Annotated in this window: 42 protein-coding genes and 31 pseudogenes (2 of these 73 cut by a window edge); 25 read left to right on the forward strand and 48 right to left on the reverse strand. The window is 54.4% G+C overall.

The window, feature by feature from the left end; all coding sequences use genetic code 11:
* A pseudogene (tssI, locus tag GST84_14395) lies at positions 1-487 on the reverse strand (type VI secretion system tip protein VgrG) (it extends 239 nt beyond the left edge of the window).
* Between the two features lie 317 nt (positions 488-804).
* On the opposite strand from tssI (GST84_14395), the pseudogene GST84_14400 reads away from it, so the two are divergent.
* Positions 805-1,002: pseudogene (locus tag GST84_14400) on the forward strand (transposase).
* Here the strand turns inward: GST84_14400 and GST84_14405 are convergent.
* From GST84_14405 to GST84_14430, 6 genes and pseudogenes are all read right to left on the reverse strand, one after another.
* Positions 1,000-1,363, reverse strand: a pseudogene (locus GST84_14405) (type VI secretion system tip protein VgrG). The pseudogenes GST84_14400 and GST84_14405 sit on opposite strands and share 3 nt — an antisense overlap.
* 129 nt (positions 1,364-1,492) lie before the next feature.
* The gene (locus GST84_14410) at positions 1,493-2,227 is read right to left on the reverse strand and encodes a hypothetical protein (GenBank protein XGB13475.1); all 735 of its coding nucleotides are present in this window, start codon (positions 2,225-2,227) and stop codon (positions 1,493-1,495) included.
* 189 nt (positions 2,228-2,416) lie between these two features.
* Positions 2,417-2,659 carry a hypothetical protein gene (locus tag GST84_14415; GenBank protein ID XGB13476.1) on the reverse strand — a complete coding sequence of 81 codons (243 nt, stop codon included), beginning with the start codon at positions 2,657-2,659 and terminating at the stop codon, positions 2,417-2,419.
* Between the two features lie 112 nt (positions 2,660-2,771).
* Positions 2,772-3,092, reverse strand: coding sequence for a hypothetical protein (locus GST84_14420; GenBank protein XGB13477.1), 321 nt, complete (start codon positions 3,090-3,092; stop codon positions 2,772-2,774).
* Between the two features lie 12 nt (positions 3,093-3,104).
* Positions 3,105-3,368, reverse strand: a complete 264-nt coding sequence (locus GST84_14425) for a hypothetical protein (protein ID XGB13478.1) — start codon at positions 3,366-3,368, stop codon at positions 3,105-3,107.
* Positions 3,365-4,159 (reverse strand): annotated as a pseudogene (locus tag GST84_14430) (type IV secretion protein Rhs). Before GST84_14430 ends, GST84_14425 begins: the two are co-directional and overlap by 4 nt.
* Before the next feature lie 216 nt (positions 4,160-4,375).
* Between GST84_14430 and GST84_14435 the strand changes: the two are divergent.
* The 3 genes and pseudogenes from GST84_14435 (at position 4,376) to GST84_14445 (ending at position 6,106) form a co-directional block, all read left to right on the forward strand.
* A pseudogene (locus GST84_14435) lies at positions 4,376-5,324 on the forward strand (hypothetical protein).
* Positions 5,321-5,617, forward strand: coding sequence for a hypothetical protein (locus GST84_14440; GenBank protein XGB13479.1), 297 nt, complete (start codon positions 5,321-5,323; stop codon positions 5,615-5,617). The pseudogene GST84_14435 and the gene GST84_14440 overlap by 4 nt, the downstream one beginning before the upstream one ends.
* Positions 5,618-5,706: 89 nt before the next feature.
* A pseudogene (locus GST84_14445) lies at positions 5,707-6,106 on the forward strand (hypothetical protein).
* Between the two features lie 175 nt (positions 6,107-6,281).
* On the opposite strand, the pseudogene GST84_14450 reads toward GST84_14445, so the two are convergent.
* The 5 genes and pseudogenes from GST84_14450 to GST84_14470 form a co-directional block, all read right to left on the reverse strand.
* Positions 6,282-6,467: pseudogene (locus tag GST84_14450) on the reverse strand (transposase).
* A 73-nt stretch (positions 6,468-6,540) separates the two neighbouring features.
* Positions 6,541-6,966 (reverse strand): hypothetical protein, encoded by a 426-nt coding sequence (locus GST84_14455; protein XGB13480.1) that lies wholly within the window; start codon positions 6,964-6,966, stop codon positions 6,541-6,543.
* Positions 6,967-6,973: 7 nt separating this feature from the next.
* Positions 6,974-7,108 carry a hypothetical protein gene (locus tag GST84_14460; GenBank protein XGB13481.1) on the reverse strand — a complete coding sequence of 45 codons (135 nt, stop codon included), beginning with the start codon at positions 7,106-7,108 and terminating at the stop codon, positions 6,974-6,976.
* 181 nt (positions 7,109-7,289) lie between these two features.
* A pseudogene (locus GST84_14465) lies at positions 7,290-7,714 on the reverse strand (sugar-binding protein).
* A 57-nt stretch (positions 7,715-7,771) separates the two neighbouring features.
* Positions 7,772-8,491: a hypothetical protein gene (locus tag GST84_14470; GenBank protein XGB15777.1), complete on the reverse strand. Its 720-nt coding sequence runs from the start codon at positions 8,489-8,491 to the stop codon at positions 7,772-7,774.
* A gap of 227 nt (positions 8,492-8,718) precedes the next feature.
* On the opposite strand from GST84_14470, the pseudogene GST84_14475 reads away from it, so the two are divergent.
* Positions 8,719-9,113 (forward strand): annotated as a pseudogene (locus GST84_14475) (IS66 family transposase).
* 137 nt (positions 9,114-9,250) lie between these two features.
* Here the strand turns inward: GST84_14475 and GST84_14480 are convergent.
* From GST84_14480 to GST84_14510, 7 genes and pseudogenes are all read right to left on the reverse strand, one after another.
* Complete coding sequence (locus GST84_14480) at positions 9,251-9,799, reverse strand: hypothetical protein (GenBank protein XGB13482.1); 549 nt, start codon at positions 9,797-9,799, stop codon at positions 9,251-9,253.
* Positions 9,800-10,091: 292 nt separating this feature from the next.
* Positions 10,092-10,916 (reverse strand): annotated as a pseudogene (locus tag GST84_14485) (hypothetical protein).
* Between the two features lie 349 nt (positions 10,917-11,265).
* Positions 11,266-11,931: a cytoplasmic protein gene (locus GST84_14490; GenBank protein ID XGB13483.1), complete on the reverse strand. Its 666-nt coding sequence runs from the start codon at positions 11,929-11,931 to the stop codon at positions 11,266-11,268.
* 164 nt (positions 11,932-12,095) lie between these two features.
* Positions 12,096-13,241, reverse strand: a pseudogene (locus GST84_14495) (hypothetical protein).
* Positions 13,242-13,659: 418 nt separating this feature from the next.
* A complete protein-coding gene (locus GST84_14500; GenBank protein XGB13484.1) occupies positions 13,660-14,355 on the reverse strand; it encodes a hypothetical protein in 696 nt (231 codons plus the stop codon).
* 10 nt (positions 14,356-14,365) lie between these two features.
* A pseudogene (locus GST84_14505) lies at positions 14,366-14,712 on the reverse strand (hypothetical protein).
* 90 nt (positions 14,713-14,802) lie between these two features.
* A pseudogene (locus GST84_14510) lies at positions 14,803-14,937 on the reverse strand (Rhs family protein).
* Between GST84_14510 and GST84_14515 the strand changes: the two are divergent.
* A pseudogene (locus GST84_14515) lies at positions 14,938-15,489 on the forward strand (transposase).
* Positions 15,490-15,533: 44 nt separating this feature from the next.
* Positions 15,534-16,025 (forward strand): annotated as a pseudogene (locus GST84_14520) (IS5 family transposase).
* A gap of 118 nt (positions 16,026-16,143) precedes the next feature.
* Here GST84_14520 and GST84_14525 read toward each other — a convergent pair.
* From GST84_14525 to GST84_14535, 3 genes and pseudogenes are all read right to left on the reverse strand, one after another.
* Positions 16,144-16,410, reverse strand: a pseudogene (locus GST84_14525) (type VI secretion system tip protein VgrG).
* A gap of 25 nt (positions 16,411-16,435) precedes the next feature.
* The gene (locus GST84_14530; protein ID XGB13485.1) at positions 16,436-17,131 is read right to left on the reverse strand and encodes a hypothetical protein; all 696 of its coding nucleotides are present in this window, start codon (positions 17,129-17,131) and stop codon (positions 16,436-16,438) included.
* A pseudogene (locus tag GST84_14535) lies at positions 17,132-17,446 on the reverse strand (hypothetical protein). It lies immediately after the preceding gene.
* Between the two features lie 39 nt (positions 17,447-17,485).
* Between GST84_14535 and GST84_14540 the strand changes: the two are divergent.
* A pseudogene (locus GST84_14540) lies at positions 17,486-17,692 on the forward strand (transposase).
* Positions 17,693-17,936: 244 nt separating this feature from the next.
* On the opposite strand, the gene GST84_14545 reads toward GST84_14540, so the two are convergent.
* The 12 genes and pseudogenes from GST84_14545 to GST84_14600 form a co-directional block, all read right to left on the reverse strand.
* Positions 17,937-18,407, reverse strand: coding sequence for an SMI1/KNR4 family protein (locus tag GST84_14545; GenBank protein ID XGB13486.1), 471 nt, complete (start codon positions 18,405-18,407; stop codon positions 17,937-17,939).
* Positions 18,408-18,634: 227 nt separating this feature from the next.
* Positions 18,635-19,134 (reverse strand): annotated as a pseudogene (locus GST84_14550) (sugar-binding protein).
* Between the two features lie 18 nt (positions 19,135-19,152).
* Positions 19,153-19,239: pseudogene (locus GST84_14555) on the reverse strand (hypothetical protein).
* Between the two features lie 227 nt (positions 19,240-19,466).
* Positions 19,467-19,997, reverse strand: a complete 531-nt coding sequence (locus GST84_14560; GenBank protein XGB13487.1) for an SMI1/KNR4 family protein — start codon at positions 19,995-19,997, stop codon at positions 19,467-19,469.
* A pseudogene (locus tag GST84_14565) lies at positions 19,987-20,444 on the reverse strand (Rhs-family protein). Before GST84_14565 ends, GST84_14560 begins: the two are co-directional and overlap by 11 nt.
* Before the next feature lie 35 nt (positions 20,445-20,479).
* Positions 20,480-20,679: pseudogene (locus GST84_14570) on the reverse strand (RHS repeat protein).
* 524 nt (positions 20,680-21,203) lie between these two features.
* Positions 21,204-21,488 (reverse strand): annotated as a pseudogene (locus GST84_14575) (sugar-binding protein).
* Positions 21,404-22,508, reverse strand: a pseudogene (locus tag GST84_14580) (hypothetical protein). Before GST84_14580 ends, GST84_14575 begins: the two co-directional pseudogenes overlap by 85 nt.
* A complete protein-coding gene (locus GST84_14585) occupies positions 22,444-22,653 on the reverse strand; it encodes a hypothetical protein (GenBank protein ID XGB13488.1) in 210 nt (69 codons plus the stop codon). The pseudogene GST84_14580 and the gene GST84_14585 overlap by 65 nt, the downstream one beginning before the upstream one ends.
* 90 nt (positions 22,654-22,743) lie before the next feature.
* A complete protein-coding gene (locus GST84_14590; protein XGB15778.1) occupies positions 22,744-23,322 on the reverse strand; it encodes a hypothetical protein in 579 nt (192 codons plus the stop codon).
* Positions 23,323-23,470: 148 nt separating this feature from the next.
* Positions 23,471-24,493, reverse strand: a complete 1,023-nt coding sequence (locus GST84_14595) for a hypothetical protein (GenBank protein XGB13489.1) — start codon at positions 24,491-24,493, stop codon at positions 23,471-23,473.
* A gap of 424 nt (positions 24,494-24,917) precedes the next feature.
* Positions 24,918-25,331: pseudogene (locus GST84_14600) on the reverse strand (type IV secretion protein Rhs).
* A 116-nt stretch (positions 25,332-25,447) separates the two neighbouring features.
* Here GST84_14600 and tnpB (GST84_14605) point away from each other — a divergent pair.
* Positions 25,448-25,804, forward strand: a complete 357-nt coding sequence (gene tnpB, locus GST84_14605) for an IS66 family insertion sequence element accessory protein TnpB (GenBank protein XGB15779.1) — start codon at positions 25,448-25,450, stop codon at positions 25,802-25,804.
* 16 nt (positions 25,805-25,820) lie between these two features.
* Complete coding sequence (locus GST84_14610) at positions 25,821-27,353, forward strand: IS66 family transposase (GenBank protein XGB13490.1); 1,533 nt, start codon at positions 25,821-25,823, stop codon at positions 27,351-27,353.
* Between the two features lie 440 nt (positions 27,354-27,793).
* Here the strand turns inward: GST84_14610 and GST84_14615 are convergent, their stop codons facing one another.
* From GST84_14615 to GST84_14635, 5 genes and pseudogenes are all read right to left on the reverse strand, one after another.
* Positions 27,794-28,219: a hypothetical protein gene (locus tag GST84_14615; GenBank protein ID XGB13491.1), complete on the reverse strand. Its 426-nt coding sequence runs from the start codon at positions 28,217-28,219 to the stop codon at positions 27,794-27,796.
* 3 nt (positions 28,220-28,222) lie between these two features.
* Entirely contained in the window at positions 28,223-28,651 is a 429-nt protein-coding gene (locus GST84_14620; protein ID XGB13492.1) for a hypothetical protein, read from the reverse strand.
* A gap of 7 nt (positions 28,652-28,658) precedes the next feature.
* Positions 28,659-31,490 (reverse strand): annotated as a pseudogene (locus tag GST84_14625) (type IV secretion protein Rhs).
* Between the two features lie 259 nt (positions 31,491-31,749).
* Positions 31,750-32,244: an SMI1/KNR4 family protein gene (locus GST84_14630; GenBank protein XGB13493.1), complete on the reverse strand. Its 495-nt coding sequence runs from the start codon at positions 32,242-32,244 to the stop codon at positions 31,750-31,752.
* 7 nt (positions 32,245-32,251) lie between these two features.
* On the reverse strand, positions 32,252-35,011 hold the full coding sequence (locus tag GST84_14635; GenBank protein ID XGB13494.1) for a sugar-binding protein: 2,760 nt from the start codon (positions 35,009-35,011) through the stop codon (positions 32,252-32,254).
* A 64-nt stretch (positions 35,012-35,075) separates the two neighbouring features.
* Here GST84_14635 and tnpB (GST84_14640) point away from each other — a divergent pair, with 64 nt between their 5' ends.
* The 4 genes and pseudogenes from tnpB (GST84_14640) (at position 35,076) to GST84_14655 (ending at position 38,074) form a co-directional block, all read left to right on the forward strand.
* Positions 35,076-35,432: an IS66 family insertion sequence element accessory protein TnpB gene (tnpB, locus tag GST84_14640; protein ID XGB15780.1), complete on the forward strand. Its 357-nt coding sequence runs from the start codon at positions 35,076-35,078 to the stop codon at positions 35,430-35,432.
* A gap of 18 nt (positions 35,433-35,450) precedes the next feature.
* Positions 35,451-36,782 (forward strand): annotated as a pseudogene (locus GST84_14645) (IS66 family transposase).
* Positions 36,783-36,827: 45 nt separating this feature from the next.
* Positions 36,828-37,847 (forward strand): IS30 family transposase, encoded by a 1,020-nt coding sequence (locus GST84_14650; protein ID XGB13495.1) that lies wholly within the window; start codon positions 36,828-36,830, stop codon positions 37,845-37,847.
* Between the two features lie 20 nt (positions 37,848-37,867).
* A pseudogene (locus GST84_14655) lies at positions 37,868-38,074 on the forward strand (IS66 family transposase).
* Between the two features lie 30 nt (positions 38,075-38,104).
* Here GST84_14655 and GST84_14660 read toward each other — a convergent pair.
* The 6 genes and pseudogenes from GST84_14660 to tssI (GST84_14685) form a co-directional block, all read right to left on the reverse strand.
* Positions 38,105-38,431 (reverse strand): annotated as a pseudogene (locus GST84_14660) (hypothetical protein).
* Between the two features lie 68 nt (positions 38,432-38,499).
* Entirely contained in the window at positions 38,500-38,934 is a 435-nt protein-coding gene (locus GST84_14665; GenBank protein ID XGB15781.1) for a hypothetical protein, read from the reverse strand.
* A 7-nt stretch (positions 38,935-38,941) separates the two neighbouring features.
* Positions 38,942-43,171 carry a type IV secretion protein Rhs gene (locus GST84_14670; protein ID XGB13496.1) on the reverse strand — a complete coding sequence of 1,410 codons (4,230 nt, stop codon included), beginning with the start codon at positions 43,169-43,171 and terminating at the stop codon, positions 38,942-38,944.
* A gap of 6 nt (positions 43,172-43,177) precedes the next feature.
* A complete protein-coding gene (locus GST84_14675) occupies positions 43,178-43,645 on the reverse strand; it encodes a DcrB-related protein (GenBank protein ID XGB13497.1) in 468 nt (155 codons plus the stop codon).
* Positions 43,646-43,679: 34 nt separating this feature from the next.
* A complete protein-coding gene (locus GST84_14680; protein XGB13498.1) occupies positions 43,680-44,270 on the reverse strand; it encodes a hypothetical protein in 591 nt (196 codons plus the stop codon).
* A 10-nt stretch (positions 44,271-44,280) separates the two neighbouring features.
* Complete coding sequence (gene tssI, locus GST84_14685) at positions 44,281-46,137, reverse strand: type VI secretion system tip protein VgrG (protein ID XGB13499.1); 1,857 nt, start codon at positions 46,135-46,137, stop codon at positions 44,281-44,283.
* Positions 46,138-46,845: 708 nt separating this feature from the next.
* Between tssI (GST84_14685) and GST84_14690 the strand changes: the two are divergent.
* The 3 genes and pseudogenes from GST84_14690 to GST84_14700 all read left to right on the forward strand — a co-directional run bounded on the left by GST84_14690 (position 46,846) and on the right by GST84_14700 (position 48,849).
* Positions 46,846-48,305 (forward strand): annotated as a pseudogene (locus GST84_14690) (hypothetical protein).
* Between the two features lie 8 nt (positions 48,306-48,313).
* Positions 48,314-48,625, forward strand: coding sequence for a hypothetical protein (locus GST84_14695; protein ID XGB13500.1), 312 nt, complete (start codon positions 48,314-48,316; stop codon positions 48,623-48,625).
* A gap of 26 nt (positions 48,626-48,651) precedes the next feature.
* A complete protein-coding gene (locus GST84_14700) occupies positions 48,652-48,849 on the forward strand; it encodes a hypothetical protein (protein ID XGB13501.1) in 198 nt (65 codons plus the stop codon).
* Here GST84_14700 and GST84_14705 read toward each other — a convergent pair.
* Positions 48,780-48,983, reverse strand: a complete 204-nt coding sequence (locus GST84_14705; protein ID XGB13502.1) for a hypothetical protein — start codon at positions 48,981-48,983, stop codon at positions 48,780-48,782. The genes GST84_14700 and GST84_14705 overlap by 70 nt on opposite strands.
* Before the next feature lie 33 nt (positions 48,984-49,016).
* Positions 49,017-49,715 (reverse strand): hypothetical protein, encoded by a 699-nt coding sequence (locus tag GST84_14710; GenBank protein XGB13503.1) that lies wholly within the window; start codon positions 49,713-49,715, stop codon positions 49,017-49,019.
* A 291-nt stretch (positions 49,716-50,006) separates the two neighbouring features.
* On the opposite strand from GST84_14710, the gene GST84_14715 reads away from it, so the two are divergent.
* The 3 genes from GST84_14715 (at position 50,007) to GST84_14725 (ending at position 52,034) form a co-directional block, all read left to right on the forward strand.
* Positions 50,007-51,032, forward strand: a complete 1,026-nt coding sequence (locus tag GST84_14715; GenBank protein XGB13504.1) for a hypothetical protein — start codon at positions 50,007-50,009, stop codon at positions 51,030-51,032.
* A gap of 50 nt (positions 51,033-51,082) precedes the next feature.
* Positions 51,083-51,592 (forward strand): hypothetical protein, encoded by a 510-nt coding sequence (locus GST84_14720; GenBank protein ID XGB13505.1) that lies wholly within the window; start codon positions 51,083-51,085, stop codon positions 51,590-51,592.
* A gap of 130 nt (positions 51,593-51,722) precedes the next feature.
* Positions 51,723-52,034: a hypothetical protein gene (locus GST84_14725; GenBank protein XGB13506.1), complete on the forward strand. Its 312-nt coding sequence runs from the start codon at positions 51,723-51,725 to the stop codon at positions 52,032-52,034.
* Between the two features lie 115 nt (positions 52,035-52,149).
* Here the strand turns inward: GST84_14725 and GST84_14730 are convergent.
* Positions 52,150-53,272, reverse strand: a pseudogene (locus GST84_14730) (ADP-ribosylglycohydrolase family protein).
* A 106-nt stretch (positions 53,273-53,378) separates the two neighbouring features.
* Here GST84_14730 and GST84_14735 point away from each other — a divergent pair.
* From GST84_14735 to tssE, 5 genes are all read left to right on the forward strand, one after another.
* Positions 53,379-53,948 carry a hypothetical protein gene (locus tag GST84_14735; GenBank protein ID XGB13507.1) on the forward strand — a complete coding sequence of 190 codons (570 nt, stop codon included), beginning with the start codon at positions 53,379-53,381 and terminating at the stop codon, positions 53,946-53,948.
* Positions 53,949-54,371: 423 nt separating this feature from the next.
* Positions 54,372-55,127, forward strand: a complete 756-nt coding sequence (locus GST84_14740) for a hypothetical protein (GenBank protein ID XGB13508.1) — start codon at positions 54,372-54,374, stop codon at positions 55,125-55,127.
* A gap of 64 nt (positions 55,128-55,191) precedes the next feature.
* Positions 55,192-55,731, forward strand: a complete 540-nt coding sequence (tssB, locus tag GST84_14745) for a type VI secretion system contractile sheath small subunit (protein XGB13509.1) — start codon at positions 55,192-55,194, stop codon at positions 55,729-55,731.
* Positions 55,732-55,745: 14 nt separating this feature from the next.
* Positions 55,746-57,248, forward strand: coding sequence for a type VI secretion system contractile sheath large subunit (tssC, locus tag GST84_14750; GenBank protein XGB13510.1), 1,503 nt, complete (start codon positions 55,746-55,748; stop codon positions 57,246-57,248).
* Between the two features lie 26 nt (positions 57,249-57,274).
* Positions 57,275-57,671 carry the 5' portion of a type VI secretion system baseplate subunit TssE gene (gene tssE / locus GST84_14755; protein ID XGB13511.1) on the forward strand. It continues 86 nt past the right edge of the window, so only the first 397 of its 483 coding nucleotides appear in the window; it begins with the start codon at positions 57,275-57,277; its stop codon lies beyond the right edge, outside the window.

The raw sequence follows: 57,671 nt of genomic DNA on the forward strand, positions 1-57,671 counted from the left end.
AGTTGAAGTCGGTCTCGCGGTACTGGGTGATGTAGGTATAGCGCTTCTGCGGGCGGGTCAGGCGGAACTCATGACAGAAGAACGCCGGGCACAGGGCGAATACTTCGGTGACCACCTCCTCGACCGTGTTGCCCTGGAAGATCCGCGTGTCGAAGCGGTTCTCGAGCATCGAGAACCACGGGTCGAGGGTAGCGGTGTAGCGCGCCATGCCGCCGTCGCTGGCGATGCGTGTGAGGTAACCGGTGATGTAGCGCGGGTCGCCTTCGGACAACTCGATTTCGATGCTGACGTGCTGCCCCATCATGGATTTGAGTGGTACGCCGGAGTCTTCGCAGACCAGCAGCAGTTCGTAGTTGAACGCCCGCGACAGGCCCTCGACGCCCTTGAAGGTTTCTAGCAGCAGTTGCTGCTCGGGATTGGCCAGGTTGTGGACCTTGAACAGGCGGTTCTGCGGCGACAGCAGCGCGGAGGCGAGGTCCATGATCATGCGAATCTCCTTGAAAACACGGCCAGCACGCTAACGCGGTGCTCAGCTACAACTCTGATGGTGCGGGCGTATCCTGCAGACGCGCGTGTCGCGCAAGCTGTACGGGATCATGCGACTGCCTGCTCCAGGAAAAGTGCCACCATGCATCGAACTTGATGCGACCTGGTTCACATTCCCGAATGCCGGGCAGGCAGAACTGCCCAAAGGAAACACCGGCAAAAACTACCCTGTCAACACGCTGCTGGGGATCAACCTGAATCGCCCCTGGTTTCATAGACACCTCCAAGCCTCATAATGAGGCCCAAATAGGAGGTGCCATGAGTCGTCAGCGTTACCCCGAAGAATTAAAGATCGAAGCGGTCAAGCAAGTGACCGAGAAAGGTAAACCTGTCGCCGATGTCGCCCAGCGCTTGGGCATGTCCGTGCACAGCCTCTACGCCTGGATCAAGGTCTACAGCAAGCCCCAAGAGCAGCGTCAGCAAGACGACGATCAGCAGGCCGAACTTCGCAAGCTCCTCCAGCTGGCGCTGGACGAAGTTGAAGTCGGTTTCACGGTACTGGGGTGACGTAGGTGTAGCGCTTCTGAGGGCGGGTCAGGCGGAACTCGTGACGAGAGAACGCCGGGCACAGGGCGAACACCTCGGTAACCACTTCCTCGACCGTGTTGCCCTAGAAGATCCGCGTGTCGACGCGGTTCTTCAGCATCGAGAACCACGGGTTGAGGTTAGCGGAATAGCGTGCCATGCCGCCGTCGCTGCCGATGCTGGCAAAGCGTGTGAGGTAGCCGGTTATGTACTGAGCGCCACCTTCGGCCAGCTCGATTCGGATACTGACGTGCTGGCCCGGTATCGACTTCAGCGGTACGCCGGAGTCTTCGGCAATCTCGCCAGGGCCAGTGTTAAAATAGAAAGTAAAACATCCGACCGCCTCAAAGCCAGCGGTCGTCACCCAAAATTTGCATTTTAAAGACCGCCAATCCCAGTAACTTCTGCCTAGTAAACCCCATCATCCAGCAAAAACAAAACCGTTCAAAGCCTCGACCAATTGAGAATACGTGAGTACTTCTTCATCTTTCCGGTTACGAACTAGAGTAAACACCTCTTTTTTTGGAGACAGGACTTCCACCACTTCGCCCTTATAGTTTGTAATCTCAATAAATCCACTAATCACACCACCGAGATTCTCTATCTCCGATAATAGTGTAGGGTACTTCATCAACACGCCAGCCTCATCGGTGCCGGTTTCAGTCCCTGGATTATCAAAATACACTTTAATTTTAGGACAAACCTTCCTACTCCAACGAAAGACAGGAATCATACGCTGAATCATTTCTTTAAATTCACCCTCAGATTCGCCTCCCGAAAACTCACACCGATGTATAGGAATACAAAGATGCAAGTTCTCTCGTTTAGCCTCCAGCCGTCCTTTCAAGCTGCCGTGATAAGTATTGGGCACAACCAACACATGAGTAAACTCATACTTATTCGGAGCAATATCAAATATTATAGTCTTATCCTGGCTCAAGGAGTCAGGCGCCTGCTCAACAACCTCCAAAGAAAACTCCCTGTCACTTACGCCCTCAGATATAACCAGCAGGTCTCTCCTATCTGCACTTTTCAAACAATATTCATAAACTACTTTGGGAAGCTTGTGCTGAAAAAAATAGCAACCGGCGTATTCATCCACGCAAGCAAAGGACTGCAATAAGTCACCTTTAGAGAACATACCAACCTCACTCATCGTCTCGCCCTCATGCCCTCTGGCGATCAGGTCGCAAAAACGAAATCGACTGAAAACTGCTAGCCGAGAAATAGTCTTCGAATCATCACCTAGCCTGAAAGTTTCGCGCAAAGCCACTTCCCCTGGGCTCGCTGGCTTACGGCATGCACTGCCTATATTCAATCTTATCGCAAACATTCATACCTAACATCACTCGTTAGAGTCAGAGTTCTCCAAAAAAATTGACATCCATGAGTCCATAACATTCCATAAATCGATTCCTTCTGTGGGACTTTCTGGCTTTTCATGCCACCAGATAAAAGCCTCGTCTTTGAATGGGTCATCACCTAAAGCCAGATAATCACCAGCGCCGCTAGAAAAAACTCCTAGCATATCAGGAAGCGTCGGATAATCTTCATCGCACAAATCCTTGATTGGAACAAAATCTTCCAACCTTGATGGCCCCATAGTAAAACCAATATAGAACCCAAAGCCATTATGCAACCTTGAATAGAACTGCCTGAAGCTCGCAGGAAGGCAGGGATAACTATCGAGATCTGACCCTTCAACGCCTAGCGGAGCCCCCCCCCATATAGAAATACAAATCACCACCCTCGCCATATACATACATGAGATACGGCCTATCACTCACTGCCAAAACAGTTCCTAACACACATTTGTCGAGCCACGCGCTTACCCAAGGCAAAAACTCAGAAAAATCAGCCCACTCCACAGGAATATGTTTTTTTTCACTATCGAGAAAACCAAACCCAAGCCACTGCTTGGGAAAGTCTACTTCAAGAGGAACATCGTCAGCTGAAAAATACACATCATAACCCTTTAGCTCGCCCGTAATACGCAGCCTTAAAGAATCAGACCAATTCATCTTCATATCACCTCAATACCCCAAAAGCAAACCATTGATATACTGCTGTAATTCCGGCTCCAATTTAGCGGCCTTATCTATCATGGCAGAACGAAACGCCGGACCAACAGAAATACCCCCCTTCTTGTACAGCTCCCACTCAGTGAAAGACTTTGCTCCTTTTGACGTATTTGCCACTTCACTCAACCCTTGGAGGTTCGGCTCGTACTTTAGCACCTTTACTTGACCCTCGAAAGTCAACCGGGAAAAGATCTCCATTTCTGTAATTTTCTTCATGGGAACAAGGAGAACCGGTTTTTTACAAGCTTGACGTTATCAAGGTTAGAGCCAAATCTCTGAGACTTAAACTCATATCGCGCATCGAAAGCTTTCCCACCTTTGGCCCCAATACCGCCCCCAAGTAGAGCACCACCAAATGCCATCAGTTTCTGGCCATCAGAGCCTTCACCAAATAGCTCACCGCCAGCCCAATGCCCCGCAATACCACCTGCCAACCCCGCCATCACCAACACTGGACTTGCCAGTGCAAAAGCGCTAGCCAGCCCCAACGCCATCACCGAACGCTCAAGCCAAACAGGAACTTCCGGGGCAATTGCATCAGTCGTCGCTGTTCCCCCTTCTATACACACATTGGGGGAGCCAGTACTTATTTTTGCATCACAAACTGTCCGGTCACCGACTCGATCCGCAGGCTGACCATTGATATAAACCGAGTCACTACCCTGGGCCAATATCTTAGCCCCCCTGGATGATCCGAACACTCGGCATTATCCAGATGAGCCCTCGCAGCAGGCTTCCATTTATATAAACGTTACTTGAGCCTGATCGTATTTACCCTGTTTCACTACAAGCGAAAGATAGGCTACCAATCAGTTGACCGATCCAGCGCCGGTAGCTGCTCCCGCGCCAACCATCGCGGCTAGCGCTACAGCCGCAAGCCCGCCGGTCCCGATAACGGCAATACCTATGAGTGCCGCGCCTGCACCAATTGCTAAGCCAGCAAGCAATCTACCTAAAGCGCTGGAGTGCTCGATTGGATCATCTAATCTCGCAGCAGCCGCAGTCATGCTGATTCGGCCTGTTCAGCATCCCCTCGTTCGCGGGCAGATAGCGCAGTTGAAGACTTTCAACCAACGTATCGAAAGCACTACGCTCCTCCGCCGTCATGCCTTTGGGACTGTGGCCGGGGCGTTCGCCTTTGGCGCCGGCATTGGCCTGCAGGTCGGCAACCTGATCCTCATGGGCCTGGGCTGTCCGCCATCGCCGAGTATTTTTATCAGGTCCTGCCGGCCTGTCGACCCTTCAGCAAGGCCTGGTTCGCCGAGGATGGCCTCAAGCCCGCTGGCCTGGACCCGAGCGGCGGTTCCGCGGCGCAGGCCCAGGAGCGTGTCGAGCGCGCTGCACGCCAGCTTGCTCGCGGGCAGGAGCAGTTGGTGCTGCTGTTACTGACAGCCATCGTCACCTACCTTACTCGGGGGCAGCTGAAGGCGGCGTCATGAGCAGCATGGAAAGCGTTGCCGCCCGGAGCGCTCGGCTGCAGGCCGAGATCTCCAACAAGCAGCTGGCGGCCTGGTTGGCGAAGAATGAGCAGAAGCTGTTGGCGCAGCCGGAGTTGCAGCCCAAAGAGGCCACACCGATCTCTCGTGCAAAAGCGCAACCGGAGCCATTGCGACCACTACCCGATCGACCACCCATTGCTCAGGCACCGGATAAGCCAGGCTTAATGGAAGTTTCCCGTAGGGAGTACCTGAACAAGAAGTTCGCTCGAACGGGTAACTTGGCACAGGACATCAACATACGAGGCAACCAGGAAACTGCTGTAAACTTCTTCAAGTCACAGGGCTCTAAGCCTGCCGACTACGAAGCTACATGAACGGCTTGGACTTCACTCAACCAGTCTTCACGGAAACAGTCAACCGGAGCAAGACACTTTGGCAATTCCAGGTGCCCGGCGGCCGGCAAGGCATGTGGTACTCTCCTACCCCTGACGTGGTGCCAGGGCAACTGGGGATCAACCCGCTTGGCCAGATCTACAAAACGGAAAACATCGTGCTCAAGATCGGGAACGTCTACCAGAGCACTGAGAAGGTCACGCTGCTGAGGAGCACCTCGGCACCGGTGCTGGATACCTGGTCCGTTCCTTCCCCACCCTATAACGCCATTGGCGGTGCTCGGCAGATCACCTCTGGCCAACGCGAGCTCTTCAAACTGATAACACCAGGTGCATTATGAAACCCACAACCCCCCTCGGCTATGTACAGAAGGCTATCGACATGACCGCGCAGCGGAACAAGGCCTGTCCCGCTTACCCCATTTATGGGATGCTACTAAACCAACTTGACTATGTGAAAGCCGTGTTCGAAGGGCGTGAGCAAGATAAATCGAAACTCCACCAACTCAGTATCGGTGCCATTGCCTCGAAAGAATTCGAAGAAAATGACCCCGAGTTGGCCAGAGCACTGAAAGACGCCTATTACGTAGCCATCCAGTCGGCTCGTGGCCTCAAAATTCAACTGCCCGATTGATTGCCGACGTTCGATCAGGCCCGCCACTGAACATCGAGCGCAGTCACTGACGAAAGCTATAAACCCTACACCCAGCAGGCTGAGCCACGATGGACATTTACGCACTCCGGCAAAAATCGATAGCGCTGCGTGTCATCATTGACCGGCTGAAGTCACACGACCCGGCCGCCATGAAGTTGAGTGTAGAACTGACGCTCTTGTTGAACGCGGCAAAGCAGCAGCGGATCCGCACCCCGATGGAATGGCGTGACATCCCCGGAAGCTATCTGTTCACCGAAGAAGGGCTGCAGCAGTATGCCGATCTCGAGCACGCCTTCGCCGAGTTTCGTATCGAGCTGTCCGGGGGCGAGTCCCCTACCCTGCACAAGCTCAAGGCGCGCATGGGGGAGAAACCCTCCCAGGGATGATGGGCGGGCAGCCTTGCCATCTTTTCATGAGTTCAATCCATTTGATCAATCAGACACAGAGCGCCAATTGTGCCTAATCTAAGCGTCTTGACCAGAAAGCACATAATCAACATGCAGAAACAAAGCGCATCTAAGGAAGCGCCGATCAACTTGCCGTGCGGGGCGGTAAGTTGATATTTCCCCATCACGCAGAGCTATCTATCGAAAAAGCGCTCAATGCGTCATGTTTTCAGAGGCTTTTCGCCCAGATTTCCCTTTTAAGCGCGCAGTTCACCCATACCCATCAGCTGTTTTCCAGCCATCCTCAGGTTCGACACGGCGAACAGTGTGGTCAACTGAGCCGTGTTTTTCATCAGCCCACAAAAACGCACTTTCACGAAACCGAAATGGCGCTTGATCCCCCGAAACGGATGCTCGACCTTGGCACGTGTCCGAGCTTTGCAGTTAGTTTGCTGCACTTGAATCGTCAGCGTTTTCTCATCCCCATCCAAAACTTCTAACTCAGCAGTTGCAGGATCATATGGCCTTCAACCAGAAGGCGAGATACTTTTTATCAAATCCCTTGAATGCTCTCTCGCCGCCCATTTCGAAAGCTTTTTTCATTTCGTCAAATGCATGTCTCTCCTCACCCAACCCGAGAAAACATGCACCAAGAATAATAAAACTGGACGTTTCTCGAGGTGGTTTCGACTCAATCGCCTTGAGCGCCCATATCTTCGCACTTTCATAATCTTGCTGCTTTAAATAGACCTCGGAATTGCATTTTTCGATCCAATGGGAAAGATCCAACTGCTCTTTTGGGTCAGGAAGCATACTCCACGATTCTTTGTACTTTTCTAAAGCAGCCTGATAATCTCCTTTCTCTTGTAATTCATTTCCAGACTCCACAACCACTACTATTCTTTGAGACAGCTGCAAGTTCACTTCCGACAGATCTTTCATAAGCACCTTAATACTGAAAACTTTCGTGCGGACCAACAATATTATCTGGCGACCGGTAAAACTGATTCAATTTTGCACCTGCCGACCTGTTGTACGAATAATGCTCTAGATCATAGTTCTTCGGATCCAGCATCCACTTCATAACCTCCTTAGACTTAGCTCCAAAGAATCCACCTCTATCATTCCAATTAGCTTTCGGCCGGTCCTGTTAAATTTGCCCGGCGTTCTGCCCAGATACTCTGGCCGACAGCTTAGCCCCCAAGGATCAATCCATCCAGTGGTACTAGGTGCGAAAATGTATAAATTATCACCACCCAGCAAGCTTATGGGGTCATGAGAAATAAATCGTCCAATTCCACCCGCACTTCTTCGCTCAGCCGATCCGAAGCGTCGTAGGCAAAGTTGCACGTGGCCTTGTTTTCGTTGACCAGCGCGGTCAGGCGAATGGCCTTGTCGTACTCGTAGCGAACCCGCTGGCCCTTGGCATCCTGGCGGCTGCTCGGCAGGCCACGGGCCGTGCGTATCAGGCGGGTGGTCTGGCCCTTGCCGTCGGTGTGGCTGAGCACCTGACCGTAGACGTTGTAGGTGAAGGTTTCCGTGGCGCCATCCGGGTGATGCGCAGCACTTCACCGTCGGGCTTGCGCTCCAGCGTGGTGGTCTGGTTCAGCGCGTCCGTTACCGAGACCAAGTGCTGGCGCTCGCCATAGCGGTAGTACGTGCTCTTGCCCGAGCAGTCCTGATAGCGCTCGCGAAATTTGTTCGTGGCCCCCTGTAGACTTAAGATCAACAGATACAGAAAATACAATCAGGCAAACACGAAAGCTCTAATCTTAAAAATTAGATCATCCAGCGAAAGTACCTGCTCGTCCCGCCGATCCTTTATCAAAACATACACATCTGCACTAGAAGAAATAACCTCTACGACTTGTCCGGACCAGTTTGTAATCTCAATAAATCCGTCTGAAACGCCATTGATATTATCAATCTCTCTAAGCAGGGTTGACCACTGAAAATAGGCGCCAGCCTCGTCAGTCCCACCGCCCGTCCTGGGGTTATCAAAATAGACGCGCATTTTAGGATGCTTTTCCCTGTGCCAGTTCAGGACCGGAATATAGTGCAAACGCAACTCCCTAAAATCATCTACTGACTCGCAACCAGAAAACTCACATCTATAAATTGGCAGACATAAAAAAAGATTTTTTCTATCGACACCTTCCACGCCTTTCAAATAGCCATGGTAGATGGGCGGAACCACCATTACGTGCGTGAAGTTCGCTGTAACGCCCTTGAGCTCAAATACCGTTGGGGCGAATAAATTTAAATTTGACGAGACGGAGCTTATAACATCAATCGCTAGCTGATCGACTAGCTCATCCTGACAAACCACAATCAAATCTTGGAGCCCGGAAGACCTCAACCAATAATTATAGGTATAATCCCGCATTTTGTCTTGAAAAAAATATATACCTCCAGCAAGTACTTTTACACTGTCGTACTCTTCAAGCAAGTCACTTTTCGATATCATATAATTCATCACCCTATACGTAATTCGGCCCAAAATCTAGCCGACACCCAAACCCAGAAGCGCCCATCTTAGCACCCTCTGAATTGTTCAGCCGAGTGTAATTTTAGACTCATATTATTACAATAACCATTTCTTACAGCCCCATTTGAATTCCCCCTGCCCACCCCAATATCAAACCATCGACTTATTATGCTCGATAGTTATACCGAGATCATCCTAGCCGACTTGATGCCGAAGAAGAAGTCGTAACGCCATCCAAGCAGCGTGGCAAACGCATACCACTGTCGGCTGTCCTGCCACACATTGAAGTCATTCATGACTTGCCCGAGCACGAGCTGACTTGCGCCTGTGGTTGCCGCAACCACGTGATTGACGAGAAAACCAGCGAACAACTCGATATCGTGCCGATGCAGATTCGTGTGCTCAAACACGTGCGCAAAGTCTATGGCTGCCGTGGTTGCGAAACCGCTCCAGTCATCGCTGACATGCCGGCAAATAGATCGAAAAGAGCATGGTCAACCCCAGAGTGCTGGCCATGTTGCAGACCACCAAGCACGTCGATGGTCTGCCAGTGCACCGCTTCGAGACGGTGCTGAGCCGACATGGTAACGAGGCGCCTCAATCAAATCAGCCACCAATCGATTCAACATAGGTGATAAGTCAGCTAAGCAATACGCACCATCTTCTGAAAACTGCAATCGGCTCAAAAAAATATCAGGGATTTCCATATTCGAATCCAATCTGCCGATATAGGGCTTACTAAGTCACGGGGAAATTTTCAGGCCGCTCCAAGCTTGGGTATATGAATTTTTTTTGCTCATCCCAATTAACGCCTGCATCATGAAAAAATTTAAGTCTATTTTTGAGCTTATCCGGCTCACCAAAGACACCACAAAAATCATGCGAATTGATAACATCCAAATCAGCGTCAACAGAAAGATTTGATTTAATCACCCGTGCCCCAACGCTCGAGTATCGGTCAGTTAACTCGATAAGGTCAGCAGTATAAGTATCCTCGGCAACCCATTCAAAAGAAAGCATTTGCCTAGGAATGGGGCGGTGATTTACTACCACCTCGCCTTCTTCGAGAACCCTCACAAACAAAGACTTTAGCCGCTTCTCTGCAACAAAAATACAAAACAGCAAGTCAGCAATATTCAGATCACAACCTCGCCAATCATCATTATCGCTAAAAACATCAAAAAACTCCATCAACCCATTAACTCTCATTTGGGCCAAGGTAAAGAGAGCATCATCTAACTTCACGACCAAAACCGAATTCTCAACCCACCTCACTCTTTTCAACATCCATAAGCTCCTGTTTTAATAACTTTAGCCGCGCTGGCTTTCACTTTATATTCATCTGCAGCTGCGAGATAGGTGGCCGCATTGGGATTTTTGGCTCCGACTGGGCTTAGTAAGCTCGAGGTTTCCGCAAGCCCACCGCGATCTTAAAAAACTCGCTGCTCGAGCCCCCTGTCAATATTTTTGCCAGCTTGGCCGTCGCCAAAAAATATCGGTTTAGGGGCCTGATCGGACCCAGATGTATTATGATACCTATACCGTAATACATCTTCCGCTGAGTGCCGCGCCCCTGATGGAGGGCGGTTTCCGAGTCTAAGTACTGTCCCTGAAATCGTAAATTCTGCTCAACTTGATTGATCTTCAGTAGCTCTATCTCACCCCAAGAACGGTACGTCGCCTGCCAAACGATCTTCCCGTCACTGTCCGTCAGCTCCAACAGCGTGCCAATCTGATCCGTACGGAAGTAATAGACCTTCTGCCCTTCCCCTTCAACCTGATCAACCCGCGCCAACGGCGCATAGCGACCCGGCTCGCACTGGTACAGGATGCTCTGCCCAGGCGTCTCCTCGCGCAGCATTCTCAATGCCTTGCTAGAGAAAGCGCTTCTGCTCGACCTCACCATTGATTTCAGCCCCTTGGCCACCCGCCGTCCCAGGCTGTCATACCGGTACTGCCCGGTGCTCTCCAGTCTGTCACCGACATACGTTTCAGCTTTAACCAGCCGGTTCTCACAGTCATAGGCGAAGTGCTGCAGCTTGCTGTGCTTCGAGCGCTTCTCGATCAGGTTGCCCCACGGGTCGTAGCGGAACTCCTCGCTGCCGATCAGCGAGCCGGTCTCACGACTGCGCAACTAACCGTTGGCTTCGTATTCGTATTTGATCTCGCTGCGTAGCTCATCCAGTCGTGTGAGATGGCCACCGACGCTGTAGCTGAAACGCCGGGTCAGGTTATCCACCCGCACTTCTTCGCTCTGCCGGTCCGACACGTCGTAGGCAAAGCTGTACGTGGCGTTGTTTTCGTTGACCAGCGCGGTCAGGCGAATGGCCTTGTCGTACTCGTGGCGAACCCGCTGGCCCTTGGCATCCTGGCGGCTGCTCGGCAGGCCACGGGCCGTGCGCATCAGGCGGTTGGTCTGGTCCTTGCCATCGGTGTGGCTGAGTACCTGACCGTAGACGTTGTGGAAACACTAGCGGCTGTCGATTTCGCCCGAGAAGCGAAGCATCCCTTTAAAAAGCGAATGAACAAAGTCGGCACCCGCTTCTGCTTCAATGATGTTAAAGATCGCTCGCTGGGAACCAAAAGCCCCTGCCAAAAAATCACTATTCCCGCATCTAAAAATAAGCGCCAGATGCATCAACACAACAGAAACTAAAACTTAAAATTCATGCACCCTATATTCACCCGCATATGCCAAGCAAGCAAAAAAACACTATAATCACTACGCACGCATCAATACTACTTTTCAAATATCAATCGTCTTCAAAGAGCTCCTTGACGTCTTCATCTCCCATCTGCTCGTATGGAGGCAACCCTGTAGAATCGTCTTCCGATATTTTTTGCTCATTCTCATTAACATCTATGCTTTTCAAGTCATATGGAGCAGTTCCGAACACAAATCTCAGCCGTTCCACTTTCTCATCATTTTCCCCTTTCGCATTACCAACTACACACCACTCCCCCTCCCCCATTTCCAATAACGAAAAAGTATCCAATATGGCCGGGAATTTTTTTATTTTATTTATGACAGATAGACCTTCGCTGGGCGAAGCAGCTGTTTCAGAGTAAATTTCAGATACATAACCTAATTCAATCTTCTTTATCAGCCTCGCAAACCCATATAACTTCTCATCAATCTTGAATGCAACAACATCACCTGCAGAGTACTTGACAGCTTTATTTTTGCGCACTAGAAAATCCTCATGATTAGCTGAACTGATTTGCAGTTCGTGAAACAAGCCGGGACCATTAATTTTGAGAGACAATTCAATCATATACTGTACCTCATCAATCGTCGGCCGCCGCCCCAAAGATTCGAGATATATTTCCTGCAGCTCCTCCAAAAGATTCCCAATCCGATCCAAGGGAATATCGCCAATAATCAATTCAGTTTGGTTCGGTGCATTCCACCACCCCATCGTTAAAACTCCTCAGCAGGCTATGGAGCTCGACATTGATTTTTTCTGCCGAGAGTTGATGTTTTTCATTGAAGCTATTTTCAAAGTACTGCTGGCGAGTTGCGGATCTCATTTCCCTCTCATGGTCGTACGAATTAATCTTATTACCTCCATTGGTGTCAGATATTGTAGTGCAAAGTCGATTCTTCATCCAAGTACTGGCCCTGGTACCGAAGGTTCTGCTCGACCTCACCGATAACCAGTTGCTCTAACGCTCCCCACGAACGATATGTCGCCTGCCAAACGATTTTGCCGTCACTGTCCGTCAGCTCCAGCGGCGTACCAATCTGGTCCGTATGGAAGTAATAGACCTTCTGACCTTCCCCTTCAACCTGATCAGCCCGCGCCAACGGCGCATAGCTACCCGGCTCGTACAGGTACAAGATGCTCTTCGCAGGCGTCTCCTCACGCAGCATCCTCAGCCCGTGCCAGAGGAAGCGCTTCTGTTCGAGTTCGCCGTTGATTTCCGCCTGCTTGGCCACCCGCCGCCCAAGGCTGTCGTACCGGCACTCGCCTCGGCTTTCCAACTTGCCATCGACCACCGTCTCCGCCCGCACCAGCCGGTTCTCGCAGTCATAGCTAAAGCTCTGCAGCTTGCTGTGCCCCGAGCGCTTCTCGATCAGGTTTCCCCACGGGTCGTAGCGGAATTCCTCGCTCCCGATCAGCGAACCGGTATCGCGGCTGCGCAACTGGCCGTTGGCTTCTGCCAGCCCTTGCGCCCCATGGCGTCATAACTGAAGCAACTGGTGAGCTTGCCCTGGGTCCGGTACACCTCACGGTGCAGGTCATCGCGCTCCATGTCGCTGATCACCTGACCATCCAGGTTCAGCTGGTGCAGGTGGCCGCTGCCGTAGTACAGGCGATTGACCTTGCGCCCATCCGGCAGGGTCAGCGTGGTCAGGTTGCTGAGTGGGTCGTACTCGTAGCCGAGCGTGCTGTCAGGGGTGATTTCTTGGGTCAGACGGCCGAGCAGGTCGTAGGTGTATTCAATCTTTTCTTCCGTGATCCCAAGCTGCTTGCCGATCCCGGTCGGTAGCCGCTCGATGCTCAGCAAACGGTCACCGTCGTCATAGGTGAATCGCTGTTGTGCGTCGCTATTCAGTTTGGTGATCAGGCGACCAATGGCATCACGCTCGAACAGCGTATGGCGCTCGGGCCGTGCGCATCAGGCGAGTGGTCTGGCCCTTGCCGTCGGTGTGGCTGAGCACCTGACCGTAGACGTTGTAGGTAAAGGTTTCCGTGGTGCCGTCCGGGTGGCTGATGCGCTGCACTTCGCCGTCGGGCTTGCGCGCCAGCGTGGTGGTCTTGTTCAGCGCATTAGTTAAGTTAGTCAGATGACGTAAGAACTAAGAACTTGCAAGAAAATGATAGCTCTCCCCAAGCGATTACACACTACTAATTTTTAAAAAACAAAACCACACAGAAAACGAACCAATTAAACCTTATTTCAAAACAACAGCACGAAGCCATCGTCGTAGGTGAATTGCTAATGGGTTTCCAGATTGAGCTTGATAATCAAGCGACCCATGGTGGCGCGCGCGAACAGACTGCGGCCTTACGGTACTCTCTGTTCGAGCCGTAGCCAATGTCAACTCTGGCTTCGGCAAGCAAGAAAAATCACAGCACATTGAAAACGGGGCGAAGCCAGTAGTCCAATCAACACCTCAGCATCGCCATAATTAACAATAATCAATGAAATTTAACCATCAACTCATTACGAGACTTAGTATCTTCTAGGAATATCGCCATCCATGCATCCATAATTTCAAAAATATCAATCCCCATTTCTGGAGTCACAGGATCTTCATGCCACCATATCAAACCTTCCGTATCATCTTGCTTGTCGGCCTCTACCGCGACATAGTCTCCGGCGCCATTCGAGAATACCGTAATCCACTTATCAGCAAAAGAGTCGTCCTCCTCATCAACTAAGTCGGAAACACGTGACTGGTCACTAAGGCATTGCGGCCCCATTGAGCGCGCTGGAAAGAAAGTGTACCCATCATGCACTTCACGATAAAAATCTTGAAGCCTACTGGGAAGGTGCTTGAATTCCCCAGCCTCAGCCCTTTCCACAGGCCTCCCCCCTACATAATAGTAGAAACTGGTGCCATCATGAAAGACATACACCATTTCAATCTCAGCATCTATCAATAATACGGTGCCCAGCAGGCAGTCCTTGAACAGCGCGAGCGTTGTTGGAAACTCATTTAAAAATGAATCCCAACCTTCAGGATATACAGGCGCAAGATCAAGACCAAGCCCGAAACCCTCCCAACTAGCGGGCAAGACGACATCTTGAGGGATGTCTTTGAGATCAAAGCACAACTTACGACCAGAAAACTCAACACTGAGATCTTGCAAAATATTATCAAGAGTAATCATTTAATTTCTCCTACAAAACACCAGATATCATTTCTCGCAACTCAACTTCCAATTTCATCGCTCGCCCCATCATACTACTTCTGAAACCAGGAACAACATCTACTCCACCTTTTTATACTGAGCCCATTCTGAGTAAGTTTTAGCGCCGCGCGAGGTATTAGCAGTCTCACTCAACCCATGAAAACTAGGCTTGTAATTCAATATCTCGCCTTGCTGTTCAAATGTCAACTTATCAAATCTTTTCATTTCTGTAATCGTCTTCATCGGGACGATATGATCAGCATGCAGCGGCTTTGTAACTTCCAGCCCCGGCAGCGCTGGATCCTTCATGGGTAATACAACATCCTTATTCACCATCGCCTGGATTTCTTTGCTGGGCGTCTTCGCTCGCAACTTCTGGCAAAGCTGTGGAGATATTCCTTTCTTAGGTGTAGGTGGAGGTGCAGCCCGTCTAACAACTTTAATATTCCCGAGGTTAGAACCGAAACCATGAGACCGGATCTCATATCGGGCGTCAAATGCTTTTCCGCCTTTCGCGCCTAGGCCACCTCCTAACAGAGCCCCACCAAACGCCATCAGCTGCGCCGCAAGTTCGTCGAAGCGCAGAAAGTACAACCCAAGGGCAAAACAGGACGCGCTGACATCGCATTGAACCTGATCAATAAGCTCTATGGCGTCGAGCGCGACTTGAAGGACAGTGACGACGAAGATCGTAAGGTTGCCCGCATGAAGCGCAGCCTGCCATTGCTGACTCAGCTGAAAAACTGGGTAGAGAAAACGCAACCTCAGGTCACGACGCAGAATGCCTTGGGCAAGGCCATCGGTTACTTGGCCAGCAACTGGAGCAAATTGGAACGCTACGTCGAGCACGGCTACTTGCCGATGGACAACAACGCGGCTGAGCGTGCGATCCGCCCGTTTGTCATCGGGAGAAAGAACTGGTTGTTCAGTGACACGCCCAAAGGTGCCACTGCCAGCGCACAACTTTACAGCTTGGTAGAAACGGCCAAAGCCAACAGCCAAGAACCCTATGCGTGGCTGCACCACGCACTGGAACGCCTGCCGCAGGCGTGCTCAGTCGAAGACTACGAAGCGCTACTGCCATGGAATTGCACACCTCACATACACAGCTAGGTGCGCTGCCCATCTTTGGTTAGGTGGGGTTTATGGAGCGCTTACAAACGAAGAAGGGCAAACAGTACTATTTCGGCATGAAGGCCCACATCGGCGCGGATGCTGAATCGGGTCTGGTGCATCACGTTCATGGTACCGCCGCGAACGTAGCTGACGTGACGGAGGTCGCTCAGCTATTGCATGGCGAAGAGAATGTCGTGTGTGCGGATGCGGGTTACACAGGCGTGGAAAAGCGGCCAGAACACGAGGGACGGCAGGTGATATGGCAGGTCGCTGCCCGCCGCAGCACCTACAAGCAGTTGAGCAAACGCAGCGTGCTCTACCAAGCCAAGCGCGAGATCGAAAAGGCCAAGGCGCAAGTGCGTGCGAAGGTGGAGCACCCGTTCCGGGTGATCAAACGCCAGTTCGGCTATGTAAAGACTCGTTTTCGCGGCTTGGCCAAGAACACGGCGCAACTGACCACGCTGTTTGCCCTGTCGAGTCTGTGGATGGTGCCCCGGCAATTATTGCCTGTTGCGGGAGAGGTGCGGCCGTGAGTCCAGATAACCAAGGCTTTGCCTTGGTTATCCAATAATCAGCGACTGAAAATCGGGCTTTTCGGCATCCCTAAGCCGCCCATTTTCGACTGATGAGCAACTTGTTCGGAGTTTCCCTAAACCGCTGAACATAACCGTTAATGTGGCGGAAAGAGCCGTTGGATAACTCGATTTCTACCGTGGCCTGGCTGCCAATCAGTGACTTGAGCTTTACATCGCTCTGTTGGCTGAGCAAGGCCAGATCGAATTCATAGAGCTTGGAAAGCTCTTCAGTGCCGGAAAAGTGCTCAAGCAAAAACTCATCGTTGGCTGTTTGTGTCAGGATATTCAGCTTGAACAATCGCCTGTTTTGCGGCGCGAGCATGGAAAGAACGTCAGTTAGCATAATTTACTCCCTGTAACGGTGAACATCAGCGCGCCCGTACGGCGAAAAGCCTGCCCAACCACGAGGCAGCACGCATGCTCTGAATAGTTTCAATATCCATGAACGTGTATTGACGGTTTTCCTTCGCTTCGCGCACTTTCAGATCTCTGAGTGCACTGATCTTGTCACGATTGTAAAACACCATGAACACGGACATTAGCGCAAAGAAGTAGATCAACCCGGTGGCCGGCACGTCATGGCTTTTCATCAGCGGATAGATCACGCTGCTCAAGCCCGCCGCCAAACCCGCCTGCCACCACTGAACTTTCCGGGGCGGCTCGATGGATTCCACGCGCTGCCCTTTAAAATGGAGAATATCACTTTTACTGCGCCAGTAATAAGCCATTGCATAGGTCAACAACACCAGCACGACGGGCGCGAGCCCTAACATCAAAGAAGTTGCCGCTCCCAACTTCATTTTTTTGTAGGTAACACCCAGTGTCAGCAGCGATGCGAACATTGGTGCAACTGACATATTGAAGAACATACGCAAATTCGCGAAACTTAGAAAGTGCTCACTGCGGTAAGCACAATTGATGCACCACAACGTCATAACGATAATGATCAGGATCGCCGGCACCGCCATGAATGGCGGCGCCACTCCGGTCATCATCAGGGCCAATATCACAACCAGCAGCCACACCGACCAGATTTTTTTAAAAAAACGTTCTGTGTTAAACATTTAATCCTTCCCCTTCAAGAAATTACCCAGGGTAGTGCCCATCCCCGAAAAATCGTCACTCATGACAAACTGAACTGCCAAACCCGCACCCAAAGACAAGGCAATCACGACTATAGCCGGCCCTGTCAGCCCGCCGACCAATACACCGACACCAAAGGCCAATGCATTGGTCGGCTGGGTGTAAGCTGACTTCTGGAAGAACTCCGAGATGCTTTTTGCCTCCGTCGCATCTAGGTAAGCCTGGGTGCCGGACGCCAATGCGCCGCCGGCCCCCGTCAGTACTTTAACTACGCCACGGCTGCTGTACCCGGCCGCCAAATCTGCGTCCGGTTCAGCTGGTGAACGCCCAGCAACGAACGAAAGATCGAAAAGGCCAAGGCGCAAGTGCGTGCGAAGGTGGAGCACCCGTTCCGGGTGATCAAACGCCAGTTCGGCTATGTAAAGACTCGTTTTCGCGGCTTGGCCAAGAACACGACGCAACTGACCACGCTGTTTGCCCTGTCGAGTCTGTGGATGGTGCGCCGGCAATTATTGCCTGTTGCGGGAGAGGTGCGGCCGTGAGTCCAGATAACCAAGGCTTTGCCTTGGTTATCCAATAATCAGCGACTGAAAATCGGGCTTTTCGGCATCCCTAAGCCGCCCATTTTCGACTGATGAGCAACTTGTTCGGAGTTTCCCTAAGCCCTAAGATAGCAAACCTTGCCCCAACTCATAAAAATTGCACAACGATACAATTACATACCACTTATTCAACAACTTTCAACCAACATACACCAACAAAAATCCACAATGAATTCACTACAACTCAAAGCTCCCTAATCGCTTGCCTTATCGAGCCAATAAAAAACTCCTCAAAACTTTGATAAATTACATTTTTTTCCTTGGTTCGCTTGAACGAAAGCTGAGTTTCAACTATGACCGGCTCTCCAGCACCTCCGAGAGTCGAGACATCTATGGAATAAATCGGACCATAGCCAGAAGCTTTCACTACAATCATCGACTCATTTGCATCGCCATCAGCTCTAGCACTTTTTGTGGCAAAAACCACATTAGGAACAGACGTTGCACCAATACCGCTCTTGGTTATACCATAGTAAGTATCACCCGCAAACGACAGCGCACCATATTTCTTCAAAAACAATTTATATGATAATGGGAAATTAACACCAAGAGCTTTCTCAAAGCCTGCTATCGCTTCATCCGATGCCCCCCCTGCGCATGCAGGCTCTTCCCCGCTGGCGTTGATTTCAGATTCTATAATATCTATATAGCTCATTTTATATCCTCAAAAATCCAAGGCTCTGGCTTTCCAATAAGATTTCTTCCAAGTATTGAATGGACCGCGCTTCATGCTTGGCGGCGCGCTGTTAAAAAGACGTCTTAATCCATCACTTCCTACCCAACTTTCTCCCACTGGTTAGAATATATGTGCACCACCCTTTCATGCTTAGAATGGAAACTGCTTAGAACCTCAGCCATCGGACCACGTTCATCTTAGCTGCTTTTGCCGATCCCGGTCGGTTGCCGCTCGATGCTCAGCAACCGGTCACCGTCGTCGTATGCGAATGTCTGGCTCGCATCACGGTTGATCTTGGCAACCAAACGCCCAATGGCATCACGCTCGAACAGCGTATGGCGCTCGGGCCGCTCGGCATTTTCGCCATAGCAATCTCATCCAGTCGTGTGAGATGGCCACCGACGTTGTAGCTGAAACGTCGGGTCAGGTTATCCACCCGCACCTCTTCGCTCAGCCGGTCCGAAGCGTCGTAGGCAAAGCTGTATGTGGCGTTGTTTTCGTTGACCAGCGCGGTCAGGCGAATGGCCTTGTCGTACTCGTAGCGAACCCGTTGGCCCTTGGCGTCCTGGCGGCTGCTCGGCAGGCCGCGGGCCGTGCGCATTAGGCGAGTGGTCTGGCCCTTGCCGTCGGTGTGGCTGAGCACCTGACCGTAGACGTTGTAGGTAAAGGTTTCCGTGGTGCTGTCCGGGTGGCTGATGCGCAGCACTTCGCCTTCCGGCTTGCGCTCCAGGCTGGTAGTCTGGTTCAGCGCATCGGTCACCGCCACCAGGTGCTGACGCTCGTCGTAGCGGTAGTACGTGCTCTTGCCCGAGCAGTCCTGATAACGCTCGACCTAGGCCTAGGGTTAGCATACTGAAACGACTGAGACAATGTTGGCAGTCGCCTCAGGCATCAAATATTAAAGAACAAGCCTGCAAACACTACCACTTTGACCAAGCCAGATATTGCTGTAGCTTCTTGACGAAACTTTGAAATACAAAAGCTATCCAATCAATTTTAGATCCAGCTAAACTTATAGAGCCATAATTCTTGAATCCACTAAAACACATCAAACTTAACCATTCCAGACGGGAATGAGTCAGGGAAAAAATTTGGTTTTACACCCCCAGAAAGAATACCCGCCAAAGTTGTAGTCAAGTCTGACTGAAAATACTCAACATCAGGAGACCGAGACGCAATGATGGCAGTTCCCCAAGAGTCACTATCCTCTATAGAATCAACCGTCCAAAATATGTAGTCACCATTATCAGTCACGCCCACAGGAATCAAACCACCCGAAGCCGGGTAAATTAAATAATTATAATAATCAGGATCGGACTCTATTAGCTCCTTCAAATCACCCAACACAAACTTAAACTGATCGAAAAAATTTATATTTTCGTTATTGCTGAATGGATTGAAAATAAGTATAAAATCCGCTACTCGCCCTGCCCCATAAAAATTGATAAAATCAATATAATCGGATGGAAATGGTAGACCCTGCTCTATTTCAGGCCATTTTCTTCCCATTCCCGAGTCTACAGGGCTTTGTGGGGAAGGCATTAGTGCAGTCAAATTATTAATAGCCATATCTACATTCCTGGGGGCTTAGCACAGTGAGGTTTTCAAATAATCCGCCCGAGCCTTCTGCCTTAATTGTAATGCCAGCTGGAATCCTGCAAGGCCCATGGTAAATTGGCACAATATTTACGTCAACGACTTGACCTTGCTCTAGAGCTTTTCTTATCCGGCCCTCCACAGCACTCATCACAGGCGTGTTAGCCGGGCGCTGTTGAATTGTGATGAGGTTTCGCGCGTCATCACCGGCCCCACCCAATGCCTTCCTAGCAAGTGACCTCTTGCCCTATTAGAGCCCGCCCCGGTAATGAACCCTGGGGGTTGAATATTAGGATTAGCATGGGTACCACTATTAATATGACTAGAATTTAATCGTGCCTGAACCCCTGTTGGGCGACCCAAGCTATCCAGCTCACCATACTTAATACCACAAGGGCTCAATCCGAGGGGATCAATCCAGCCAAGTGAATTTGAAGCATACCTGTAAAGAGAATGGCCTTGTCGTACTCGTACCGAACCCGTAGGCCTTGGCATCCTGGCGGCTGCTCGGCAGGCCGCGGGCCGTGCGCATCAGACGGGTGGTCTGGCCCTTGCCGTCGGTGTGGCTGAGTACCTGACCGTAGACGTTGTAGGTGAAGGTTTCCGTGGTGCCGTCCGGGTGGCTGATGCGCTGCACTTCGCCGTCGGGCTTGCGCTCAACATAAGCTCTTTGCCACTTCTTGCCCTAGGCTCTGTACGAAAAGCCTTGATACTTGTTCATGCTGCGTTGAAAACAGCCTCGGAATGCTCATGTACTCCAGTACACTCCGCTTCCTCGGCTGTTTTCGCCTTGCCTGACCTGCGTCTCAAGACTTTTCGTACAGAGCCTAGAAACAATCCTTAGTAAACTTTGCAATCTAGAATTCTAAAAAAGCGTCATTTTCAATATAGTATTTAAAAGCCTCAAAGTAATCCTCAACAGTGGCCGAGGGAAGCTGCTGGTCCGTATAATTAATTACATCCTGTATCATTGGAGTGTCTAGTGTTTCGATCCATCCTTCATTAGCCACCTGCGGCGGGAGATAATCAGTCGAATCTGGGGGAAAGTCACGACTATCTAATGAGAACGCACCCTTTGTATCCAGGGTCCAATTGCTATTTGGTAAATAGAACCAAGAGTCCGGCATTTTATCCAGATTCTCTAGAACTTCCCGTATGCTATAAACTCTCATAACCACCTCAGCACGATGTGTTTTGTAATGCCTTAAATCCACCCTTTTGATTAGGGTGTGAACTGGCTTGCACCGGTCCCTTCGCTTGGTGTTGCGCTCTCGGAATAAGCTCTATATCTTTAGGAGACTGAGCATTATGGTGCCAAGAGTGGTTTGGTGGGCTTCTGTCACTGAAGCCTCCTCTGGGTCCGGGTTGAATATGCTCCACTACTTCAGCGGGTAAAGCAGCCTTAAGCTCAGGGTATTGTAGCGTACGATTGTATAGCTCTCCATTAGCATATTTGAAATGCGCCCCCTGTTCAAACTATGAATTTCTTGCAGCATCTCTACACTGGTCCATACGCTATATTTTGAACCAGATAGCGGACGGCCACTACCGTCTACACCAGACCACCCCCACGGATCAATCCAATTGATAGGATTGAGCGTATAAAAATATAAATTTAGCCCACCCGCTAATCCAATCGGGTCTTGAGTAGCAAAGCACCCAGCTTCCGGATCATAATATCTAAAGGTATTGTAGTGCAGGCTTGATTCATAATCAAAGTACTGGCCTTGGAAGCGTAGGTTCTGCTCAACCTTACTAACAGGTAGATGCTCTATCGCCCCCCCAAGAGCGATAGGTCGCCTGCCAAACGATCTTGCCGTCGCTGTCCGTCAACTCCAACGGTGTACCAATCTGGTCAGTATGGAAGTAATAGACCTTCTGCCCTTCCCCTTCCCCTTCAACCTGATCAACCCGCGCCAACGGCGCATAGCGACCCGGCTCGTACAAGTACAAGATGCTCTGCGTAGGCGTCTCCTCGCGCAGCATTCTCAGCCCTTGCCACAGGAAGCGCTTCTGCTCGACCTCGCCCTTGATTTCAGCCTGTTTGGCCACCCGCCGTCCCAGACTGTCATACCGGTACTGCCCGGTGCTCTCCAGTCTGTCACCGACATACGTTTCAGCTTTAACCCGCCGGTTCTCACAGTCATAGCTGAAGTGCTGCAGCTTGCTGTGCCCCGAGCGCTTCTCGATCAGGTTACCCCACGGGTCGTAGCGGTACTCCTGATCGCGCCACTGTTTGATCCGGTTGTCCTTGACCTTGTCGAACTGCCGCGCATTGAAGTCCAGGCGGTTGGCTGCCGGGTCTTAGCGGAATTCCTCGCTGCCGATCAACGAGCCGGTATCGCGACTGCGCAACTGGCCGTTGGCTTCGTATTCGTCCTTGATCTCGCCGCGTAGCTTGTCGAGGGTACGCACCAGTTCACCGGCCGGGTCGTACTGGTAACGGCGGTGGATCGGGTTGTGGCAGGCTGAAGTCGATTTCATCGGGGATCAGCTTGCGGCCCATCGCGATGTCGACGGGGTTGCCGACCAGGCCGCCGATAGCTCTGCGGGCCACGGGTTCGACCACGTAACGGCTGGCCACCTCACCGGCGACGAAGCCGGACGTGAACTTCAGGGCGCAAGGCATGACGGCTTTCATGCCGGCTTGGGTACCGGCCTTGGTCAACTGGGTTAATATTTAGTAGATAGTTTATAAATCACCTTGTATCAATAGCAATTAGAGCTCATCAAACTCCGCCCATGGATCATACTTATAGGAACTATCCACCTTACTAAACGAAACCCCCTTTAAATCACTTGCCGCCAACAAGAACCGCTCACTGCAAAATAACTCCAGCGTCTCTTGGCAACGAAAAATATCACTTTTTACAGATTTAGAAACCACAAACAAGTCTATTTTATCAATACTCACCGAGCAAGGGTAAAGCGGACTGTTAATTATGACGCCGCTGTCAATATCTTTTGACACTTCGTATATGGAACGCTCTTTATCCATCGCCACCAAGCTTTCGCCCGGAAGAAAAATAAAAAATTCACCTTGTCTTATTTTGTTTCCAGACTTCAAGTCAAAGGGAACAGCCCTGTACTTGGCACCCACACTATCGCAAACGTCTAAGAATTTTTTTGAAACATATATAGCACCGACCTGATAAAAATCGAAATCTAAATTTCCAAAATCCAAATCCAAATCCAAACTCGTCAACTCAAGACTATAGTGATGCTTTATATCCAACCTTTCAGGATTCGATTCGTAGGGATCCCATTCGAATTTCTGGCAATTGAAAAAACCTGCCATGCTCACAGGACATCCTGCCTCCGTCGAGTTATAGTTCATAACATAGTAATTCTCTTCATTCTCACTCATAGCAAGCGCCCCGTAATCGCATCCACTACAAACCTGTTATAAAATTATGCGTTCAATTCCACACCTTACAAACAGCATCTCACGACACATCAAAACATAGCCCAGGCTCTACAGCCTCAATATCGACCATTAGCAATGGATTAATAATAGGCTCATTTTCTTCCCTGCTGGCAGTGATTACCGACAGCGGAGGTCCAACGCCGACATTTGGAATGTAAAAACCCATGACACTGATTTCGACCTTCAACAACTCCCCTTCCCCACCTATGTGTATCTTTGGAAAGCTCTTGCCAAGGTATTCAGGCCAATTCAGCAAAAACTCACCTGGAACAACGCTTGGATTTTGAATATCATGACGCAATCTATAGGTACCTTGAAACTGGGGATTCATGAGTTTTGGGATATAAGCAGCATCTTCAGGCCCGCTCAAGCCATACAGATAATAGTGCCACGGCGTCATCCCCCAAATTAAAACTAATAAGCCTTCCGAAAACAGCTCATTGGCAATTTCAGTCTGGCAGAATGCGTCCTTAAGATTAATAACGCCACTACCCAACCTGGAAATAACATACTCATTCATTTTATCCAAGTCAGCAAGGTAAAAACCCAACTCTCCGTACCCATCATACACCGGACGCTTGGAACTTGATTCTATGTGCGTGCCTACATCGCCGCTAGAGAGGGAAACCGTGACATGCAATATTTCGGAGTATTGCAGTAGCGGCTTAATATGATCCGGCACCTCACCAAACGCTTCCAGCGGAACTTCTAATGAAATTTCAACAAACAACTTGTAGAAGTTTCGAGCCTGCCTCTGTTCGTCCAGCAATAGTTTTTCGCAGCCGAGATCTAGTACAACTGGCCCGTCGGACTCGACAATTATGGATATTTCCTTGGAGGAAATCTCTCGCGCACGCACAGCACTAGCATATCTAGCTCGCTCTTCACCAAACCAGCCTACAACAACTTTTCTCTGGATAGACCCAAACTCGCCAAAATCGAATTCATTCAACCCCACTACCGCACTACCAATCTCTAGCTTACCGCCAGCCACTAGCCTCGAATCATTAACTGTTACGTAACTAACTTTAGCGTTATTCATCAACTACACCCTGGCAAACTTGCACCTTTGGATCGCGCCCATGCCTTGGTTGCTGCCCAACCCTCGGCAGGGGAAACATTTGCAGCAATAATACGCCCAGGATTTCCGTTCTCAACAAGCCTTAAATCCCCTCTAAGGTGGGAAATTTCCGGGTTATTGTAATGTGCCTCCAACGACTGCAACCATTTCTCATTCGTTAGGCCTTCGGATTTGAAAGCATCTAGCGTCACGGCCGGCTTGGTACTCGCGCCCAAACCATTGTAACCGTGCATACCGCTGTGCTCCATTCTATTCCATTGCCCAGGCTCCAGCCAGAACATGGAAGGGACGTTATTAAATGAGTTGAACGGGGTATCCCTAAAGAGGTAGCTAAAAAATGAGGAACCATGTGATGCCCCACTTTAACTGGGTTGGCCAATGGCATCCAGCCGAGAGGATCAATCCATAGTATTGGATTCGGGCCGTAACGATAAAGATTATCCCCCATCAAACCTAATGGATCCTGCACTATAAATCTACCCATTTCAGGATCATAATAGCGGAACATATTATAATGCAGACTTGCCTCATGATCGAAGTACTGCCCTTGGAACCGAAGGTTCTGCTCGACCTTATCGACAACCAATTGCTTTATCGAACCCCAAGACCGATACGTCGCCTGCCAAACAATCTTGCCATCGCTGTCCGTTAGCTCCAGCGGCGTACCAATCTGGTCAGTATGGAAGTAGTAAACCTTCTGCCCTTCCCCTTCAACCTGATCAACCCGCGCCAACGGCGCATAGCTACCCGGCTCGTACAGGTACAAGATGCTCTTCGCAGGCGATTCCTCCCGCAGCATCCTCAGCCCCTGCCAGAGGAAGCGCTTCGTAAGGGATCCATCATCCCCACATTCCAACCGCCCACCTGATTCCCGATGCTGTGCTCCCGATTTCTTTCTGGAGCCAGCCCACCATGATGCGCCCCGACAGCAAAGTCGAAAAAGTCTACCTCTACCCCAAGCCCGTGGACTTTCGAAAGTCCATCGACGGCCTCACTGCCCTGGTCGAACTGGACATCAAGGTCGCCGTGTTCGACCCGGTACTTTTCGTCTTCCTCAATAAAGCCCGTAACCGCATCAAGGTGTTGTATTGGGAGCGCAACGGCTTCTGCCTTTGGCTCAAGCGCCTCGAAGCCGAGCGTTTCAAAACTTCACCCGACGCGACCGACGAAGCTATCGTGCTGACCGTCCAGGAACTGAATTGGCTACTCGACGGTTTCGAACTCTGGCGCAACCGTCCGCATCAGGTTTTGACTCCTCGTTTCGTCGCCTGACCGGGTAATCCGGGCCATGATTTCAGTGCCCGATAACCTTCCTGACGACCCTGCCGCGCTCAAACTACTGCTTGCGCAGTTGTTGGTCGAGCGCACGGTCGACAAAGGTCAGATCGTCGATCTTAAAGGACAGGTCAAGCTGCTGCGTGACCGATTATTCAATCGCAAGTCCGAGCAAACCGTCGAGTCCAACACGCCCCAACTGGCGTTGTTCAATGAACCCGAAAGTCAGTGGGTACCTACCGCTGATGATGCCGACGAAGAAGTTGTTGCGCCAAGCAAGCAGCGCGGCAAACGCAAGCCACTGTCGGCTGACCTGCCACGCATTGAAGTCATTCATGACTTGCCCGAGCACGAACTGACTTGCGCCTGTGGTTGCCGCAAACACGTGATTGGCGAGCAAACCAGCGAACAACTCGACATCGTGCCGATGCAGATCCGTGTGCTTAAACACGTTCGCAAAATCTATGGCTGCCGTGGCTGCGAAACCGCGCCGGTCACCGCTGACAAGCCGGCCCAATTGATTGAAAAGAGCATGGCCAGCCCCAGCGTGCTGGCGATGTTGCTGACCACCAAGTACGTCGATGGCCTGCCGCTGCACCGCTTCGAGACGGTGCTGAACCGACATGGTATCGAGATCCCCCGGCAAACCCTGGCCCGCTGGGTCATCCAGTGCAGCGAACACTTTCAGCCACTGCTGAACCTGATGCGTGACCGCCTGCTGGAAAGCCCGGTGATCCATTGCGATGAAACTCGCGTGCAGGTGCTCAAAGAGCCGGATCGTGATCCGACCAGCCAATCCTGGATGTGGGTGCAGGCCAGTGGCCCGCCTGATCGACAAGTCGTGCTGTTCGATTACACCACCAGCCGCGCGCAGGAGGTGCCGCTGCGCCTGCTGGAGGGCTATCGCGGTTACGTGATGACCGATGATTACGCCGGCTACAACGCGTTGGCGCTACAGCCGGGCGTTGAACGACTGGCGTGCATGGCGCATCTCCGGCGTAAATTCGTCGAAGCGCAGAAGGTGCAGCCTAAGGGCAAGACCGGTCGCGCCGATGTTGCGCTGACGATGATCAACAAACTGTATGGCATCGAACGCGACCTCAAGGATGCCAGCGATGAACAGCGATTCCTCGGTCGTCAGGAACGAAGCCTGCCGATCCTTGAGCAGTTGAAAAGTTGGCTCGACAAGACGCACTCACAGGTGACACCGCAAAGCGTACTGGGCAAGGCGGTGCTTTACCTGGCAAACAACTGGAACCGCTTGGAGCGGTATGTCGAGGCGGGCCACCTGCCGATCGACAACAACCTGGCAGAGCGGGCCATAAAGCCGTTTGTGATCGGGCGCAAAGCTTGGCTGTTCAGTGACACGCCCACGGGAGCCACGGCTAGCGCGCAGATCTACAGCTTGGTCGAAACCGCCAAGGTCAACGGCCAAGAGCCCTATACGTGGCTGCGCCACGTCCTGGAGCGACTGCCGCACGCCTCATCGGTAGCAGACTACGAAGCGCTGCTGCCATGGAACTGTTCGCCAGAGATGCCACGGTAACCTTGGCTTCCACCTTGTGGTAGGTGGGGTTCATGGATCGGTTACCGTTTTCTCACCCCCCTCCAAAACCTCTAACTCATCAGTCGCAGGATCATAAGTGGCAGGCTTAGTGCACCCAAGATCGACAAGTCGCCCATAATTAGACTTATCCTTAACGGCATATTTATCAAGTATCTCCTAAAGTTGCTTTGCATACTTTTCTTTTAGCTGAGAATCTTCTACCCCCTGAGCCAGGCTTTTTTTACGCTGGCCAAAGAACTCAACCTCCCAGCAGTTCATTTCCCTCATGAAAGCTACTAGTTCACTAGGAGTGATTCAGCACTATATTTCCTTAGTCATTTTAATTCCAAAAAATACCTTCAAGAATTTTCTCGCCTTTACAATACACATCACAGATTGGCGATGATAAGATCCAGCCCCAAAAAAAACAGACGTTACATTCATGCCATTCCCAATACAGATTCAACGGCGCTAAAGTATTTTATATCTTCGTCTTTGAAAATATCTACCCCTTCCAAAAAATATGCTTTGCATAAATACTCCAACGCATCTGGATTTTCTTGTTCGTATAGACACTCGCCTAAACGAAGAATTACGAACGCATTCTGTGCGCCGTCCGGGCCGTTGGCGGCTTCAAAAAACTCGCTCAAGGCCCGACTATAGTCCTGCATAAAAAATAGAGCGTCCCCAATACTGGCCTTCAACCAAACGAACGCCTCCCACTGCTCGATGGGTTCAGGCAGTTTGACCAAGGCAGCCGTGAACGCTTCGACAGCATCAGGATATCGACCTTTTTCCATCAGCAGATTACCCTGTTCACTAAGAACCAGTATCTCCTCATGAACCTGATCTGGTAAAAATCCCATTCTTTAACCTTTGAAACCAGCAAAGAAGGCGAGATATTTTTTATCAAATCCCTTGAATGCTCTCTCGCCGCCCATATCGAAAGCTTTTTTCATTTCGTCAAATGCATATCCCTCCTCACCCAACCCGAGAAAACATGCACCAAGAATGATAAAACTGGACGTTTCTCGAGGTGGTTTCGACTCAACCGCCTTGAGCGCCCATATCTTCGCACTTTCATAATCTTGCTGCTTCAAATAGACCTCGGAATTGCATTTTTCGATCCAGTGGCAAAGATCCCACTGCTCTTTTGGGTCGGGAAGCATACTCCACGATTCTTTGTACTTTTCTAAAGCAGCCTGATAAGCCCCTTTCTCTTGCAGTGCATTTCCAGACTCCATAGCCGCTACTATTCTTTGATACAGCTGCAAGTTCACTTCCGACAAATCTTTCATAAACACCTCAATATTGAAAACTTTCGTGCGGACCAACAATATTATCTGGCGACCGGTAGAACTGATTCAATTTTGCACCTGCCGACCTGTTATACGATTAATGCTCCAGCTCATAGTTCTTCGGATCAAGCATCCACTTTCTAACCTCCTTAGACTTAGCTCCAAAGAACCCACTTCTATCATTCCAACATGTTACCGCATCATACTTATGTGCCATATCGGCCTCTCCAACCGAATACCACTGCTTATCGGTCGAGCTTTTAAATTCCATCGAGTCACCTTCACCTCTAATTCGACCCTCGCCTCTCATATTTTCAATTACTTTTCGGCCGGTCCTGCTAGATTTGCCAGGAGTTCTGCCCAGATACTCTGTTCGACAGCTTAGCCCCCAAGGATCAATCCATCCAGTGGTACTAGGTGCAAAAATGTATAAATTATCACCACCGAGCAAGCTTATAGGGTCATGAGAAATAAATCGTCCAATTTAAGGATCATAATATCGGAACGTATTGTAATGAAGCTCCGTTTCAACATCAAAGTACTGGCCCTGGAGCCGTAGATTCTGCTCGACTTCATTGATCGCCAGTTGCTCAATCGCCCCCCAAGACCGATACGTCGCCTGCCAAACAATCTTGCCCTCGCTGTCCGTCAACTCCAACGGCGTACCAATCTGATCCGTATGGAAGTAATAGACCTTCTGCTCTTCCCCTTCAACTTGATCGACCCGCGCTAACGGCGCATAGCTACCCGGCTCGTACAGGTACAAGATGCTCTTCGCAGGCGTTTCCTCCCGCAGCATCCTCAGCCCCTGCCAGAGGAAGCGCTTCTGTTCGACCTCGCCCTTGATTTCAGCCTGCTTGGCCACCCGCCCCCCAAGGCTGTCGTACCGGTACTCGCCTTGGCTTTCCAGCTTGCCATTGACCAACGTCTCCGCCCGCACCAGCCGGTTCTCGCAGTCATAGCTGAAGTGCTGCAGCTTACTGTGCCCCGAGCGCTTCTCGATCAGGTTGCCCCACGGGTCGTAGCGGTACTCCTGATCCCGCCACTGTTTGATCCGGTTGTCCTTGACCTTGTCGAATTGCCGCGCATTGAAGTCCAGGCGGTTGGCTGCCGGGTCGTAGCGGAACTCCTCACTGCCGATCAGCGAACCGGTATCGCGACTGTGCACCTGCGAAAGCTTGTCGGCCGGCAAGGTCGAGGCAAACTGCCAGGCCTTGCGCCCCATGGCGTCATAACCGAAGCAACTGGTGAGCTTGCCCTGGGTCCGGTACACCTCGCGGTGCAGGTCATCGCGCTCCATGTCGCTGATCACCTGACCATCCAGGTTCAGCTGGTGCAGGTGACCGCTGCCGTAGTACAGGTGATTGACCTTGCGCCCATCCGGGAGGGTCAGCGTGGTCAGGTTGCTGAGTGGGTCGTACTCGTAGCCGAGCGTGCCGTCAGGGCTGATTTCTTGGGTCAGCCGACCGATCAGATCGTAGGCGTACTCAAGCTTTTCTTCCGTGATCCCAAGCTGCTTGCCGATCCCGGTCGGTTGCCGCTCGATGCTCAGCAAACGGTCACCGTCGTCGTATGCGAATGTCTGGCTCACATCACGGTTGATCTTGGCGACCAAACGGCCAATGGCATCACGCTCGAACAGCGTATGGCGCTCGGGCCGCTCGGCATTTTCGCCATAGCCAATCTCATCCAGTCGTGTGAGATGGCCACCGACGTTGTAACTGAAACGCCGGGTCAGGTTATCCACCCGCACTTCTTCGCTCAGCCGGTCCGAAGCGTCGTAGGCAAAGCTGTACGTGGCGTTGTTCTCGTTGACCAGCGCGGTCAGGCGAATGGCCTTGTCGTACTCGTAGCGAACCCGCTGGCCCTTGGCATCCTGGCGGCTGCTCGGCAGTCCACGGGCCGTGCGCATCAGGCGGGTGGTCTGGCCCTTGCCGTCGGTGTGGCTGAGCACCTGACCGTAGACGTTGTAGGTGAAGCTTTCCGTGGTGCCGTCCGGGTGGCTGATGCGCAGCACTTCGCCGTCGGGCTTGCGCTCCAGCGTGGTGGTCTGGTTCAGCGCGCCTGTTACCGCGACCAGGTGCTGGCGCTCGTCATAGCGGTAGTACGTGCTCTTGCCCGAGCAGTCCTGATAGCGTTCGACCTGGGCCAGGGTGTTCCACCACAGGTACTTGGACTTGTAGGTCGCATCGATGATGGTGTGCGGCAGGCCGTCATCGCTGTTCAGGTACTCGGTCATCTGGCCGAGGGCATCGAATTCGGCGAGCAGGTTGCCCTTGTCGTCGTAGCGCGCTCGCTAGGTGCTGCCATCCGGGTAGCTGACCTGGGTCACCAGCGTGGTCAGGTGGTGATATTCGTACTGGGTCTTGCGGCCGAGCGGATCGGTTTCTTCGAGCAGGCGGGAGAACTCGTCGTACTTGAATTGCAGGCGGTTACCGTCCGGCAAGGTCAGGCCGACCATGTTGCCGTGTTCGTCCAGCTCGATGGCGTAACACTCGCCGCCATAGTCGCGGCTGGCGACCACGCGGTGGTCGGCGTTGTACTGCACTTCCAGCTCGCGGCCGAGCACGTCGGTGGCCCAGCTGGTGCGGCTATCGAGATCGTAGCGGAAGTGGTAGTGCTCGCCGTCGCTGGTCCAGTGTTCGACCACGCGTGGCTTGTCGCCCTGGGTTTGCCAACGGTAGTGGCAGCCCAGCCCCAGCGCGTTGCTGTGGGTCACCATCAGGCCGTCGGCGTAGCTGAAGCTGCGCACGGTGTCGCCGTTGCGGTTGATCACCGCGCTCAGCTGGCCGTGTTCGTCGTAGCGGTACTGTGTGAGCGTTTCAACGGCCTAGTTGTCGAATTATCGGCTAAAAGAGCAATCTCGCCTGACTGCTGCAGGACGTTCTATTCAGTGTGACTCGTTTACTGGAATGACTGAGGCTAACGCCTCAGCCCTCCGACGTTAAGTTATTAAAGATCCCAGCCACACTAAATCCACTTAGAAAGTATAGCGCCGAAGGTTGAATTAAAGCCAGCATTCACTGACATTCACGCTAAAGCGCTAAAGCGCTAAAGCCAGTAAAAGCTTTCAGCCTTCAGGGCAACACCTCACACACTCACTGATCAACTTGATCCTCATGAATCAAGGACCCAATGAACTCATTAAATGAAAACGAAAGAACCCGTTGAGCATTGATGTGATTTAGATGCATATCAATATCGGGCTGAAAAATGTCCACCGCAAAATAAATCACCTTGCCCTCATTTTTATCAAGGCAAATAAAGTTACCCGCCTCATCTACGGCAAATGGCACCAAGTGTGCTGGCAAGACATTCCTGCTCACCATCAACCTGAAACAACCACCTATGTACTTAGTCTCATTCTTGTCTACAGCGCCATCACTAGCAATACTCTTAAAATCTTCAACTCTAATCGGCTCATAATTTTCGTCTTCCGCCCAAAATGCCCGATTAGGCTCACCCCCATTGAAGGTCAGGTATAGCGCCCTAAATTCCGCAGGAAATCTCATACCGATTTCAGACTCAAGTGCATCAATATCAAGCCCTGAAATAGCGACATCAGAATTGAAGAGTTTAAAATCATCCACCATATAGTCCTCAACAAGTTGTAGACGTTATTTTTTGTGGGCGCCCTTTCAGCCACCCCTTGTCCTGCGAGATAGCTACAGCTTCAGGTGTCCCGTAAGATCCAGAAGGCAAACCGAAATGCTTCTCGAATTGTGCCACCGACCCTGTACGGGGCAACGAAGCCTCGTGCGCGGCCTGAGTTACTAACTGCATTGTTCCCTTACCAGTTACAGGATCGAAATCATCCAAATGATGCCAAGTATATTTACCAATCGATTTGACCTGAGCCTTTGACAAACCAGCTTGCTTGTAAGCTTCAGTAAAGTCTCGACCTCGAGACCCTTGCATTTGAATAGATACGATATTTTTTTGGTTGCCGGTTACGGGGAACAACTCAGGCGAACCCTCAAAATTCACACTCTTGAAAGATAGCCCCCAAGGATCAATCCATGCAGTGGCATTAGGCGCATATTGGTAAAGATTTACACCGCCACCTAAACCCAATGGATCTTGAGTTACAAAGCGCCCAATATCCGACGCATAATAACGGAAGGTATTATAATGCAGCTCACTCTCAACGTCGAAGTATTGCCCTTGAAATCGAAGGTTCTGCTCGACTTCACTAATATCTAGCTGCTCTAGCATGCCCCACGAGCGGTACGTAGCTTGCCAAACGACTGCGCCATCGCTGTTCGTAAGCTCCAGCGGCGTGCCAATCTGGTCAGTATGGAAGTAATAGACCTTCTGCCCTTCCCCTTCCGCCTGGTCAACTCGCGCCAACGGCGCATATCTACCCGGCTCGTACAGGTACAAGATGCTGTGCCCAGGAGTTTCCTCCCGCAGCATCCGCAAGCCTTGCCAGAGGAAGCGCTTCTGCTCTACCTCGCCATTCATTTCCGCCTGTTTGGCTATTCGCCTCCCCAAGCTGTCGTACCGGTACTCGCCTTGGCTATCCAGCTTGCCATTGACCAACGTCTCCGCCCGCACCAGCCGGTTCTCGCAGTCATAGATAAAGTGCTGCAGCTTGCAGTGCCCCGAGCGCTTCTCGATCAGGTTGCCCCACGGGTCGTAGCGGTACTCTTGATCCCGCCACTGTTTGATCCGGTTGTCCTTGACCTTGTCGAACTGCCGCGCATTGAAGTCCAGGCGGTTGGCTGCCGGGTCGTAGCGGAATTCCTCGCTGCCGATCAAGGAGCCAGTATCACGACTGCGCAACTGGCCGTTGGCTTCGTATTCGTACTTGATCTCACCGCGTAGTTTGTCGAGGGTACGCACCAGTTCACCGGCCGGGTCGTACTGGTAACGGCGGTGGATCGGGTTGTAGGCGTGCTCGACCAGCAACGAGGTATTGATGCCGGTGTTATGCACTTGCGAGAGCTTGTCGGCCGGCAAGGTCGAGGCAAACTGCCAGGCCTTGCGCCCCATGGCGTCATAACCGAAGCAACTGGTGAGCTTGCCCTGCGTGCGGTACACCTCGCGGTGCAGGTCATCGCGCTCCATGTCGCTGATCACCTGACCATCCAGGTTCAGCTGGTGCAGGTGGCCACTGCCGTAATACAGGTGATTGACCTTACGCCCATCCGGCAGGATCAGCGTGGTCAGGTTGCTGAGCGGGTCGTACTCGTAGCTGAGCGTGCCGTCAGGGGTGATTTCTTTCGTCAGCCGACCGAGCAGATCGTAGGTGTATTCCAGCTTCTCTTCTGTGATCCCAAGCTGCTTGCCGATCCCGGTCGGTTGCCGCTCGATGCTCAGCAAACGGTCACCGTCGTCATAGGTGAATCGCTGTTGTGCGTCGCTATTCAGTTTGGCGATCAGGCGACCAATGGCATCACGCTCAAAGAGCGTATGGCGCTCTGGCCGCTCGGCATTTTCGCCATAGCCAATCTCATCCAGTCGTGTGAGATGGCCACCGACGTCGTAGCTGAAACGCCGGGTCAGGTTATCCACCCGCACTTCTTCGCTCAGCCGGTCCGAAGCGTCGTAGGCAAAGCTGTACGTGGCGTTGTTCTCGTTGACCAGCGCGGTCAGGCGAATGGCCTTGTCGTACTCGTAGCGAACCCGCTGTCCCTTGGCATCCTGGCGGCTGCTCGGCAGGCCACGGGCGGTGCGCATCAGGCGGGTGGTCTGGCCCTTGCCGTCGGTGTGGCTGAGCACCTGCCCGTAGACGTTGTAGGTGAAGCTTTCCGTGGTGCCGTCCGGGTGGTTGATGCGCAGCACTTCGCCGTCGGGCTTGCGCTCCAGTGTGGTGGTCTGGTTCAGCGCGTCTGTTACCGCGACCAGGTGCTGGCGTTCGTCATAGCGGTAGTACGTGCTCTTGCCCGAGCAGTCCTGGTAGCGCTCGACCTGGGCCAGGGTGTTCCACCACAGGTACTTGGACTTGTAGGTGGCATCGATGATGGTGTGCGGCAGGCCGTCATCGCTGTTCAGGTACTCGGTCATCTGGCCGAGGGCATCGAGTTCGGCGAGCAGGTTGCCCTTGTCGTCGTAGCGCGCTCGCCAAGTGCTGCCATCCGGGTAGCTGACCTGAGTCACCAGCGTGGTCAGGTGGTGATACTCGTAAACGGTCTTGCGCCCCAGCGGGTCGGTCTCTTCGAGCAGTCGGGAGAATTCGTCGTACTTGAATTGCAGGCGGTTACCGTCCGGCAAGGTCAGGCCAACCATATTGCCGTGTTCGTCAAGCTCGATGGCGTAACGCTCGCCGCCATAATCGCGGCTGGCGACCACGCGGTGGTCGGCGTTGTACTGCACTTCCAACTCGCGGCCAAGGTAAGCGCTCCATGAACCCCACATTCAAAGCGCTCAGCTGATCCCCAATGCTGTGCTCCCGATTTCTTTCTGGAGCCCGCACGCCATGATGCGTCCCGACGCCAAAGTCGAAAAAGTCTATCTCTACCCCAAGCCCGTCGACTTCCGAAAATCCATTGATGGCTTGGCGGCGCTGGTCGAGTTGGACATCAAGGTGGCGGTGTTCGACCCCGTGCTCTTCGTATTTCTCAACAAATCCCGCAACCGTGTGAAGATCTTGTACTGGGAGCGCAACGGCTTCTGTCTTTGGCTCAAGCGCCTGGAATCCGAGCGATTCAAAACATCACCTGACGCCACCGACGAAGCGATTGTCCTCACCGTCCAGGAACTGAACTGGTTACTCGACGGTTTTGACCTCTGGCGCAATCGCCCGCATCAGGTTTTGACGCCGCGATTCGTCGCCTGATTCGTTATAATCCGGGGCATGATTTCCATGCCCGAAGACCTTCCCGATGACCCCGTACTGCTCAAGCAGATGCTTGCGCAGTTATTGATGGAGCGCACGGTCGATAAGGGCCAGATCGTCGATCTCAAAGAGCAGGTCAAGCTACTGCGCGACCGTCTGTTCAGTCGCAAGTCCGAGCAGACCGTTGAAACCAACACGCCGCAGCTCGCGTTGTTCAACGAACCGGAAAGCCTGTCGATACCTCCGGTCGATGACGACGAAGAAGTGGTCGCGCCAACACTGCGTCGTGGCAAGCGCAAACCGCTGTCCGCTGACCTGCCGCGCATTGAAGTCATCCACGAACTGCCCGAACACGAGCAGGCCTGTGCCTGTGGTTGCCGCAAACACGTGATCGGTGAAGAAACCAGCGAGCAGCTGGATATCGTGCCGATGCAGATCCGGGTGCTCAAACACATCCGTAAAATTTACGGTTGCCGTGGTTGTGAAGCCGCTCCGGTCACCGCTGACAAACCCGCACAGTTGATCGAGAAGAGCATGGCCAGCCCGAGCGTGCTGGCCATGCTGTTGGCCACCAAGTATGTCGATGGCTTGCCGCTGCACCGTTTTGAAACGGTGCTGAGCCGACACGGTATCGAGATTCCGCGCCAGACTTTGGCGCGCTGGGTGATTCAGTGCGGTGAGCACCTGCAACCACTGCTGAATCTGATGCGCGACCGGTTGCTGGAAAGCCCGGTCATCCATTGCGATGAAACCCGCGTCCAAGTTCTTAAAGAACCGGATCGAGACCCGACCAGCCAATCCTGGATGTGGGTGCAAGCCAGTGGGCCACCGGATCGGAAAGTCGTGCTGTTCGACTACACCTCCAGCCGTGCGCAGGAGGTGCCGTTGCGCTTGCTGGAAAGTTATCGCGGCTATGTGATGACGGACGATTACGCCGGCTACAACGCCTTGGCGTTGCAGCCGGGTGTCGAACGATTGGCGTGCATGGCGCATGCGCGTCGCAAGTTTGTTGAAGCTCAGAAAGTGCAGCCCAAGGGCAAAGCCGGACGCGCGGATATGGCGCTGTCATTGATCAATAAGCTATATGGCATTGAGCGTGAACTGAAGGACGCCAGTGATGAGCAGCGATTGACTGGCCGGCAGGAGAAGAGCCTGCCGATCCTGGGGCAGTTGAAAAGTTGGCTGGACAAAACGCAGCCACATGTGACGTCGCAAAGTGTGCTCGGCAAGGCGGTGAATTACCTGGCGAGCAATTGGAGTCGGCTGGAGCGTTATGTGGAGGCTGGGTATTTGCCGATCGACAATAACCCGGCAGAGCGCGCAATAAAGCCATTTGTGATTGGCCGCAAAGGGCGGTCTCAGTGACCAAGTGCAACACCCGAGGTAAGGTGCTGCATGACTACTCACTACACCCACTTGACCATCGAAGAGCGCGTAACGCTAATGATCATGCGTATGCAAGGCGCCTCGCTGCGAGCCATCGCCCAAGTTCTTGGGCGCCAACCCAGCACGCTGAGTCGAGAGGTGCGGCGCCAGTCGCAGCCTGGGCACTATGACGCCAGCACTGCCGGTGCTCGAGCCCGTGCCCTCAGACACGTCCCGAGGCGCAGCAAGCTTCTTGCCCCTGGTTCTGAACTGTTCCAGGTCGTACACAGCATGTTAGCCAAGGGCTGGTCTCCTCAGCAAATTGCCGCCAGACTCAAGGACTACTGGCCTGATAATCCTGAGCGGCATGTGAGTCACGAAACGATCTACCTGACAATCTATGCATACCCACGCGGCGAGCTTAAGCGTCAACTCATTGGTTACCTGCGCCAGGGCGGCAGCAAGCGGCGTACTCGCAGCACTGCGCCAGCTCGGCGCGAGCGCTATCCAGCTGAACAGAATATTCGCTACCGGCCTGAAGAGGTCGAAGGTCGACAAGTGCCAGGTCATTGGGAAAGCGACCTGATCATGGGCGCGAACAATCGCTCGGCAGTAGCGACGATGGTCGAGCGCACGAGCCGTTTCGTGATCCTGGCCAAGTTGGATGCGCCCACCGCAGACGCCGCGCTAGAGGGGATGACGCGAGAACTTTCGCGGATGGCACCGGCGCTGCTGAAAACCATGACCCATGACCAAGGCAGCGAGATGGCCAAGCATCAAGAGCTGACAGCTCGTACGGGAATGAAGATCTACTTCGCTGACCCGCACAGCCCTTGGCAAAGAGGCAGCAACGAGAACACGAACGGCCTGCTCCGGCAGTACTTACCCAAGGGCACCGATTTGTCGCTGGTTAGCCAGGAGCGGCTGGACGAGATTGCCGACTTGCTCAACACCCGACCTCGTCAGACATTGGGCTGGAAATTCCCTGTTGAAGTGTTGACGGATCATCTGCAACTGCTGGCAACCAATCGGCTCAACATTATCAACTGACTGTTGCACTTGGAACCTGAGGCCGCCAAGCCTGGCTGTTCAGCGACACGCCCAAGGGTGCCGCCGCCAGTGCTCAGCTCTACAGTTTAGTCGAGACCGCCAAGATCAACGGCCAGGAGCCCTATACGTGGCTGCGCCACGTACTGGAGCGGCTGCCCCATGCGCAGTCGGTGGCAGATTATGAAGCGCTGTTGCCGTGGAACGGTTCACCGGAAATGCCACGTTAAACGATGGCCTCACCTTGCGGTAGGTGGGGTTCATGGATCGCTTACGTAGCGAACCCGTTGGCCCTTGGCTTCCTGGCGGCTGCCCGGCAGGCCACGGGCGGTGCGCATCAGGCGGGTGGTCTGGCCCTTGCCGTCGGTGTGGCTGAACACTTGGCCGTAGATGTTGTCAGTGAAAGTCTCCTTGATCTATTTCGGAAGAGCGATGCGTAGAACTTCACCGTCCGGCTTGTACTCCAGACAGGTGGTTTAGTTCGGCGCACCGGTCACTGATACCAGATACCGGCGCTCGTCGTAGCGATAGTAAGTGCTCTTACCAGAACAGCCTCGACGGAGACTTCCAATTGCGCCATCATACATCTTTATCAATCAAAACAATTAGAGACATAAAAGTTTATCACCCATAATAATATCTATCAACATAAGAGTCAGCCAAGTTCAAAATAAAATTCAATGAAACTATTGAAGTTGCCCCACTGCGGGCGGAGTCGCCCCGCTTTGAAAGCTTCCAACCTCTCACCAAGGGAAATTTCAAGCACCTCTCCAGTCCTGGAATTATAGTAATATCCACTTTCACCCTCAAAGCTATCCAGGGGTATGTAATCAAGACTCAGGCCTAGGGTGTCATGGGTGCGTTTCAGCGCGAGATCAAACTTGGTATTTTTAGAGAACCAACCAAGCTGATAGAGCTCATGTCCTCCCGAGGAAAATGTGGGGCCATCTTCAGCATGCAAGTAAAATTCAGCACAATCCGACCCTATATCAACTCCTAATTTAACTAGTTCAGCCTCGTAATCTGCGCTAGCATCATCATACCACCAGCCCTTTTGGCGGCAAAAATTTTTAACCTTATCCGATAGCATATTTGAATCATCCACAAGTTAATTTACTTGAACGAATATTTTTTTCCGCCTGCGCTCTCGACATCCAGTAACTTTCTCTGTCGCCATTAAAGATAGCGCGATCTACTGGATTATGTGGATGCTGCCCCGGCAGATGAGGGTGAAGCGCGTTTGTCCTTCCGTATGTCTGATGCGTATCTGCTGATAACTCAAAGAGCGAACCAAGTGCATCCTGTTTAGAATGATGCAAATTAAGCTGAGAGTAACTACCGTTTTTCACCACAAAAGGGCTTTTACCCTCCGACGCTAAATCAAGATTTGTTTTGATACCTTCGCGAGTATTAACTGGCAAGTCCCAGTCAATTTTCTGCTGAAAAACGGTGTGAGTGCTACCGGACGGAGCGGTGAACGTTGAGCTCGTGAAGAACCCTGCCAAGCCATAAGGGTCTATCCAGCTTATCGAGTTCACAGCATAACGATAGAGATTGAACCCTCCCGCCAATCCAATCGGATCTTGGGTAACAAACCGCCCTATACCGGCATCGTAGTATCTAAATGTATTGTAGATTAGATTTGATTCGTCATCAAAATATTGCCCCTGGAACCTCAGATTCTGCTCGACTTCATTGACCGCCAGTTGCTCAATCGCTCCCCATGACCGATAGGTCGCCTGCCAAACGATCTCGCCCTCGCTATTGGTCAGCTCGATCGGCGTACCGATCTGATCGGTATGGAAGTAATAAAGCTTTTGCTCCTCCCCTTCAGCCTGATCGACTCGCGCCAGCGGCGCATAGCTACCCGGCTCATACAGGTACAAACTGCTCTGTCCCGGCACCTCCTCCTGCAACATCCGCAGCCCTTGCCAAAGAAAGCGTTTCTGCTCGACCTTGCCATTGATCTCCGACTGCTTGGCCACCCGCCGTCCGAGGCTGTCGTACCGGTACTCGCCTCGGCTTTCCAGCTTGCCGTTAACCAACGTCTCCGCCCGCACCAGCCGGTTCTCGCAGTCATAGCTGAAGTGCTGCAGCTTGCTGTGCCCCGAGCGCTTCTCGATCAGGTTGCCCCACGGGTCGTAGCGATACTCCTGATCCCGCCACTGTTTGATCCGGTTGTCCTTGACCTTGTCGAACTGCCGCGCATTGAAGTCCAGGCGGTTGGCTGCCGGGTCGTAGCGGAACTCCTCGCTGCCGATCAACGAGCCGGTATCGCGGCTGCGCAACTGGCCATTGGCTTCGTATTCGTACTTGATCTCGCCGCGTAGCTTGTCGAGGGTACGCACCAGTTCACCGGCCGGGTCGTACTGGTAACGGCGATGGATCGGGTTGTAGGCGTGCTCGACCAGCAACGAGGTATTGATGCCGGTGTTGTGCACCTGCGAAAGCTTGTCGGCCGGCAAGGTCGAGGCAAACTGCCAGGCCTTGCGCCCCATGGCGTCATAACCGAAGCAACTGGTGAGCTTGCCTTGAGTGCGGTACACCTCACGGTGCAGGTCATCGCGCTCCATGTCACTGATGACCTGGCCGTCCAGGTTCAACTGGTGCAGGTGCCCACTGCCGTAGTACAGGTGGTTGACCTTGCGGCCATCCGGCAGGGTCAGCGTGGTTAGGTTGCTGAGTGGGTCGTACTCGTAGGCTAGCGTCCCATCGGGGGTGATTTCTTGGGTCAGCCGGCCGAGCAGATCGTAGGTGTACTCAAGCTTTTCTTCCGTGATCCCAAGCTGCTTGCCGATCTCGGTTGGTTGCCGCTCGATGCTCAGCAAGCGGTCACCGTCGTCGTATGCGAATGTCTGGCTCGCATCACGATTGATCTTGGCGACCAAGCGGCCAATGGCATCACGCTCGAACAGCGTATGGCGCTCTGGCCGTTCGGCATTGTCGCCATAGCCAATCTCATCCAGTCGTGTGAGATGGCCACCGACGTTGTAGCTGAAACGTCGGGTCAGGTTATCTACCCGCACTTCTTCGCTCAGCCGGTCCGAAGCGTCGTAGCCAAAGCTGTACGTGGCGTTGTTTTCGTTGACCAGCGCGGTCAGGCGAATGGCCTTGTCGTACTCGTAGCGAACCCGCTGGCCCTTGGCATCCTGACGGCTGCTCGGCAGGCCACGGGCCGTGCGCATCAGGCGGGTGGTCTGGCCCTTGCCGTCGGTGTGGCTGAGCACCTGACCGTAGACGTTGTAGGTGAAGGTTTCCGTGGTGCCGTCCGGGTGGCTGATGCGCAGCACTTCACCGTCGGGCTTGCGCTCCAGCGTGGTGGTCTGGTTTAGCGCGTCCGTTACCGCGACCAGGTGCTGGCGCTCGTCATAGCGGTAGTACGTGCTCTTGCCCGAGCAGTCCTGGTAGCGCTCGACCTGGGCCAGGGTGTTCCACCACAGGTACTTGGACTTGTAGGTCGCATCGATGATGGTGTGCGGCAGGCCGTCATCGCTGTTCAGGTACTCGGTCATCTGGCCGAGGGTATCGAATTCGGCGAGCAGGTTGCCCTTGTCGTCGTAACGCGCTCGCCAGGTGCTGCCATCCGGGTAGCTGACCTGGGTCACCAGCGTGGTCAGGTGGTGATATTCGTAGGTGGTCTTGCGGCCCAGCGGATCGGTCTCTTCGAGCAAGCGGGAGAATTCGTCGTACTTGAATTGCAGGCGGTTACCGTCCGGCAAGGTCAGGCCGACCATGTTCCCCTGCTCGTCCAGTTCGATGGCATAGCGTTCGCCACCGTAGTCGCGGCTGGCGACCACGCGGTGATCGGCGTTGTACTGCACTTCCAGCTCGCGGCCGAGCACGTCGGTGGCCCAGCTGGTGCGGCTATCGAGATCGTAGCGGAAGTGGTAGTGCTCGCCGTCGCTGGTCCAGTGTTCGACCACGCGTGGCTTGTCGCCCTGGGTTTGCCAACGGTAGTGGCAGCCCAGCCCCAGCGCGTTGCTGTGGGTCACCATCAGGCCGTCTGCGTAGCTGAAGCTGCGCACGGTGTCGCCGTTGCGGTTGATCACCGCGCTCAGCTGGCCGTGTTCGTCGTAGCGGTACTGGGTAAGCGTTTCCACCGCTTCGTTGTTCACCACGCGCTTGATGTCGGTCAGGCGACCCAGCGGGTTATCGTAGTGCAGGTGCACGCGGGTGCCGCCGGTGGCGCTGATGTCGGTCAGTGTGCCGTCGGGCGTGCGGGTGAAGTGCAGGAAGTGGCCGAGGACGTTCTCGATTCGCTGCAGCGGTACTTCGGTGTTGGTGTCTGGCACTTCGCCGAAGTAGAAGAACAGGTTATCGAGGGTCTGCAGGATGTAGTGGCCGCCCTCGGTGCACACCAGGTACACCTGCTCGTGCGGGTTGTAGATGCGCTGCCCCGGTTGCAGGGTCACGAACGGGACTTCGCGGCCCTGGTTGTCGGTGAGGTAGATGAATGCCCCCTGGCGGCGCAGGCTCTGCTCCCAGGGCAGCACCCAGCCGCGGCCGAGTACGCTGTCGACCGTCAGGTCGCTGGCGTAGAAGCGCGACCACTCGATCGGCATCAGGCCCGGCAGGCTGAAGTCGATTTCATCGGGGATCAGCTTGCGGCCCGTCGTGAGGTCGACGGGGTTGCCGACCAGGCCGCCGATAGCCTTGCGGGCCACGGGTTCGACCACGTAACGGCTGGCCACCTCACCGGCGACGAAGCCGGCCGTGAACTTCAGGGCGCAAGGCATGACGGCTTTCATGCCGGCCTGGGTACCCGCCTTGATCAGCTGGGCGATACCGCCTGCGGCACCGGCGATGGCCATCAGTACATCCACGGTGGTGCGCAGCCACTCCGGGACTTCATCGTCCACGGGCAGGTAACGGTAGGTGCCGCCGCCGATGATGACGTTGTCCGAACCACCGGAAATGGTGGCGCCGCAGGTCAGCTTGTCGCCCTTGCGCGCGGCGGCGACGCTGTTGATGAAGACGTTGGTCGAGCCTTCGGCAATCTGCACCGGCCCCGGGTGCTTGTCGCAGGCACCGATGCTTTTTTCGACGTGGGCGGCCTTGCGGCTGTTGATGAACACGTTGGGTGAGGCAGTGGTTATCGTCCCTGAGGGGGACGAGAACATACTGCCTATCGCCTCTCCGGCGGCAGTCAGCAAGCTGCCCCCGATGCCGGCTGCGAGGCCGGCCAGCAAGGCCACGCCGAACCCGCAGGTGAACGTGGCGATGGCCACCGTGGCCACCAGCGCAATCCCCAGGGCGGCCCCGATCAGGAAGCCCCCCAGCGCGCTGGTGTGCGATATCTCGTCGCCGAACCTGGCCGCTTCGAACATGAGGGGTTACTCCTGTTCGCCGGACTCGGCGCTGGTTTCGGACGGGGCACGCGGGGTGAAGCTGGCCAACAGGTTGTCCCAGTCCTGGTTCTGCTGGGCACTGAAGTCGGCCTGTGCAGTGGTGGAGAAGATCAGGGCACGCCCGGGGCTGATGATGAAGGCGGCCTGGCGCTGGTACAGCGGGCGGCCCTGGTTCATGTAATAGGCGTCGATCTGGATACCGGCAATGGGTGCGGTAACCGAGAGCGTGACGGCCTTGTTGCCCATGCGGGTGTAGCCGCGCAGCTTGGAGGTGAGCAGCTTGACCTGGCGATCGACATAGGCCTGCAGCGCTTCGTCCGGCAGCAAGGTGTCACGCGAGATGGTGATGCTCAAGGGTGCTGGAACACTGGCACCCAGGACAAACATGTTGACCGTGCGGTCCTCGAAACCTGCCGGCAGCGCAATGCCGCCTTCCTGTAGCTCGTAATCCATGCGATGAAAATTCCTGATAGCGAAAAAATCTGGGTCAGCCCTGCGCAAAGCCATCGAGCATGCGGTCGAACTCGGCCAGCCACTGGCTCAGGCCGGGCTTGCTGGGGTCGATCACGCTGGAGATATCCAGCCATTGCAGCGAATCGCTGCCGGCGATGGGCACCAGCGCGCCGACCAGGCGACCGTGCCGAGGCTCGTGGCCGGCATTGAAGTGAAAGTCCACGACCTTGGCCGGGCTCCCAGCCAGGAGGCAATCACGTTGGCGAATCACGCGCAGTTGCGGGTTCAATTCGCGCAAAGCCTCGACTGCGCTCTGGAACAGTTGCTCCAGCGGCTGCCTGGCGCGCACATCACGGCGGCGGATGCTGAGGCTGACCGGCTCGCCTTCATGCTCGAGGGTGGTCTGGATGTCGCGAAAACGAAAGCCGAGCGGAAACTGCAAGGAGAACCCTGCGAAGGTGAAAGCGCTGGCTACATCCTGCAACACGGCTGGCACCGGTTCCGGTTCCAGCTCGGACACAGGCTCGGGCACATGAGCCGCTTCCGCCAGACTGGCCAGCCGCGCAGACTCCTCTTGCGCTTCGCGCCTGGCAGAGATGCGGTCGTAGATCGAGGGCTTGTACATGAACCTTGCCTCAGTCGTTGATTCGCACTGCGGCGCCGGTGATCTGGGTGGTGTCGGTACTGGTGGTCACGATGACCTTGCCTTTGATCTCGATGCCTTCCGGGGTCAGCGTGATGCTGCTGTCGCCCACCTGCAGGATGATGTGCTGCTTGGCGGCCACCTGGATGAACTGGTTGTCGACTTGCAGGGTGTAGGAACCTTCGGTCACCTGCACCACGGTGTCTTTCTTGACCGTTTCGGTGTGCGTACCACCAACAGTAATCGAGCGGTTGTTCCCCACATCGTGGGTCTCATCCAGCTCGATCTCGGTATCCATGTTGCGCTCGGCATGCATGATGATCTGCTCGGCGCCGGCCTTGTCCTCGAAGCGGAAGAAGTTGGCGGTGCCGCCGTCGCCCTTCATCGACCGCGTCAGGAACCCACTCTGAGTCTTGTTCGCCGGCAGCGACCATGGCGGGGTGTTGGTGCTGTTGTACAGGCTGCCCATGATCAGCGGCCGGTCCGGGTTGCCGTCAAGGAACACCACCACCACCTCGTCGCCTACGCGTGGGATCTGGATGCTGCCGAAGCCACCGCTGGCACCGGATTGGGCGACACGTACCCAGCACGAGCTGTGGTCGTTGTACTTGCCATTGCGGTCCCAGTGGAACTGGATTTTCACCCGGCCCAGTTCGTCGGTGAAGATCTCCTCACCCGGTGGGCCGACGATGATCGCGGTCTGCGGGCCGGCAATGGTCGGTTTGGGCGTACTCAGCTGCGGGCGGAACGGGATCTTCTTGCGCACGCAACTGAAGGTGTTGAAATAGCTGGCCTGCTGGCCGGTAAGGTAGTTGTTGTGGCCTTCGCTTTCCACGCTCATCAGCAGGAACTGGCGGTCTTCTACCGGGCCTTGGTCGTGGATGTAGTGCTGCAGCAGCTCAAAGGTGTAGCCCGGCTTCATGGCCCGGCAGTTGCTGGCGCCTTCGAACTTTTTGCCGCGCAGCTCCAGCGCCTCAATGCGCAGGCGCAGCAGGGTTTCGCCTTCGTCATAGGTACCGTGGGTGTACTGGCCGGGGAAGTCGTAGATCTCGAAGTTCTCGACATCGCCCTGCTTGTTCACGCTGTTCAGCGCCACCGGCAGGCGGTTGTTCGGTTGGCGGTAGTCAAAGGTTTGCGTGGCCATCTTGCCGGATTGCAGTTGACGGTTGCCGCTCCACTGGGTGATGGAGTCGGCGGTCTCGGTGACCGAGGCGCTGTGGAAGCGGATTTGCGGTTGCTCGGGGATGGCCACCAGCGTGCTGGAGTCATCGCAGATGATCATGGTGTGGCCTTCGGCGGTGTGCTCGAAGTAGTAGAACATCCCCTCTTCCTCCAGCAGGCGCTGGACGAAGTTGAAGTCGGTTTCGCGGTACTGGGTAATGTAGGTGTAGCGCTTCTGTGGCCGGGTCAGGCGAAACTCGTGGCGGGAAAACGCCGGGCACAGCGCGAACACTTCGGTGACCACTTCCTCGACCGTGTTGCCCTGGAAGATCCGCGTGTCGAAGCGGTTCTTCAGCATCGAGAACCACGGGTTGAGGGTAGCGGTATAGCGCGCCATGCCGCCGTCGCTGCCGATGCTGGCAAAGCGTGTGAGGTAGCCGGTTATGTACCGCGGGCCGCCTTCGGCCAGTTCGATCTCGATGCTGACGTGCTGGCCCATCATGGATTTGAGCGGCACGCCGGAGTCTTCGCAGACCAGCAGCAGTTCGTAGTTGAACGCCCGCGACAGGGCTTCAGTGCCCTTGAAGGTTTCCAGCAGCAGCTCCTGCTCGGGGTTGGCCAGGTTGTGAAACTTGAACAGGCGGCGGTTCTGTGGCGACAGCAGCGCGGAGGCCAAGTCCATGATCATGCGAAATCTCCTTGAAAACACGGCCAGCACGCGCTTGCGATGCTCAGCTGCAACCCTGATCTTGCGGGCGTATTCTGCATGCGCGCATAACGCGCGTGCTTGCGGAATCATGCGACTGCCTGCACAGAGGAAAGTGCCATCATGCATTGAAATAAATGCGACAGGGTTCACATTCCCGAATGCCAGGCAGGCAGAAAGGCCCAAAGGAAACACCGGCAAAAGCTGCCCTGTCAACTCATTACAGGCCTAGGAAAACCGGGCAATACCGCCCTGCAAGGCAATGTCATATCGCCATCCTTCATCCTCCTCACTGGCGCCCGGAAGCGCCCCCGGCAATCGCCGAACGGCCCGTCGCAGAAGGTTTGAGGTGTCGATCAGCGCCCATGCCTGACAGCTCCCACTTGAACTGTCTCGCTACCTGACGCATCAACTCCACTGGCGGAGAAAAATGTTCATAACGTGGATTGGTTCAAATTTTTTGCCACTAGCCAATTCCGCCAAATGGCCATCGCGAACGCGGCCGTAATGGCACTTGCGGGATGCGGTCAGCCACAAAGCCGTGCAGCGATGCTCAATTGCCATCATTGCCGCGCACGCCTGTCATGAGAACAATGGGCTCTCCGCCGGACTTCGCCCCATCCTGAGGTCTGAAGCGACATGCTGCGCTCGCCGCCGAGCGCCGCCACTTCCATGGACAGTGAAGCGAAAATGGATCTTTTAGCCAACATCCCCAGTTGGGGAGACATCGAACGCAATCTCGAGCAGAAATTCAGCGAGCTCAACCAGAGCGTCGACAGCGGCCTGAACAGCGCCCATGAGGCCTGGGACGGTTTCAGCCGGCGAGTGAGCAATGGCGCCAACCAGGCCTATGGCTACCTCGGTGGCCAGCGTATCGACAACGTGCGCCAGGCCATGGCCCTGTCCTACCCGATCATTCAGGACAACCTCAAGCGCAAGTGGTCCTCGATAGGTATCGAGCAAATCCTGCCAGTGCTGCTGCAACTGGTCAAAGAGGTGTCGATGATCCTCGGTGGCAGTGTGGCGGTTGGCTCGCTCGCCGGTGGCGTGTCCGGGGCGTTCGCCTTTGGCGTCGGCGCGGCGCCGGGCGCGGTGGCCGGCGCCGGCATTGGCCTGCAGGTCGGCAACCTGATCCTCATGGGCCTGGGGCTGTCCGCCATCGCCGAGTATTTTTATCAGGGCTACCGGCCTGCCTGTCGACCCTTCAGCAAGGCATGGCCACGGCCTGGTTCGCCGAGGATGGCCTCAAGCCCGCTGGCCTGGACCCGAGCGGCGGCTCCGCGGCGCAGGCCCAGGAGCGTGTCGAGCGCGCTGCACGCCAGCTTGCTCGCGGGCAGGAGCAGTTGGTGCTGCTGTTACTGACAGCGATCGTCACCTACCTTACTCGGGGGCAGATGAAGGCCGGCGTCATGAGCAGCATGGAAAGCATTGCCGCCCGGAGCGCTCGGCTGCAGGCCGAGATCTCCAACAAGCAGCTGGCGGCCTGGTTGGCGAAGAATGAGCAGAAGCTGTTGGCGCAGCCGGAGTTGCAAGTTAAAGAACCATCTCCCATCAGCCAGGTCGAGCCAAAGAGCTTGCGAGAATTTTATGCGAAACAGGACCCTGACTTTGTAGCGCACGATCAACAACTAAAATATGCAGAGACTTTTGCACCCCGAGGCCTTAGCAACAAACAGATTAATGAGTATCTCGACAGCCCTGATGGTGAGCTATATCTGCAAAAGCTACGTGCCGCAGACCCCAAAGCATCAGACATGGACATTTTCAGCCGAGCCATCTCCCAGATAGGCTCGGGCAGTAACACTCCAAAACTGTCCATCATAGATTCGCCCCTCGTGAAAATCGTGCCAGTGGGACAAGAGGCAAGCCGTTACTCTCCATTTTTCACCACTATGGAGGAGCTGCAGTCTGCTGCGCAGGGAAGCCGAACCCTGGCTGATAGCCTAGGATTACCGCTGGGCAGTGAGGCTACAAAATATTCAATTTTTGAAATGACGCCACTTAAACCAACAGAGGTTTTTGTCAGCAAGATTGCGCCTACCACCGAATTTGGAGGTAACATTGACAGGGTGGGTGGCGCACTTCAATATCTTACCCCTAACCGTAATGAGTGGTCGGCCACCAAGCTCATAGGCACTATTGATAACTAGGATAGACAATGAACACGCACACACTGAAGGCTACCGCTGCAGCGCTTCGTGAAAAACTTGAGGCTCTCGAAGATCAAAATTCCGATGCGAAGCTGATGCTCAACACCCTACGCGGCCTCTTATTAAAAGCTGAAAATGGAAAAATTCATGCCCCCATGGAGGCTAGAGACATACCTGGTTACCGCTACTTACCGGAAACCAACTTACAGGACGATCGTAATCTCAGTCAGTTATTTGCAGAATTTTACATGGCATTGATTGATGGAGAGGAGTGGAGTTCCTTTAAGAAATTCCAAGCCAAAAATAAAAATCACGATTAGAAAAAGATGGAGCACATACAAGAAGCTTGCTCGAACGGGCAACTTGGCAGGACACCAATATACGAAGCAACCAGGATACTGCTGCCAACTTCTTCAAGTCACAGGGCTATAAGTCTGCCGATTACATCCCCCTGCTCATTGAGCCTCTGCATGATCACCGGAAAGAAATTGCGCGACTGACTATAGTCAAAGGTACGAACGGCGATCTTTCCGGATTGCAGTAGCTATAAGATTTCAACGATTTGTTCAGGCGGAAATCGCACTTTGCCAAGCTGCCAAAACCTGCAAGTACCTCGCCAACTAGGTCTTGTACCGTCTTACCCTGGAAGATTCGCGAGTCGAGAGAGCAAGTCAACATCACACTTCCTGGATAACTGGCGTCTAATATCGCTTATTTTCGGCTCTTGAGTGCAAAAACCCGAGCCAACCATGAAGCGTCACGTAACGCACGCACATATTCGATCTCAAGAAATGTGTATTGACGCGCCTCACGACGCTCGCGTTCTTTTAACGCCCTTAACGAAGCGATATTGGTGCGATTATAGAAGACCAAATACAGCGAAATGAAAACCATCACACACAGCACCACGGCCATAGAACTATTATAGTTCTTTATCGTCGGATACAGCAGACTACTCAACCCTGCACCAAGCCCGCCCACAACCCACGAATTGGCCTGCTCGGGTTCGAATACTTCTACCCGATCACCGCGTAACAGGAATGAACTCGCCTTGCTTCGATGCCCATAGGCCAATGCGAAAGCCAACGCAGTAAGAATGAGCGGCACGGCGCTGATCGCAAGCGCCGCTACGCCTCCCATTTTTGCTTGTTTGTACGTTATCGCCATTGACAGAACAAAGGCAAAAAGCGGCACGGCAGTCAAGCTGAAACAGAGACGTAAGGACGCAAAATCAGCAAATCGTTCCGAACGATAGGCGCATTTCACGCACCAGCAAAATGTAACAAAAGACGCTACAGCCATGGGCACAAAAACAATTTTCGGCGCCACCCCAAGTGTCAACACTGAAATCATAAGCGTCAAAAACCAGAAGGCCCAAATTCGCGCAAAAAACCGTTCGGTCGTAAACATTTAATTCAATCTTTCCCGGTCAGGTAAATGCATCCTGCATCAAGCTGGAGATCTCACAATGAAAACGCGCTTGGCCGGGAGCTGTCAAATGATGGCAATAAGCCAGATTGCCTCACCACGAGGACAAAAGCCGCGTGCAACAGGTGGATCATGGGCCTGTGTATCAGTAGACAATTTCTTGATTAATTACATCGGAATATGTCCTCCGGTTTGAGCTGCTGGAGGTCTGGAGTGTAGGCTCCCTACGCCTAGCCATGAGGCAGTAGATCGCGAATATCAGGGAGAATCGCCATGAGCGTGAGCGAAAGCCAACTCAGCCAGCTCGACCGGGAGATGGACCAGAATCACCGGGAAATGGTGATCATGTCCATTGAGGATTTTCACGCACAGGCCCAGTTTGCTCAGCAGGCACATGGCGCCACGCAATCGCCGCAAGTCTGTACGCGCACACAGGGCGATATGCTGACCGGCACCTGGCACGGCGTGAAATCCACCTACAACGGCCTGCCTCATACCTTCGTCAATACCACCTGGGGTGTGCCCGCGGCCATGGCCGCCTGGGACGCGAAAAACACCGCCAGTTTCATTCGCGACATGAACGGGTTGGGCACAAAAGTACGCTACACAGTGCGCAATGGTAAGCAGTACGTCGTTCTCACCGGCTACCCTGGCCTGCGCAAGACACTCAACGCGCCACGCTATGGCATCCAGAATGCCAAGCTCGTCAGCATGGGCATCGGCAAGTATGGAGTGCGCGGATCGTCCATCAAAGGATTCAAGCTTTCGTGCTACGTGGCGGTGGCCATTGAAGTCGCAGAATGGATATTTGCCGACGAGCACGTCATGAGCGACCTGTTTGGCGGCGTTGGCGTGGAACTGATCAAGGCCGGTATCGCCTCGGCACTCGGATACGCCGCGGCCTTGGCTGCTGGCGCCCTGTTCACTGCAGCCGCCGCACCAGTCATTGCCGGGGCGCTCGTGGTATTTGCCGTAGGCCTTGGATTGAACGCACTCGACAATCACTTCGGCATCAAGAATGCCGTTAAGGCGGGTTTACGCTATGCCGTGGATCATATCGAGGCCATTCACAAGACAATCACCGAGATCAAGCCGGACGACCTGCGTCGCTACGCTGAGGAAACCGCCGCCAACATCGCAGGCAGGATTGCCGACGAGCTTTACGATGAGGCCAAGTCGTGGGTCATCCGTAAGCTGCGCCCCGACGGGATAGACTTGCCTGCATGGCCAGACGCCCCCAGGCTGCCATCGATGCCCTCATTGCCATCGCTCCCAACGTTCAACCTGCCTAAGTTCTGAGAATGAATACACGCTCCTCACAAATTTCGCCCGGGCTTTCCCCCCTCAAGATGAGGCTGCTGGCCGTCGGCATGTTTATCGTATTGCTGCTGGTAGGGGCCGTCTCGCTTTATGCCTATACCAACTACCTGTTCCCGCTGTACGGCAGGTTGCTACGCGGCGCCCCGGTTGTGGAGACACCGTACCTCGCGTTCGGCCTGCTCATGGCCCCACCGGCACTCGCCATCCTGCTCGTTGGCAGTGCGATCTGCGCCTGGACCGGCAAGAAATTCGACCCGCCCCCTGCATCCTGGCTGCACCGCTTCCAGACGTTGATGTTCGGGATATCGATTAAAACACTGATCTATGTAGTACCTGCGGTGATGGTTCTGACTACGGGGGCTTTGCTGGCCAGGGGTTACACGCCCTGCTCGAAGCTGCTGATATCGGGTTCTGCCTGGCAGTTGTTCTGGGTCAATGATGACCGGGTGTGCTTCAAGCCGGATCACTACATCAACGACAACTGGCCATGCAAGGTTATCGACGGCAAGGACGTTTGCGTCCAGGTCGACGGGCGGTAAGTTGCCTACCTTGGCCAGGCTCAAAGTGAGTACGGCGGAAAACCGAAAAGGTAACAGTTGATAAGCCGCAGCGACCTGGAGACGGGGCGTACAGCGGCGCCCCTCCGGTCTACGCACACTCAGGCATTAAATGGACAAAGACACACTGAAAATTACAGCCAGAGCGCTTCGCGAAAAGCTTGAGATTCTCAAGGACCAGAATCCTGACGCCATGACCATGCTCAACCTACTTCGCGACCTTCTGCTGAAATCTGAGAACGGTGACATCCACACACCTTTAGAGGCGCGAGACATCCCTTGTTATCGCTATCTACCTGAAACAAACCTACGAGACGATCATGAGCTTAGCGAGGCTTTTGCCAAATTCTATATGGCGTTAATCAAGGGACAAGAGTGGAGTTCATTTAAAAAATTTAAAGCCAGAAGTAACACGCACGAATAGAACCTGACATTGCACCCTTATGGTTTTCATCACGAGGGCGGCGTGCAAGGGATGTGGTGCAGATGGCAATCGATCTTACCTTGCAGCGAAACACGGCCTGCCCACGCAATCCGCTCTACGGGATATCGAGCTCATCGCGCGGCGGCGCCAGCTCGAACAGCCGGCTCGCCAACCTACGAATATGCTGCGACCAGGCCACCTTGGCCACCCACTCCGACGGCATGCCCGATACCCCGTAGAGCGCCCCCGCAATCTGCCCTGCCGTTGCAGCGACACTGTCGGCATCATCGGCAAGGTTGGCAGCCAGCAGGATCGCATCCCTGAAATTGTTGGTATTCCAGACAGCCCAAAGCGCGGCTTCCAAGGTATCGACCACATACCCCGACGAGCGAATGTGTTCGCGGGATTTGTGCTTGTACTCCCCCGCATTGATGATCGTGGGTCTCGGCTGCAGCGGCCGCACCTTGGGTGCCAACGCCTCGACCTTGTCTGCGCCATTGAGCGCCAGGTGCAACTGGGCAGCGAACAGCTTGCAGCAATCCTGAACCTCGACGGCGCCATGGGTCACGCTGCTTTGGGTGACGCTCTCCCACCAGCTTGCCGAGAGCGAATGACGCCTGAAAATAGCCGTAGGCGCGAGGCGTATCAACGAACCATTGCCTGCGGTCGAGGCCTCGATATTGCCCATCCAGCCAAGCCCTTGGGCCTCCCACCCTTCCAGGGCACGGCGGGTGACATTGCCAATGTCGAAGCAGCGGCCATTGACGCTGTTTTCGCCGTGCCGATACCAGCGCACCAATGCATCGGCGAAGGTTGCGAAATCGAACTTGCCTTGGCTGGCGTAGGTGTCCGCCAGGCACAGGGCCATGCTGGTATCGTCGGTCCACTCACCAGGCGCCAGGCGGAAAGGACCACCGCCGACCATATCGCTGACATGCCCTTGATCACGCCGCTGGAACTCCAGGGTCGTGCCTACCGCATCACCAATCGCCAACCCCAGCAGTGCACCTTGCGCGCGGTCCAGCGCCTGGTCCGGTGACAACGTGCAGGGCCTGTCGCTCAGCCAGCCGGGCTTGATACGGGGCACCGGATTCCAGCGTGTAGCTCATGCGCTGCTGCAACTGCGGCGACCATTCGGGTTGCAGTTCGGCGTAACGCTGGGCGTACTCGCTCAGGACTGCATCTGGGCTTCTCAGATCGATCATGCTGATTCCTTGCTGTGGTTCGCGCTCATCCATGCGAGCATTCTGCGGAACATGCACGCTACTGGCAACGACATGCCCAGGCAGGTAGCCATGCCCAAGTGATGGCCGCTAACAACCCACCTCGAAGGTGCTTCTCAGCATGAAATTCAATGATACCTACACAAGCCGCGAGCACCGCTTTGCCCTCGGGATAGAACTGGCTTCGCAGCAGTGCTACCTGTCCATCCCAGTCAGCAATACCTTGGTCGATTACGAAGAGTATTACCGCATCGACAAGGCCCGATACGAGGCCTGGCTACAGGAACCTTCGGCAGCGCTGCCCATGGTTGTTCGATGCCGCCGCCGCGAACTGGACCACGCCCTGATGATGCAACCCGGCGCCCAGCGTGGCACGGCTGACCCGTGCATTTGCAACCTGACGGAGATCTCGGCGGTGTTGGCGCGAGCAGCAACCTTGCTGCTGCTCGATGGCGGCTACGCAAGCTGGGCCAATACCCTCCTGGGCTACCATTCACGGCTGCACAGCGATACCGAGCAGGTGCGCCTGAGCTTGTTCGCGATGCCTCGCGGCATGGGCACGCTCAGCGATGCCGTACTGTATGAAAACGGCGTGCTGTTGGTCGAGGCCACCGATGAATTACATGCATTGCTAGGGTGCTTGTGGGAGTGGGGAATCCAAGGTCGCATCGCCGGCGCAAAGTCGCTGTAGCAACCCATACGGACCCGCTTCGACGCGGCATATTCCGTCGCATTGCCATCACGAAATCACGCTGCGATGAAAGACAGGCATGAACGGCGTAGCACTGAAAAATGCGACCCAGATCACTTTTTGAAAAATTCTTTTCACGCCAGTTTTTACCGCGATCTTGACACCTTCCCCCCCTGATTTTGCGGGTCAAAGCCCCATTTTATGTGCTCGAAACCTGCGCGCAATGTCATGAAGCCATCATTGCGCCGCATCACAAAACAGGGAAAAAATCGCGCCCCTCACCGGAACTTCTTCCCCGGCGAGGTGCCCTACTCGGCATTGCTGGCAACACGATATTCATGTGCCAGCATTCAAATTGCCGCAGCCGAGTGGCGCGATTTTCAGGTCCACGCCATTGGCGTTTCAGGACGATCAAGCAGGCTCATGGACGATGCACCGACATTCGATGTCGAAGCACTGATCAAGCTGCGTAGCCAGACGCGGGCGATCTCCGATGCGCTGAAGGCGCAGGCGGCGGATTACCTTGCCACCGTGGCACCGCTGATCCGTCCGCAAACCCTGTTTGGCGAATACCTGCAAGGCGCCCAACGCAGCAGCGGGCGCGAAACCCAGGGCCACTTCCAGGCCCTGGTCGAACTCTACGAACGTATCGGCTCGGCCGCGCCGTTCCAGCTGGTCACCGAGCTGGAAGTACCGCTGAACCTGATCAGCACCACCCCCGCACTGTTCCCGCTGGAATACGACAAGACCCTGGAACACAGCGGCCAGGTCATCCGCATCACCAGCCCGACCCGCTGGGTGGTGGGCTTCCACGCCTTCGACCTGGCGCGGTTTCGCAATGTCATCAAAGACCCCAACCGCAGCAGCGCCGAGCTGTACCGCTTCGTGGTGCACTACCTGGTGCTGTTCTACTGCCTGAGCAAGTCGCCTGGCCTTGGCCGGCTGTTCGAGGGCCTGCGCTACGGCCTGAGCTTCGAGCGCCTGAAGGGCTTTGGCGACCTGCCGTTCTGCGTCATCAGCTCACCGGTACGCTCGGAACTTCCCGACGACTCGGTCATCCGCAGCAGCACGCAGATTGCCGGCAACACCAGCTTCGAAGAACTGGTAGGCCGCGACAACATTCTGGAAATGAACGACGAAATCCGTCAGCGCCTGCTGCTGACGATCGAAGGACTGTAACGCGCAGCGCCCGGCACCGGGCCGCGCAATGATTCGCAGCGAATTGCTCGCACTGGAGAACACGATGGCGAAGAAGGAAAGCACTCAGCACAAACTTGACCGCGTTCGCGCGCCTCGGGTCCATATCACCTACGACGTGGACATCGGCGATGCCATCGAGAAAAAAGAGCTGCCCTTCGTCGTCGGCGTACTGGGCGACTTTTCCGGCAACCCGCTGGAGCCGCTGCCCAAGCTCAAGGACCGCAAGTTCGTATTCATCGACCGCGACAACTTCAATGGCGTGCTCAAGGGCATCAAGCCACGCCTGACCTACCGCGTCGACAACACCCTGGCCAAGAACGGTACCCAGCTGGGCGTGGAGCTGAACTTCAACAGCCTCGAAGACTTCGAGCCACAGAACGTGGTCAAGCAGGTCGAGCCGCTGCGCAAGCTGCTGGAAGTGCGCAACAAACTGGCCGACCTGCGCAACAAGATGGGCGGCAACGACAAGCTCGAAGAGCTGCTGATGGACGTGCTGCAGAACACCGAAAAGCTCAAGACCTTGGGCAAGGAATTCGGCCGCGAAGCCGAAGTGAAAGACCCGTCCAGCGACGATCGCGCCTGAGCAGGAGCCCGAACATGACCGACAAGCAAACCGCACCGCAACAGGCCGGCGACCTGGTCGAAGTGGAAAACTTCGCACCACAGCCCTCGCTGCTCGACAGCATCATTTCGCAAAGCCGCGTGGCCCGCTCCGACACCGAGCGCAACCGCACCCGCGACCTGATTGGCGAACTGGTGAACCAGGTGCTCGAGGGTGAGATGACCCCGAGCAAGGACCTGATCGCCGTGCTCGATTCGCGTATCGCCGAAATCGACGCGATGCTCTCCGAGCAGATGAACGAGATCATGCACGCCCGCGAGTTCCAGCAGTTGGAAGCCTCCTGGCGCGGCCTGAAATACCAGGTAGACCAGACCGAGACCAGCACCACGCTGAAGATCCATCTGCTCAATGCCTCGAAGAAAGACCTGGTACGCGACCTGAAGGCCGCCAGCGAATTCGACCAGAGCGCGCTGTTCAAGAAGGTCTACGAAGAAGAGTACGGTACCTTCGGTGGTGCACCTTTCGGCATGTTGATCGGTGACTACGAGTTCAACCGCAACCCCGAAGACATGTACCTGCTCGAAGAGATCTCGCACGTCGCCGCGGCGGCGCACGCCCCGTTCATTTCGGCCGCCTCGTCCGAGCTGTTCGGCTGGGACTCGTTCACCGAGATGTCCGGCCCGCGTGACCTGGCGAAGATCTTCGACACTGTGGAATATGCCAAGTGGAAGTCGTTCCGCGCCTCGGAAGACTCGCGCTACGTCGGCCTCACCCTGCCCCACGTGCTCGGTCGCCTGCCGTATGGCCCGGATACCACCCCGGTGGAAGAATTCAACTTCGTCGAAAGCGTCGATGGCCGCGACCACAACAAGTACCTGTGGATGAACGCCGCCTACGCCCTCGGCACCCGCGTCACCGATGCCTTCGCCCGCTACGGCTGGTGCGTGGCCATCCGCGGCGTGGAAGGTGGCGGCCTGGTCGAAGGCCTGCCGACCCATACCTTCAAGACCGACGACGGCGAAATCGCCCTCAAGTGCCCGACCGAAATCGCCATCACCGACCGCCGCGAAAAAGAGCTGTCGGACCTGGGCTTCATCCCCCTGGTGCACTGCAAGGGCACCGACTATGCCGCGTTCTTCGGCACCCAGTCGGCGCAGAAACAGAAGCAGTACAACACCGACATCGCCAACGCCAACGCACGCCTGTCGGCCCAGCTGCAATACATCTTCGCCACTTCGCGCATCGCCCACTACATGAAGGCGATCATGCGCGACAAGATCGGCAGCTTTGCCTCGCGCATGGATGTCGAGCGCTTCCTCAACCAGTGGCTGGCCAGCTACGTGCTGCTCGACGACACCGCCAGCCAGGAGGCCAAGGCCAAGTTCCCGCTGCGCGAAGCCCGCGCCGAGGTGTTCGAAGTGCCCGGCAAGCCAGGCGTGTACAAGGCCGTGACCTACCTGCGCCCGCACTACCAGCTGGATGAACTGACCGCCTCGCTGCGGCTGGTTGCCGAGCTGCCACAGGGCGCGCGCGGCTGACAGGCCGTTGTGTACAGGGATGACACATGAGTAACCAGGCCCGCCTGCTGCCCTCGCTGCTCGACCGACTGCTGGACGACCGTCCCTACCAGTCGGCCGAGCCCGCAGCGCAGCGCACCTGCTCGCTGGCCGAGTACAAGGCAAGCATCGTCCGCGACCTCGAAGTGCTGGTGAACACCCGCCAGTCCCTGGTCGCCGAAGAGCTCGACGGCTTCAGCCAGCTCGGTGGTTCCATCCTTGAATACGGCATGCCGGACTTCATCAGCCGCAGCGTGCTCGACCCGCACGATCGTCGCCTGATCCAGCAACAGCTGGAGCGGGCGATCAGCACCGGAGACCGGCGCTTTCGCCGGGTCCGTGTTCAGCTGTTGGCCCAGCAGAACGGCCACCGCATGTTGACCTTCCGCGTGGACGCTGTGTTGC

The organism is Pseudomonas putida (assembly GCA_041879295.1).
Taxonomy (GTDB): Bacteria; Pseudomonadota; Gammaproteobacteria; order Pseudomonadales; family Pseudomonadaceae; genus Aquipseudomonas; species Aquipseudomonas putida_Y.

Coding starts and splice junctions, on each gene's coding strand:
- GST84_14410 (XGB13475.1), bottom strand. CDS start 2,227: ATGAGTGAGGTTGGTATGTTCTCTAAAGGTGACTTATTGCAGTCCTTT.
- GST84_14420 (XGB13477.1), bottom strand. CDS start 3,092: ATGAATTGGTCTGATTCTTTAAGGCTGCGTATTACGGGCGAGCTAAAG.
- GST84_14425 (XGB13478.1), bottom strand. CDS start 3,368: ATGAAGAAAATTACAGAAATGGAGATCTTTTCCCGGTTGACTTTCGAG.
- GST84_14440 (XGB13479.1), top strand. CDS start 5,321: ATGAAACCCACAACCCCCCTCGGCTATGTACAGAAGGCTATCGACATG.
- GST84_14455 (XGB13480.1), bottom strand. CDS start 6,966: ATGAAAGATCTGTCGGAAGTGAACTTGCAGCTGTCTCAAAGAATAGTA.
- GST84_14460 (XGB13481.1), bottom strand. CDS start 7,108: ATGAAGTGGATGCTGGATCCGAAGAACTATGATCTAGAGCATTATTCG.
- GST84_14470 (XGB15777.1), bottom strand. CDS start 8,491: ATGATATCGAAAAGTGACTTGCTTGAAGAGTACGACAGTGTAAAAGTA.
- GST84_14480 (XGB13482.1), bottom strand. CDS start 9,799: ATGTTGAAAAGAGTGAGGTGGGTTGAGAATTCGGTTTTGGTCGTGAAG.
- GST84_14490 (XGB13483.1), bottom strand. CDS start 11,931: ATGGGGTGGTGGAATGCACCGAACCAAACTGAATTGATTATTGGCGAT.
- GST84_14500 (XGB13484.1), bottom strand. CDS start 14,355: ATGATTACTCTTGATAATATTTTGCAAGATCTCAGTGTTGAGTTTTCT.
- GST84_14530 (XGB13485.1), bottom strand. CDS start 17,131: ATGTTTAACACAGAACGTTTTTTTAAAAAAATCTGGTCGGTGTGGCTG.
- GST84_14545 (XGB13486.1), bottom strand. CDS start 18,407: ATGAGCTATATAGATATTATAGAATCTGAAATCAACGCCAGCGGGGAA.
- GST84_14560 (XGB13487.1), bottom strand. CDS start 19,997: ATGGCTATTAATAATTTGACTGCACTAATGCCTTCCCCACAAAGCCCT.
- GST84_14585 (XGB13488.1), bottom strand. CDS start 22,653: ATGCCTTGCGCCCTGAAGTTCACGTCCGGCTTCGTCGCCGGTGAGGTG.
- GST84_14590 (XGB15778.1), bottom strand. CDS start 23,322: ATGGCAGGTTTTTTCAATTGCCAGAAATTCGAATGGGATCCCTACGAA.
- GST84_14595 (XGB13489.1), bottom strand. CDS start 24,493: ATGAATAACGCTAAAGTTAGTTACGTAACAGTTAATGATTCGAGGCTA.
- tnpB (XGB15779.1), top strand. CDS start 25,448: ATGCGCCCCGACAGCAAAGTCGAAAAAGTCTACCTCTACCCCAAGCCC.
- GST84_14610 (XGB13490.1), top strand. CDS start 25,821: ATGATTTCAGTGCCCGATAACCTTCCTGACGACCCTGCCGCGCTCAAA.
- GST84_14615 (XGB13491.1), bottom strand. CDS start 28,219: ATGGGATTTTTACCAGATCAGGTTCATGAGGAGATACTGGTTCTTAGT.
- GST84_14620 (XGB13492.1), bottom strand. CDS start 28,651: ATGAAAGATTTGTCGGAAGTGAACTTGCAGCTGTATCAAAGAATAGTA.
- GST84_14630 (XGB13493.1), bottom strand. CDS start 32,244: ATGGTGGATGATTTTAAACTCTTCAATTCTGATGTCGCTATTTCAGGG.
- GST84_14635 (XGB13494.1), bottom strand. CDS start 35,011: ATGTGGGGTTCATGGAGCGCTTACCTTGGCCGCGAGTTGGAAGTGCAG.
- tnpB (XGB15780.1), top strand. CDS start 35,076: ATGCGTCCCGACGCCAAAGTCGAAAAAGTCTATCTCTACCCCAAGCCC.
- GST84_14650 (XGB13495.1), top strand. CDS start 36,828: ATGACTACTCACTACACCCACTTGACCATCGAAGAGCGCGTAACGCTA.
- GST84_14665 (XGB15781.1), bottom strand. CDS start 38,934: ATGCTATCGGATAAGGTTAAAAATTTTTGCCGCCAAAAGGGCTGGTGG.
- GST84_14670 (XGB13496.1), bottom strand. CDS start 43,171: ATGTTCGAAGCGGCCAGGTTCGGCGACGAGATATCGCACACCAGCGCG.
- GST84_14675 (XGB13497.1), bottom strand. CDS start 43,645: ATGGATTACGAGCTACAGGAAGGCGGCATTGCGCTGCCGGCAGGTTTC.
- GST84_14680 (XGB13498.1), bottom strand. CDS start 44,270: ATGTACAAGCCCTCGATCTACGACCGCATCTCTGCCAGGCGCGAAGCG.
- tssI (XGB13499.1), bottom strand. CDS start 46,137: ATGATCATGGACTTGGCCTCCGCGCTGCTGTCGCCACAGAACCGCCGC.
- GST84_14695 (XGB13500.1), top strand. CDS start 48,314: ATGAACACGCACACACTGAAGGCTACCGCTGCAGCGCTTCGTGAAAAA.
- GST84_14705 (XGB13502.1), bottom strand. CDS start 48,983: ATGTTGACTTGCTCTCTCGACTCGCGAATCTTCCAGGGTAAGACGGTA.
- GST84_14710 (XGB13503.1), bottom strand. CDS start 49,715: ATGTTTACGACCGAACGGTTTTTTGCGCGAATTTGGGCCTTCTGGTTT.
- GST84_14715 (XGB13504.1), top strand. CDS start 50,007: ATGAGCGTGAGCGAAAGCCAACTCAGCCAGCTCGACCGGGAGATGGAC.
- GST84_14720 (XGB13505.1), top strand. CDS start 51,083: ATGAGGCTGCTGGCCGTCGGCATGTTTATCGTATTGCTGCTGGTAGGG.
- GST84_14725 (XGB13506.1), top strand. CDS start 51,723: ATGGACAAAGACACACTGAAAATTACAGCCAGAGCGCTTCGCGAAAAG.
- GST84_14735 (XGB13507.1), top strand. CDS start 53,379: ATGAAATTCAATGATACCTACACAAGCCGCGAGCACCGCTTTGCCCTC.
- GST84_14740 (XGB13508.1), top strand. CDS start 54,372: ATGGACGATGCACCGACATTCGATGTCGAAGCACTGATCAAGCTGCGT.
- tssB (XGB13509.1), top strand. CDS start 55,192: ATGGCGAAGAAGGAAAGCACTCAGCACAAACTTGACCGCGTTCGCGCG.
- tssC (XGB13510.1), top strand. CDS start 55,746: ATGACCGACAAGCAAACCGCACCGCAACAGGCCGGCGACCTGGTCGAA.